79 protein-coding genes and 1 tRNA gene (2 of these 80 running past the window's edge) are annotated in these 53,049 nt (G+C 34.1%); 52 read left to right on the top strand and 28 right to left on the bottom strand.

Going from position 1 to position 53,049, the window contains the following annotated elements:
* On the top strand, window positions 1–644 hold the 3' portion of the coding sequence (locus tag ACQY2P_RS02820; RefSeq protein WP_428326895.1) for a class I SAM-dependent methyltransferase. Its footprint begins 154 nt before the window's first position; the window shows 644 of its 798 coding nt (coding positions 155–798); its start codon lies beyond the left edge, outside the window; the stop codon is at window positions 642–644.
* A gap of 216 nt (window positions 645–860) precedes the next feature.
* Here the strand turns inward: ACQY2P_RS02820 and ACQY2P_RS02815 are convergent, their stop codons facing one another.
* Window positions 861–1,724 (bottom strand): prohibitin family protein, encoded by an 864-nt coding sequence (locus ACQY2P_RS02815; RefSeq protein ID WP_428326894.1) that lies wholly within the window; start codon window positions 1,722–1,724, stop codon window positions 861–863.
* 106 nt (window positions 1,725–1,830) lie between these two features.
* Between ACQY2P_RS02815 and ACQY2P_RS02810 the strand changes: the two genes are divergently transcribed.
* Window positions 1,831–2,232: a hypothetical protein gene (locus ACQY2P_RS02810; RefSeq protein ID WP_428326893.1), complete on the top strand. Its 402-nt coding sequence runs from the start codon at window positions 1,831–1,833 to the stop codon at window positions 2,230–2,232.
* Here ACQY2P_RS02810 and bioD read toward each other — a convergent pair whose 3' ends face one another.
* Entirely contained in the window at window positions 2,233–2,919 is a 687-nt protein-coding gene (bioD, locus tag ACQY2P_RS02805; RefSeq protein ID WP_428327261.1) for a dethiobiotin synthase, read from the bottom strand.
* Between the two features lie 80 nt (window positions 2,920–2,999).
* On the opposite strand from bioD, the gene ACQY2P_RS02800 reads away from it, so the two are divergent.
* Window positions 3,000–3,185, top strand: coding sequence for a hypothetical protein (locus ACQY2P_RS02800; RefSeq protein WP_428326892.1), 186 nt, complete (start codon window positions 3,000–3,002; stop codon window positions 3,183–3,185).
* Window positions 3,186–3,209: 24 nt separating this feature from the next.
* Here ACQY2P_RS02800 and ACQY2P_RS02795 read toward each other — a convergent pair whose 3' ends face one another.
* Window positions 3,210–3,638: a universal stress protein gene (locus tag ACQY2P_RS02795; RefSeq protein WP_428326891.1), complete on the bottom strand. Its 429-nt coding sequence runs from the start codon at window positions 3,636–3,638 to the stop codon at window positions 3,210–3,212.
* Window positions 3,639–3,793: 155 nt separating this feature from the next.
* Here ACQY2P_RS02795 and bioA point away from each other — a divergent pair, with 155 nt between their 5' ends.
* Entirely contained in the window at window positions 3,794–5,074 is a 1,281-nt protein-coding gene (gene bioA, locus ACQY2P_RS02790) for an adenosylmethionine--8-amino-7-oxononanoate transaminase (protein WP_428327260.1), read from the top strand.
* 73 nt (window positions 5,075–5,147) lie between these two features.
* A complete protein-coding gene (gene bioB, locus ACQY2P_RS02785) occupies window positions 5,148–6,128 on the top strand; it encodes a biotin synthase BioB (protein ID WP_428326890.1) in 981 nt (326 codons plus the stop codon).
* 53 nt (window positions 6,129–6,181) lie between these two features.
* On the opposite strand, the gene ACQY2P_RS02780 is transcribed toward bioB, so the two are convergent.
* A complete protein-coding gene (locus ACQY2P_RS02780; protein ID WP_428326889.1) occupies window positions 6,182–6,874 on the bottom strand; it encodes a matrixin family metalloprotease in 693 nt (230 codons plus the stop codon).
* Window positions 6,875–7,088: 214 nt separating this feature from the next.
* Here ACQY2P_RS02780 and ACQY2P_RS02775 point away from each other — a divergent pair, with 214 nt between their 5' ends.
* From ACQY2P_RS02775 to ACQY2P_RS02745, 7 genes are all read left to right on the top strand, one after another.
* Window positions 7,089–8,213: an aminotransferase class I/II-fold pyridoxal phosphate-dependent enzyme gene (locus ACQY2P_RS02775; protein ID WP_428326888.1), complete on the top strand. Its 1,125-nt coding sequence runs from the start codon at window positions 7,089–7,091 to the stop codon at window positions 8,211–8,213.
* A 201-nt stretch (window positions 8,214–8,414) separates the two neighbouring features.
* Complete coding sequence (locus ACQY2P_RS02770) at window positions 8,415–9,149, top strand: cytochrome c biogenesis CcdA family protein (protein ID WP_428326887.1); 735 nt, start codon at window positions 8,415–8,417, stop codon at window positions 9,147–9,149.
* Between the two features lie 4 nt (window positions 9,150–9,153).
* Window positions 9,154–10,263 carry a redoxin domain-containing protein gene (locus tag ACQY2P_RS02765; RefSeq protein WP_428326886.1) on the top strand — a complete coding sequence of 370 codons (1,110 nt, stop codon included), beginning with the start codon at window positions 9,154–9,156 and terminating at the stop codon, window positions 10,261–10,263.
* Window positions 10,264–10,354: 91 nt separating this feature from the next.
* Window positions 10,355–11,005 carry a Snf7 family protein gene (locus ACQY2P_RS02760; RefSeq protein WP_428326885.1) on the top strand — a complete coding sequence of 217 codons (651 nt, stop codon included), beginning with the start codon at window positions 10,355–10,357 and terminating at the stop codon, window positions 11,003–11,005.
* A 306-nt stretch (window positions 11,006–11,311) separates the two neighbouring features.
* Window positions 11,312–11,611: a hypothetical protein gene (locus ACQY2P_RS02755; RefSeq protein WP_428326884.1), complete on the top strand. Its 300-nt coding sequence runs from the start codon at window positions 11,312–11,314 to the stop codon at window positions 11,609–11,611.
* A gap of 118 nt (window positions 11,612–11,729) precedes the next feature.
* A complete protein-coding gene (locus ACQY2P_RS02750) occupies window positions 11,730–14,060 on the top strand; it encodes a cupredoxin domain-containing protein (RefSeq protein WP_428326883.1) in 2,331 nt (776 codons plus the stop codon).
* Between the two features lie 76 nt (window positions 14,061–14,136).
* Entirely contained in the window at window positions 14,137–14,493 is a 357-nt protein-coding gene (locus ACQY2P_RS02745; RefSeq protein WP_428326882.1) for a hypothetical protein, read from the top strand.
* Here the strand turns inward: ACQY2P_RS02745 and ACQY2P_RS02740 are convergent.
* Together ACQY2P_RS02740 and ACQY2P_RS02735 are read right to left on the bottom strand one after the other, a co-directional pair.
* Window positions 14,486–14,827, bottom strand: coding sequence for a hypothetical protein (locus ACQY2P_RS02740; RefSeq protein WP_428326881.1), 342 nt, complete (start codon window positions 14,825–14,827; stop codon window positions 14,486–14,488). The two genes, ACQY2P_RS02745 and ACQY2P_RS02740, sit on opposite strands and share 8 nt — an antisense overlap.
* 231 nt (window positions 14,828–15,058) lie before the next feature.
* Window positions 15,059–15,475, bottom strand: a complete 417-nt coding sequence (locus ACQY2P_RS02735; protein ID WP_428326880.1) for a DUF371 domain-containing protein — start codon at window positions 15,473–15,475, stop codon at window positions 15,059–15,061.
* A 52-nt stretch (window positions 15,476–15,527) separates the two neighbouring features.
* Here ACQY2P_RS02735 and ACQY2P_RS02730 point away from each other — a divergent pair, with 52 nt between their 5' ends.
* The 24 genes from ACQY2P_RS02730 (at window position 15,528) to ACQY2P_RS02615 (ending at window position 27,013) form a co-directional block, all read left to right on the top strand.
* Window positions 15,528–16,265, top strand: a complete 738-nt coding sequence (locus ACQY2P_RS02730; RefSeq protein ID WP_428326879.1) for an archaeal proteasome endopeptidase complex subunit alpha — start codon at window positions 15,528–15,530, stop codon at window positions 16,263–16,265.
* Window positions 16,266–16,297: 32 nt separating this feature from the next.
* Window positions 16,298–17,110 carry a putative RNA uridine N3 methyltransferase gene (locus ACQY2P_RS02725; RefSeq protein WP_428326878.1) on the top strand — a complete coding sequence of 271 codons (813 nt, stop codon included), beginning with the start codon at window positions 16,298–16,300 and terminating at the stop codon, window positions 17,108–17,110.
* Window positions 17,111–17,315: 205 nt separating this feature from the next.
* Complete coding sequence (locus ACQY2P_RS02720; protein WP_428326877.1) at window positions 17,316–18,311, top strand: 50S ribosomal protein L3; 996 nt, start codon at window positions 17,316–17,318, stop codon at window positions 18,309–18,311.
* Complete coding sequence (rpl4p, locus tag ACQY2P_RS02715) at window positions 18,308–19,123, top strand: 50S ribosomal protein L4 (RefSeq protein ID WP_428326876.1); 816 nt, start codon at window positions 18,308–18,310, stop codon at window positions 19,121–19,123. The genes ACQY2P_RS02720 and rpl4p overlap by 4 nt, the downstream gene beginning before the upstream one ends.
* Entirely contained in the window at window positions 19,120–19,386 is a 267-nt protein-coding gene (locus ACQY2P_RS02710) for a 50S ribosomal protein L23 (protein ID WP_428326875.1), read from the top strand. The genes rpl4p and ACQY2P_RS02710 overlap by 4 nt, the downstream gene beginning before the upstream one ends.
* A 27-nt stretch (window positions 19,387–19,413) precedes the next feature.
* A complete protein-coding gene (locus ACQY2P_RS02705; protein WP_428326874.1) occupies window positions 19,414–19,809 on the top strand; it encodes a 30S ribosomal protein S19 in 396 nt (131 codons plus the stop codon).
* A gap of 5 nt (window positions 19,810–19,814) precedes the next feature.
* Window positions 19,815–20,273: a 50S ribosomal protein L22 gene (locus tag ACQY2P_RS02700; protein WP_428326873.1), complete on the top strand. Its 459-nt coding sequence runs from the start codon at window positions 19,815–19,817 to the stop codon at window positions 20,271–20,273.
* Between the two features lie 2 nt (window positions 20,274–20,275).
* Window positions 20,276–21,031 carry a 30S ribosomal protein S3 gene (locus ACQY2P_RS02695; RefSeq protein ID WP_428326872.1) on the top strand — a complete coding sequence of 252 codons (756 nt, stop codon included), beginning with the start codon at window positions 20,276–20,278 and terminating at the stop codon, window positions 21,029–21,031.
* The gene (rpmC, locus tag ACQY2P_RS02690) at window positions 21,028–21,234 is read left to right on the top strand and encodes a 50S ribosomal protein L29 (RefSeq protein WP_014963158.1); all 207 of its coding nucleotides are present in this window, start codon (window positions 21,028–21,030) and stop codon (window positions 21,232–21,234) included. The genes ACQY2P_RS02695 and rpmC overlap by 4 nt, the downstream gene beginning before the upstream one ends.
* Complete coding sequence (locus ACQY2P_RS02685; RefSeq protein WP_428326871.1) at window positions 21,231–21,497, top strand: ribonuclease P protein component 1; 267 nt, start codon at window positions 21,231–21,233, stop codon at window positions 21,495–21,497. The genes rpmC and ACQY2P_RS02685 overlap by 4 nt, the downstream gene beginning before the upstream one ends.
* Complete coding sequence (locus ACQY2P_RS02680) at window positions 21,494–21,817, top strand: 30S ribosomal protein S17 (protein WP_428326870.1); 324 nt, start codon at window positions 21,494–21,496, stop codon at window positions 21,815–21,817. The genes ACQY2P_RS02685 and ACQY2P_RS02680 overlap by 4 nt, the downstream gene beginning before the upstream one ends.
* Entirely contained in the window at window positions 21,817–22,239 is a 423-nt protein-coding gene (locus ACQY2P_RS02675; protein ID WP_428324252.1) for a 50S ribosomal protein L14, read from the top strand. The genes ACQY2P_RS02680 and ACQY2P_RS02675 overlap by 1 nt, the downstream gene beginning before the upstream one ends.
* A gap of 4 nt (window positions 22,240–22,243) precedes the next feature.
* Entirely contained in the window at window positions 22,244–22,732 is a 489-nt protein-coding gene (gene rplX / locus ACQY2P_RS02670; RefSeq protein ID WP_428326869.1) for a 50S ribosomal protein L24, read from the top strand.
* Window positions 22,732–23,448 carry a 30S ribosomal protein S4e gene (locus tag ACQY2P_RS02665; RefSeq protein WP_428326868.1) on the top strand — a complete coding sequence of 239 codons (717 nt, stop codon included), beginning with the start codon at window positions 22,732–22,734 and terminating at the stop codon, window positions 23,446–23,448. Before rplX ends, ACQY2P_RS02665 begins: the two co-directional genes overlap by 1 nt.
* A gap of 4 nt (window positions 23,449–23,452) precedes the next feature.
* On the top strand, window positions 23,453–23,974 hold the full coding sequence (locus tag ACQY2P_RS02660) for a 50S ribosomal protein L5 (protein WP_428326867.1): 522 nt from the start codon (window positions 23,453–23,455) through the stop codon (window positions 23,972–23,974).
* Complete coding sequence (locus tag ACQY2P_RS02655) at window positions 23,974–24,153, top strand: 30S ribosomal protein S14 (RefSeq protein WP_014963151.1); 180 nt, start codon at window positions 23,974–23,976, stop codon at window positions 24,151–24,153. Before ACQY2P_RS02660 ends, ACQY2P_RS02655 begins: the two co-directional genes overlap by 1 nt.
* A gap of 4 nt (window positions 24,154–24,157) precedes the next feature.
* The gene (locus tag ACQY2P_RS02650) at window positions 24,158–24,550 is read left to right on the top strand and encodes a 30S ribosomal protein S8 (RefSeq protein WP_428326866.1); all 393 of its coding nucleotides are present in this window, start codon (window positions 24,158–24,160) and stop codon (window positions 24,548–24,550) included.
* Complete coding sequence (locus ACQY2P_RS02645; RefSeq protein WP_428326865.1) at window positions 24,540–25,097, top strand: 50S ribosomal protein L6; 558 nt, start codon at window positions 24,540–24,542, stop codon at window positions 25,095–25,097. Before ACQY2P_RS02650 ends, ACQY2P_RS02645 begins: the two co-directional genes overlap by 11 nt.
* Before the next feature lie 17 nt (window positions 25,098–25,114).
* Window positions 25,115–25,402, top strand: coding sequence for a hypothetical protein (locus ACQY2P_RS02640; RefSeq protein WP_141975653.1), 288 nt, complete (start codon window positions 25,115–25,117; stop codon window positions 25,400–25,402).
* Between the two features lie 72 nt (window positions 25,403–25,474).
* Window positions 25,475–25,551, top strand: a tRNA-Asn gene (locus tag ACQY2P_RS02635).
* Window positions 25,552–25,739: 188 nt separating this feature from the next.
* A complete protein-coding gene (locus ACQY2P_RS02630; protein ID WP_428326864.1) occupies window positions 25,740–25,988 on the top strand; it encodes a hypothetical protein in 249 nt (82 codons plus the stop codon).
* Between the two features lie 10 nt (window positions 25,989–25,998).
* Window positions 25,999–26,226, top strand: coding sequence for a hypothetical protein (locus tag ACQY2P_RS02625; RefSeq protein ID WP_428326863.1), 228 nt, complete (start codon window positions 25,999–26,001; stop codon window positions 26,224–26,226).
* 124 nt (window positions 26,227–26,350) lie between these two features.
* A complete protein-coding gene (locus ACQY2P_RS02620) occupies window positions 26,351–26,800 on the top strand; it encodes a DUF2299 family protein (protein WP_428326862.1) in 450 nt (149 codons plus the stop codon).
* A gap of 60 nt (window positions 26,801–26,860) precedes the next feature.
* Window positions 26,861–27,013, top strand: a complete 153-nt coding sequence (locus ACQY2P_RS02615; protein ID WP_428326861.1) for a hypothetical protein — start codon at window positions 26,861–26,863, stop codon at window positions 27,011–27,013.
* A gap of 433 nt (window positions 27,014–27,446) precedes the next feature.
* Here ACQY2P_RS02615 and ACQY2P_RS02610 read toward each other — a convergent pair whose 3' ends face one another.
* Window positions 27,447–28,037, bottom strand: coding sequence for a hypothetical protein (locus tag ACQY2P_RS02610; protein ID WP_428326860.1), 591 nt, complete (start codon window positions 28,035–28,037; stop codon window positions 27,447–27,449).
* Window positions 28,038–28,159: 122 nt separating this feature from the next.
* On the opposite strand from ACQY2P_RS02610, the gene ACQY2P_RS02605 reads away from it, so the two are divergent.
* Window positions 28,160–28,648, top strand: coding sequence for a DUF4352 domain-containing protein (locus tag ACQY2P_RS02605; protein WP_428326859.1), 489 nt, complete (start codon window positions 28,160–28,162; stop codon window positions 28,646–28,648).
* A gap of 101 nt (window positions 28,649–28,749) precedes the next feature.
* Window positions 28,750–29,154 carry a hypothetical protein gene (locus ACQY2P_RS02600; protein ID WP_428326858.1) on the top strand — a complete coding sequence of 135 codons (405 nt, stop codon included), beginning with the start codon at window positions 28,750–28,752 and terminating at the stop codon, window positions 29,152–29,154.
* 82 nt (window positions 29,155–29,236) lie between these two features.
* On the opposite strand, the gene ACQY2P_RS02595 is transcribed toward ACQY2P_RS02600, so the two are convergent.
* From ACQY2P_RS02595 to ACQY2P_RS02565, 7 genes are all read right to left on the bottom strand, one after another.
* On the bottom strand, window positions 29,237–29,641 hold the full coding sequence (locus tag ACQY2P_RS02595; protein WP_428326857.1) for a PPOX class F420-dependent oxidoreductase: 405 nt from the start codon (window positions 29,639–29,641) through the stop codon (window positions 29,237–29,239).
* Entirely contained in the window at window positions 29,634–29,954 is a 321-nt protein-coding gene (locus ACQY2P_RS02590) for a hypothetical protein (RefSeq protein WP_141975668.1), read from the bottom strand. Before ACQY2P_RS02590 ends, ACQY2P_RS02595 begins: the two co-directional genes overlap by 8 nt.
* 37 nt (window positions 29,955–29,991) lie before the next feature.
* Complete coding sequence (locus ACQY2P_RS02585) at window positions 29,992–30,495, bottom strand: helix-turn-helix domain-containing protein (protein WP_428326856.1); 504 nt, start codon at window positions 30,493–30,495, stop codon at window positions 29,992–29,994.
* Window positions 30,496–30,843: 348 nt separating this feature from the next.
* A complete protein-coding gene (purC, locus tag ACQY2P_RS02580; RefSeq protein WP_428326855.1) occupies window positions 30,844–31,668 on the bottom strand; it encodes a phosphoribosylaminoimidazolesuccinocarboxamide synthase in 825 nt (274 codons plus the stop codon).
* A 33-nt stretch (window positions 31,669–31,701) separates the two neighbouring features.
* Window positions 31,702–32,088 carry a hypothetical protein gene (locus ACQY2P_RS02575; protein WP_428326854.1) on the bottom strand — a complete coding sequence of 129 codons (387 nt, stop codon included), beginning with the start codon at window positions 32,086–32,088 and terminating at the stop codon, window positions 31,702–31,704.
* A 34-nt stretch (window positions 32,089–32,122) separates the two neighbouring features.
* Window positions 32,123–32,401, bottom strand: a complete 279-nt coding sequence (locus ACQY2P_RS02570) for a DUF427 domain-containing protein (RefSeq protein WP_428326853.1) — start codon at window positions 32,399–32,401, stop codon at window positions 32,123–32,125.
* 47 nt (window positions 32,402–32,448) lie between these two features.
* Window positions 32,449–33,885, bottom strand: a complete 1,437-nt coding sequence (locus ACQY2P_RS02565) for an amidophosphoribosyltransferase (protein ID WP_428326852.1) — start codon at window positions 33,883–33,885, stop codon at window positions 32,449–32,451.
* Window positions 33,886–34,257: 372 nt separating this feature from the next.
* Between ACQY2P_RS02565 and ACQY2P_RS02560 the strand changes: the two genes are divergently transcribed.
* Window positions 34,258–37,119: a fibronectin type III domain-containing protein gene (locus ACQY2P_RS02560; RefSeq protein WP_428326851.1), complete on the top strand. Its 2,862-nt coding sequence runs from the start codon at window positions 34,258–34,260 to the stop codon at window positions 37,117–37,119.
* A gap of 54 nt (window positions 37,120–37,173) precedes the next feature.
* Here ACQY2P_RS02560 and purL read toward each other — a convergent pair whose 3' ends face one another.
* Window positions 37,174–39,339: a phosphoribosylformylglycinamidine synthase subunit PurL gene (gene purL / locus ACQY2P_RS02555; protein WP_428326850.1), complete on the bottom strand. Its 2,166-nt coding sequence runs from the start codon at window positions 39,337–39,339 to the stop codon at window positions 37,174–37,176.
* A complete protein-coding gene (gene purQ / locus ACQY2P_RS02550; protein ID WP_428326849.1) occupies window positions 39,336–40,016 on the bottom strand; it encodes a phosphoribosylformylglycinamidine synthase subunit PurQ in 681 nt (226 codons plus the stop codon). Before purQ ends, purL begins: the two co-directional genes overlap by 4 nt.
* A gap of 77 nt (window positions 40,017–40,093) precedes the next feature.
* On the opposite strand from purQ, the gene ACQY2P_RS02545 reads away from it, so the two are divergent.
* Complete coding sequence (locus tag ACQY2P_RS02545) at window positions 40,094–40,516, top strand: CBS domain-containing protein (RefSeq protein WP_428326848.1); 423 nt, start codon at window positions 40,094–40,096, stop codon at window positions 40,514–40,516.
* Here the strand turns inward: ACQY2P_RS02545 and purS are convergent.
* The 3 genes from purS to ACQY2P_RS02530 all read right to left on the bottom strand — a co-directional run bounded on the left by purS (window position 40,513) and on the right by ACQY2P_RS02530 (window position 41,501).
* A complete protein-coding gene (gene purS, locus ACQY2P_RS02540) occupies window positions 40,513–40,773 on the bottom strand; it encodes a phosphoribosylformylglycinamidine synthase subunit PurS (RefSeq protein WP_428326847.1) in 261 nt (86 codons plus the stop codon). The genes ACQY2P_RS02545 and purS overlap by 4 nt on opposite strands.
* Window positions 40,774–40,908: 135 nt before the next feature.
* Entirely contained in the window at window positions 40,909–41,295 is a 387-nt protein-coding gene (locus tag ACQY2P_RS02535) for a hypothetical protein (protein ID WP_428326846.1), read from the bottom strand.
* Window positions 41,296–41,342: 47 nt separating this feature from the next.
* Window positions 41,343–41,501, bottom strand: a complete 159-nt coding sequence (locus ACQY2P_RS02530) for a hypothetical protein (protein ID WP_428326845.1) — start codon at window positions 41,499–41,501, stop codon at window positions 41,343–41,345.
* A gap of 110 nt (window positions 41,502–41,611) precedes the next feature.
* Between ACQY2P_RS02530 and ACQY2P_RS02525 the strand changes: the two genes are divergently transcribed.
* From ACQY2P_RS02525 to ACQY2P_RS02515, 3 genes are read left to right on the top strand one after another with little or no spacing between them, the layout of a single operon-like run.
* Window positions 41,612–42,076: a hypothetical protein gene (locus ACQY2P_RS02525; RefSeq protein ID WP_428326844.1), complete on the top strand. Its 465-nt coding sequence runs from the start codon at window positions 41,612–41,614 to the stop codon at window positions 42,074–42,076.
* 27 nt (window positions 42,077–42,103) lie between these two features.
* A complete protein-coding gene (tatC, locus tag ACQY2P_RS02520; protein WP_428326843.1) occupies window positions 42,104–42,895 on the top strand; it encodes a twin-arginine translocase subunit TatC in 792 nt (263 codons plus the stop codon).
* A gap of 28 nt (window positions 42,896–42,923) precedes the next feature.
* Window positions 42,924–43,130 carry a Sec-independent protein translocase subunit TatA/TatB gene (locus tag ACQY2P_RS02515; protein WP_048069161.1) on the top strand — a complete coding sequence of 69 codons (207 nt, stop codon included), beginning with the start codon at window positions 42,924–42,926 and terminating at the stop codon, window positions 43,128–43,130.
* Here the strand turns inward: ACQY2P_RS02515 and ACQY2P_RS02510 are convergent.
* Window positions 43,122–43,556, bottom strand: a complete 435-nt coding sequence (locus tag ACQY2P_RS02510; protein ID WP_428326842.1) for an SRPBCC family protein — start codon at window positions 43,554–43,556, stop codon at window positions 43,122–43,124. The genes ACQY2P_RS02515 and ACQY2P_RS02510 overlap by 9 nt on opposite strands.
* Window positions 43,557–43,563: 7 nt before the next feature.
* Window positions 43,564–44,121, bottom strand: coding sequence for a UbiX family flavin prenyltransferase (locus ACQY2P_RS02505; protein WP_428326841.1), 558 nt, complete (start codon window positions 44,119–44,121; stop codon window positions 43,564–43,566).
* Between the two features lie 299 nt (window positions 44,122–44,420).
* Here ACQY2P_RS02505 and ACQY2P_RS02500 point away from each other — a divergent pair, with 299 nt between their 5' ends.
* Both ACQY2P_RS02500 and ACQY2P_RS02495 read left to right on the top strand, forming a co-directional pair.
* A complete protein-coding gene (locus ACQY2P_RS02500) occupies window positions 44,421–45,512 on the top strand; it encodes a formate--phosphoribosylaminoimidazolecarboxamide ligase family protein (RefSeq protein WP_428326840.1) in 1,092 nt (363 codons plus the stop codon).
* Between the two features lie 441 nt (window positions 45,513–45,953).
* Window positions 45,954–46,214 carry a hypothetical protein gene (locus tag ACQY2P_RS02495; RefSeq protein WP_428326839.1) on the top strand — a complete coding sequence of 87 codons (261 nt, stop codon included), beginning with the start codon at window positions 45,954–45,956 and terminating at the stop codon, window positions 46,212–46,214.
* Here the strand turns inward: ACQY2P_RS02495 and ACQY2P_RS02490 are convergent.
* Together ACQY2P_RS02490 and ACQY2P_RS02485 are read right to left on the bottom strand one after the other, a co-directional pair.
* Complete coding sequence (locus ACQY2P_RS02490; protein ID WP_428326838.1) at window positions 46,211–46,459, bottom strand: hypothetical protein; 249 nt, start codon at window positions 46,457–46,459, stop codon at window positions 46,211–46,213. The two genes, ACQY2P_RS02495 and ACQY2P_RS02490, sit on opposite strands and share 4 nt — an antisense overlap.
* A 147-nt stretch (window positions 46,460–46,606) precedes the next feature.
* Window positions 46,607–46,999: a hypothetical protein gene (locus tag ACQY2P_RS02485; RefSeq protein ID WP_428326837.1), complete on the bottom strand. Its 393-nt coding sequence runs from the start codon at window positions 46,997–46,999 to the stop codon at window positions 46,607–46,609.
* Between the two features lie 36 nt (window positions 47,000–47,035).
* On the opposite strand from ACQY2P_RS02485, the gene ACQY2P_RS02480 reads away from it, so the two are divergent.
* Window positions 47,036–47,227, top strand: coding sequence for a hypothetical protein (locus ACQY2P_RS02480; protein WP_428326836.1), 192 nt, complete (start codon window positions 47,036–47,038; stop codon window positions 47,225–47,227).
* Here ACQY2P_RS02480 and ACQY2P_RS02475 read toward each other — a convergent pair whose 3' ends face one another.
* Together ACQY2P_RS02475 and ACQY2P_RS02470 are read right to left on the bottom strand one after the other, a co-directional pair.
* A complete protein-coding gene (locus ACQY2P_RS02475) occupies window positions 47,228–47,446 on the bottom strand; it encodes a hypothetical protein (protein WP_428326835.1) in 219 nt (72 codons plus the stop codon). It lies immediately after the preceding gene.
* Between the two features lie 40 nt (window positions 47,447–47,486).
* Window positions 47,487–47,921 carry a bifunctional nuclease family protein gene (locus ACQY2P_RS02470; protein ID WP_428326834.1) on the bottom strand — a complete coding sequence of 145 codons (435 nt, stop codon included), beginning with the start codon at window positions 47,919–47,921 and terminating at the stop codon, window positions 47,487–47,489.
* 148 nt (window positions 47,922–48,069) lie between these two features.
* Here ACQY2P_RS02470 and ACQY2P_RS02465 point away from each other — a divergent pair, with 148 nt between their 5' ends.
* Entirely contained in the window at window positions 48,070–49,887 is a 1,818-nt protein-coding gene (locus tag ACQY2P_RS02465) for a potassium transporter TrkG (protein ID WP_428326833.1), read from the top strand.
* Window positions 49,888–49,922: 35 nt separating this feature from the next.
* Window positions 49,923–50,735, top strand: a complete 813-nt coding sequence (locus ACQY2P_RS02460; protein ID WP_428326832.1) for a hypothetical protein — start codon at window positions 49,923–49,925, stop codon at window positions 50,733–50,735.
* 1 nt (window position 50,736) lies between these two features.
* Here the strand turns inward: ACQY2P_RS02460 and ACQY2P_RS02455 are convergent, their stop codons facing one another.
* Entirely contained in the window at window positions 50,737–51,000 is a 264-nt protein-coding gene (locus ACQY2P_RS02455) for a hypothetical protein (RefSeq protein ID WP_428326831.1), read from the bottom strand.
* Between the two features lie 75 nt (window positions 51,001–51,075).
* Between ACQY2P_RS02455 and ACQY2P_RS02450 the strand changes: the two genes are divergently transcribed.
* Both ACQY2P_RS02450 and ACQY2P_RS02445 read left to right on the top strand, forming a co-directional pair.
* Complete coding sequence (locus ACQY2P_RS02450) at window positions 51,076–51,309, top strand: hypothetical protein (RefSeq protein WP_428326830.1); 234 nt, start codon at window positions 51,076–51,078, stop codon at window positions 51,307–51,309.
* A gap of 8 nt (window positions 51,310–51,317) precedes the next feature.
* Window positions 51,318–51,884: a hypothetical protein gene (locus tag ACQY2P_RS02445; RefSeq protein WP_428326829.1), complete on the top strand. Its 567-nt coding sequence runs from the start codon at window positions 51,318–51,320 to the stop codon at window positions 51,882–51,884.
* Here the strand turns inward: ACQY2P_RS02445 and ACQY2P_RS02440 are convergent.
* Together ACQY2P_RS02440 and ACQY2P_RS02435 are read right to left on the bottom strand one after the other, a co-directional pair.
* Window positions 51,877–52,152 (bottom strand): DUF5615 family PIN-like protein, encoded by a 276-nt coding sequence (locus ACQY2P_RS02440; RefSeq protein ID WP_428326828.1) that lies wholly within the window; start codon window positions 52,150–52,152, stop codon window positions 51,877–51,879. The two genes, ACQY2P_RS02445 and ACQY2P_RS02440, sit on opposite strands and share 8 nt — an antisense overlap.
* 195 nt (window positions 52,153–52,347) lie before the next feature.
* Window positions 52,348–52,527, bottom strand: coding sequence for a DUF1059 domain-containing protein (locus ACQY2P_RS02435; protein ID WP_428326827.1), 180 nt, complete (start codon window positions 52,525–52,527; stop codon window positions 52,348–52,350).
* Between the two features lie 144 nt (window positions 52,528–52,671).
* Here ACQY2P_RS02435 and ACQY2P_RS02430 point away from each other — a divergent pair, with 144 nt between their 5' ends.
* Complete coding sequence (locus tag ACQY2P_RS02430) at window positions 52,672–52,884, top strand: hypothetical protein (RefSeq protein WP_428326826.1); 213 nt, start codon at window positions 52,672–52,674, stop codon at window positions 52,882–52,884.
* A 2-nt stretch (window positions 52,885–52,886) separates the two neighbouring features.
* Window positions 52,887–53,049, top strand: the 5' portion of a protein-coding gene (locus tag ACQY2P_RS02425; RefSeq protein WP_428326825.1) for a hypothetical protein. The gene runs 44 nt beyond the window's last position; only the first 163 of its 207 coding nucleotides appear in the window; the start codon lies at window positions 52,887–52,889; the stop codon falls past the right edge of the window.

The following is a 53,049-nucleotide window of genomic DNA, read 5'->3' as shown; positions in this document are numbered from 1 at the left end:
CGGATGTTGGCTGTGGAGATGGAAGATATTCGTTAGAACTTTTAAGATGTTTGAAAGATAGATGTTACATTTGTTGTATAGATGCTAATGAAGACATGCTTATGCATTTGAAAGATTATTTAACAGAAAACAATACGACAAATTTTTGTATTAGACCTGGAAATGCTAGCAAATTACCTTTAGAAAATGACACAATGGATTGCATTGTAACATTTAATGCAATACATCATTTTGAGATTCAAAAATTTTTAGCAGAAGTTCAAGAATGTCTCAAAGATGATGGACGCCTATTTGTATACACCAGACTGAGAAGTCAAAATCACAAAAGTGTCTGGGGAAAGTATTTTCCAATATTTGCAGATACAGAAGACCGTTTGTATGAATTAAATGAATTAGAACAACAGATTCAAAATGCAGGTATGAATTTATGCTCTACCAAAATATTTACACATTTGAGAACGTCTACTCTAGACAGATTAATCCATCAAGCCCGAAATCACCATTATTCTACATTTTCTCTTTACGATCAGGAGACGTTTGATGAATCTTTAAAGATATTTCAACAAAACATTAAGAAAAATTTCAAGAATTTAAAAAAAATTACATGGCATGATGAGAATATTCTATTAGAAATTAAGAAATAATAATGATTAAGAAAAAATGCGACAGATGTGGTTCTGTATTAGGTGTTGAAAGTAAGAAAACAAAGGAAAAATTTTGCGGCAAATGCAAAAAAAAATTTCAATTATATCGGCAATAGTTTTGATATTTTGGCAATCAACACATACACAGAGATAAAAAAGATGATTATATCTACATAGTTCTAAGATTTAGTTCTAAATCATAGTAGATTGAACGGATTATGGTCTTACTGGAATCTGAATAAACGGAGTTCCGCCTTCACCAACTACCAAAGGTAATTTTCCATCCCATGCCTGAGTCTTTAACCAATCTAAATAATTTGGATTCTCAGCAAGTGCTTTGTTGATAATTGCAATTGCTTCAGCTTCACCTTTTGCCTCTGCAATGTTTGCATTAGCAAGACCAATTGCATTTGCTTCACGTTGTCGTGCTTCAACTTCAATTCTTCTCAAATCGTTTTCTGCTTTGAGGGCCTTTTGTTCTGCTTCTACTTTGGATTCAATTGCTTGAGCAAATAATGGTGAAAACTCAAAGTCAGTAATTGAAATTACTTCAGTTACTACATCAAATTGGTTTAATCTATCTCTAATTGATGATTCAATATCAGCTTTTACTAGAGGTCTTTTTGTAATTAGTTCTTCAGCATTATAATTTGCAGTTACTTGTTTTACTGTTTCTTCAATTGCTGGTTGAATAACTCTATTTTCATAGTCTAATCCCAGATTCTTGTACAATCTATGTACTCCTTCTTTGTCAGGATGATAGTTTACAGTAACAGTAGTCTCTACTGTTTGCAAGTCTTTAGATGCACTTCTGGCATCATTTGCATATTTTAGCGTACGAACTTCAATGTTTACAACTTCATCTTGGAAAGGAACTACAAAATGCAGGCCTTCTTCAAGTGGAGGTTGGGTTAAATCAACTGCATTCCAATGTAGTAATACTCCTCTGTGACCAGAATCTACAATTTTTACTGAAGCAGTTGCTACAACTCCAACTATAATTAAAATCACAATTGCCACTGCAACTCCTTTTGCGGCACTCATATTCACATTCATGCTAGGAGATTGGTATTTTGACATCTATTCCAGTATGCATTTACTACTATTATACCATCTGTAAAATCCAATTCAGGTACAGATCATATCTAAAATGAACAAATTTATCCCAAGAAACTCAAGTAATTACATGGCAGACCCAAATTTTTCTTGGATTTATCTAATAATTTTCTTGGCCATTCCATTATCAAGAATCATACCAAGAATACTTGCAAAAAGAAGACAAGCAAATGGCAATTATTCAACTTTTGAAAAACCACCTCAAGAAAATGTAGATGTGATTAGACTAGAACAAGAACCACCATCAAGAGCTCAAACTAAAGACATGCAAGTTTTAGGAATAATGCATCAAGGAGCTAATACTTTTGAGAAAATTCAAAGATCAGTAAAAATGGAAAATAAAGAACTTGATTCAATATTGCAAGATTTGGAAAAAAGAAACCTCATCAAAGTAGTACAAAAACAAGGAATGTTTGGACCAAAAGTTGAACTTTATTCTACGGATAAAGGATTCAAAGAATATTATTCATAATCATTTAAGCAAGGTATTCAAATCAATATTTTTCTTGAAGATTCTATTTAGTGATGCATCGCTCATGTCTTTGATAAATGGAATAGAACCCAAGACCTTAACTCCAGTTAGGTTTTCTAAATCCCTTTTGAGATTTTTTACGGGATAGCCATCATCATCAAAATCATTAATGATTATTCCTTTGACTGGGATTTTGTATTTCTCACACATCTTAATTGTCATTATTGTATGATTTACAGTTCCAATCTTACTCCTAGTTACAATTACGGTAGGAATTTTCATCTCCTTAATCAGATTTGTAATGTAATAGTCTTTGAGAATGGGAGTCATTATTCCACCCATTCCTTCTACAAGAATCATTTCATGAAGTTTTGATAATTTTTTAAAACTAGACAAAATAGTAGAAACTTTTGGTTTTGTTTTTAGATTCTTCCAAGCAGTATAAGGAGATGCAGGAATTGGGAAGAATTGAGGATTTACTAAATTTTCAGGATCAGATGTTTGTGCAGCTCTTGTTAAAATTTCAACATCTTCAGATTTGTAGCCTTTTTTCTGAGCAGCGCCAGCTGCAAATGGCTTCATTACACCAACATCTACATGTATTTTACGTAATGCAACTGCCAATCCTGCTGTGATGTATGTTTTACCAACATCAGTATCAGTTCCAGCAACAAAGATAGATTTCATCAAACATTTTTTAGAATAATCCATTGATTAACTCATCGGTTGGGCTATATTGTTAAAAACATCCACAGGAAATTGTAATCATGACAGATGATTTTCAAGATTCTGACAAATATGAAACAATAACAATAGAGTCCAAAGTCAGGGAAGGGGTTTTTCACAAAGTGGTCAAAGATTTGGAAAGTGGAAAAGCAGTCTCTTGTTCTTGCAAATGTTGGAGTAAAGGTGGAAAGGCTTGTGCTGCAATGAGAAGTATTGGTGTTGAATAATTCAAATCCATAATGTTTTGAGGGTTATTTTACTATAGTAACAGGTGCTTTTGCTTTATGAAGTACAAAATTAGAGGTACTACCAAAAAATAGTTCTTTTGGAAATCCCATTCCTCTAGAGCCTATAACGATTTGATCAATCCTATTTGCAGGATTATTGGCAAATGTAGTTAAATCAATACCCGAAGTATGACCGCCTATGACAATTCCTTCAAATTTAATTTTATTTTTTTCAACTTTTTTCTGGGCGATATTCATTAATTTTCTTGCGTCCTGTTTCCATTTTTTTGTTGGAAGTACAGGTGTACGTACAGCAGAAAAGGCACTAAAACTAGTATCACTATGAACACCAATTATTATGGAATCAGATTCTTTTGCAAAAGATATTGCTTTGTCTAACCCCCTTAGGGAGTTTTTAGAACCATCCAAACAGACCATTATTCTTTTAGCCATATACCTTACACGTTACATCACTTGTTTAATTCTAATAAAGAGAAAATACGATTTTCAAATTTGAATACACAAGACTGGATAGTATAGGTTAATTATTAAGATCTAAAATCAAAGTAAATCAGTTGAAAAGTTCTGTTTGGCATCCAAATACCCAGATGAAAGAATGGGATTCCTTTGACAAGATTACCAAAGCCAAAGGAATGTGGCTTATAGACTCTAAAGGGCATAAAATGATTGATGCTGTAGCCTCAATGTGGTGCAATGTTTGGGGCCATTCTAATCCTCAATTAGTAAAAGCAATCACAAATCAAAGCAAAAAACTACAACATTCATCCATGTTCAACATCACAAATGAGCCTGCAGAACAATTAGCAGAAAATCTCGTAAAAATATCACCAGGGATGAACAAAGTATTCTATTCAGATAATGGTTCATCGGCAATGGAGATTGCAATTAAGATTGCATTACAATACTGGAAAAACATCGGAGAAGAAAAAACAGAGATTGCAACTGTAGAAAACGGATATCACGGAGACACATTTGGGGCCATGTCAGTAGGATATGTTCCAGAATTTTTTGGCAAATTCAAAAAACAACTATTCAAAACAATACAATTTCCAGTTCCAAACAAATACAGATTGCCAAAAGGTTACACTTTATCAGATTACCAAAATCAATGTCTAGAAAAAATAGAAAAAAAGTTTTCAAAAAATAATAACATTGCAGCATTTGTAATGGAAAGTGGTGCACAGATGGCAGGAGGAGTCATCATTTATCCAAAAGGATTCCAAAAAAAGATCAGTCAGTTATGTAAAAAACACAATGTATTGTTTGTACTAGATGAAATTGCAACAGGGTTTGGTAGATTAGGATCAATGATTCAATATGAAGAACAAAAATCTATTCCAGACATTGTAGCATATGGCAAAATGTTAACAGGAGGATATCTTACAATGGCCGCCACTCTATCAAACAAAAAAGTCTATGATTCATTTTCAGGTGAATTTAATGATTGGAAACATCTTTTCCATGGACACACATACACAGGAAACCCACTTGCAGCATCAGTTGCAAATGAGAACATCAAAATGTACAAGAAAAACAACTTGATTAAAAAAATCCAAAAAACATCCAAAGTGTTTGAAGAATATTATGATGAGATTTCTGAAATTGATATTGTAGGGGATATCAGACACAAAGGAATGCTCATGGGAATAGAACTAGTTACAGATAGAAAGAAAAAGACCCCAATCCACCCAAAAAGATCAATTAACAAGATTTTCTATGAAACAGGAAAGAAAAATGGAATCTATCTTAGAACTCTAGGTAACATAGTCATGCTTGTGCCTCCTTTAGCAATATCTGAAAGAGAATTGAATTCACTACTAAAACGCACAATTAAGACAATTCAAGATACAAGGTCACAAGTAATCTGACTGTTAACCCCCTATAGGCTCATGGGTTAACCTTTCCATTATTGTTATAAATGGAAAATATCTGTATCAAATTATGAATACTCTAGAATTCATTAAAGAGTGTCAAGAAAAAGTATTTTCAGGAAATCACATAACTGCGGAAGATGCTGAAAAATTACTAAATACTCCAGAAGAGAATCTCGGAGATTTGGCAAAATGTGCAAATGAGATAACCCGAGATTTTAATGGGGAGAAGGTAGATGTTGAGCAATTAAACAATATTAAAAAAAATGCATGTAGTGAAGATTGTACATTTTGTGGACAATCTGCATTCTTTGATACAGGTATTGAGACATATCAATTGCCATCACCTGAAGAAGTGGTATCAAAAGCTCAAAAGGCAAAAGATGAAGGCGCAGAATCATATTGTCTTGTTGCAGCATGGAGAGAGCCATCAAAAACAGATTTTGAAAAAGTTTGTAAAATTATTACTGAAATAAATCAAAAAGTTGGAATTAGTGTTGAGTGTAGTCTAGGATTTCTTACACAAGAACAAGCAAATAAACTCAAAGATCTCAGAGTTAAAAGATATAACCACAATTTAGAGACTGCAAAATCAAAATTTCCAGAAATATGTACCACTCACACATATGAAGACAGATTGAAAACTTTGGGTATTGCAAGAGATGCGGGATTAGAATTATGCACAGGGGGGATTATAGGGTTAGGAGAAACAAGAGAGCAGAGACTAGAACTAACATTAGAACTGGCAAGACTTTATCCTGAAGAAGTGACAATCAACATTTTGGTGCCAGTACCAGGAACTCCTTTGGAGTTACAAACAGACTTGCCAAATTCTGAAATTGTCAGAATGTTTTCAGTGATCAGATTTTTACTTCCAGAGTCAGTCATTAAAATCTCAGGGGGAAGAGAAACTAACCTGGAGGATTCAGGCGAGGAATTACTTCAAAGTGGAGCAAATGGTATCATTACGTCAGGATATCTCACCATGGGTGGAAATGAAGCTCAAAAAGATCACGAAATGATTGAAAAGATAGGTCTAAAATCACAATAAAAAATTAACAGTTGATATTGTAATTAAATAAATATTCAAAATTATATTTTAGATTACTTGCATTCGGTAAAGTTATCCTCATCATCATCATACAAATCTCTAATAGCATCTATATGACATTCAGAGATGTATGGAATTTCAGTAAGAATCATGTTTGCCATTAAATCATCAGAATCAATAGAATGTCCCAAACCAAGGGCATGTCCAAATTCATGTCTAATGATGGTTGTCAAATCAGTGGCAGACAAGCTTTCTACATCATAAATCATAATGTGTGATTGTAAAATTTCATCATTATGAGTAATGACTCTAGCATATCCAGAATACCCTTGAGATTCTTTATGATTTGAAAATTGAATTACAATATTTTTTTCATTGGTTAATGAGGAAACAATGTTAAATTTTGCAGGGATTGTATTTGATGTATCCATGTTACTAGCAGCAGTCAATGCACCTTCCCATCCAAAGTAATAGATAGATTTTGAATTTTCTAAATCAGTTTCAAGTAGACTTCCTAATTCAACAGAATCATGGGATTTTATAGCATAAACAACTGCATCGAGTTGATCATCAGTTAACAGATGACTATCTAAAAAGACCACATCTAATTCTTCATCAGGTAAAACATCCCAAAATGCAGAAGTGATTATTCCTTTATTGTCTAGAGAAAGAAATTTTGATGTTAATGGTGCAACTGCATCAGTGTTTTGAATAAAACCAGATAATGAGATCATTAGAAATCCCACTAAAACACACGAAAAGATCTTTGAATTTAGGGTAATTTTCATATTTTTGACCTATTTCCCAGAGTTGGGAATAAGGTATAAAGTTACCTATTTCCCAGAGTTGGGAATAAGGGTAGTCAGGCACAAAATGAGCCTTTTTGGAGAAGATTCTAGAATAAAATGGGGCAAATCAAGCCCCATAGGCATATAAGATTTCGGTAAGAAAGACTAGGCCTTGAGAAGCAAATTAGATTTTGTCGATACAGAATTACTCAAAATTAAACAAGACAATCTGTATAGAAAATTAAAGTTTGGAAAAATTCAAAATGAATTCATCACAATTAACGGTAAAAAATTATTAAATTTATGTTCAAATGACTATCTAGGATTACCAATAACAAAACTACAAACAAATCAACTTCAATCAAGTTCAAGACTAGTTTCAGGAAATGACGAGTCATACAAAAAATTAGAAAAAGATCTTGCAAAACACAAATCTCAGCAAAACAGTTTGATTTATCCTACAGGCTACATGGCAAATATGGGTGCAATTTCTGCAATTGTAAAAAAAGGGGATTTGATTCTAAGTGATGAGTTAAACCATGCAAGTATTATTGAGTCATGTAAATTGACTGACGCCAAAGTTTCAATCTACAAACATAACGACATGCAGGATTTGCAAAAAAAGTCAAAACAAAAAGTAAAAAACAAGTTTATCATAACGGAAGGAATCTTCAGTATGGATGGAGATTTGTCATCACTTAAACAAATTACAGAGATTGCCGATAAAGCCAATGCAATAACAATTGTAGATGACGCACATGGAGACTTTGTAATTGGAAAAGATGGGAAAGGAACACCAAATCATTTCAATGTTGGAAAAAAAATTGATTTGTATATTAGCAGTTTAAGTAAAGGACTTGGATCGTTTGGAGGATATGTTGCAGCACAAAATAATGTAGTTGATTTGTGTATAAACAAATCAAAATCATTCATTTACACATCTGCATTACCATCATTTTTGGTAAAACATTCCCTAAAGCGATTTGAATCAAACAGAGAAAAACAAAGAAAGAAGTTAGAAAAAAACACAAAATCATTATCAAAAGGTCTAAGAGAAATAGGTTTTGAGATAAATTCAGAATCTCAAATAATTCCAATAATTATAGGAGATGAGAAATCAGCGATGGACTTTGGGAAATTTTTGCTTGAAAATGGAATATTTGCACAACCAATCAGATATCCAACCGTGCCAAAGAACCAAGCAAGATTAAGAATATCAGTCACAGCATGGCTAAAAGACAAAGATATTGAGAGAGCCCTTGAGATATTTGAAAAAGCATACGTAAAATTCTGCTAATTATCTCGAAGCGTCAAAACCGCCAAACATTGGTGAGCCAATAAAGACGGCAGCCACAACAACGATACCCAAAACAATACCAACTATTACGAATCGTTTGTTCATACCAAAATTAGGCGTAACCCAGTTAAAAACGGATTGTATTGATATTTGGTAAAAATCTGGAAGAACGCTTTAAAGTAAAATTTGTAAATTTAATTCATGGCCGAAATAACTCTGGCAATTGCAGCTCTTGCTGGACTTGGATCGTTTGTAGCTCCTTGTATTTTACCCATGATTCCCGCATTTCTTGCATATATTTCTGGAACTACGCTTTCAGAATTAAATCAAAATGGAAATCAAACTACAAAAGTAATCAGTAGGGCAAATATTATTTTCAACACAGTCTTCTTTGTGTTAGGATTTACAACTGTATTTGCAATTTACAGTGTAATAATTAATAGTATTTTTTCAAATGTAGGTAACGAACTTACATCTACGTTCAATATGATAGGAGGTACAATAATTATTTCATTTGGAATATTCTTGATGCTCTCAATAAAAATTAGAAGACTAAACATCGAGAGAAAAATTGTTCCAAAAGGAATGAAAGTCAGTTATCCGTTTTCATTTATTTTTGGATTAGCATTTGCAGCTGCATGGACTCCATGTGTTGGTCCAGTGTTAGGAACAATTTTGACTTTGGCCGCAGCAACACCAGCTCATGCACTAAACATAATGTTGATGTATTCTTTAGGATTAGGAATTCCATTTATTCTAATGGGGGTATTTCTTTCAAGAGGAACAAAACTCATTAAAAAAATGAACAAACATCTGAAATATTATAACATAATTTTAGGAGGATTCATTATTATGTTGGGAATTTTAGTTTTTACAAATCAATTAGCATATATTGCAAACTTTCCTCTTCTTAACGAACTGGTGTTACTAGGGTGATTAAATGAAATCAGAAATTAAAACCGCATTAATTTTAGGAATTGTTATTGCCATAGGAATAGGAATTACAAGTATTGTTTTTACTACAATTGAAGAGAATATTCAAACAGTCAATAATTTTGATGATGGAAATTCTGTTAGTAAAATAGACAAATCAGGCTTCAAAAAGGCACCGGACTTGGTAGGAATTGCCCACTATCTGAATACCACACCTGAAGGATTAGTAAAAGAAATTGAAGGTAAAGTAGTGCTGTATGACATTTGGACATATAGTTGCATTAATTGTATCAGGACTTTGCCATACATCACAGCTTGGGATGACAAATATGCTGATCAAGGATTGTTAATTGTTGGAATACATTCTCCAGAATTTGAATTTGAAAAAGTTCCTGAAAATGTACAAATGTCAATTGAAAAACATGGAATCAATTATCCAGTTGTAATGGACAATGACATGGAAACATGGAAAGCATTTGAAAATAGATACTGGCCAAGAAAATACATTGCAGATCACGAAGGTTACATAAGATATGATCATATTGGTGAAGGAGGTTACCAAGAGACTGAGAAAATTATTCAACAGTTAATCAAAGAGAGATCAGATGCATTAGGAATTCAAACGGCATCTGCATCTTCATTAGTAGATATAGAAGAATTTGAACACTCGTTATTTAGAACTCCAGAGTTGTATTTTGGATATTACTTTGCACAAAATAGAAACCAATTAGGAAGTGAAGAAGGATTCCAACCAGAAAAAATAGTTGTGTATGAAGAATCAGACAAGATAGAACTACACAAATTCTATCCGATTGGAACATGGCAAAACCATGAAGACAGTATGGAGTTGATTTCAGAAACAGGTGAGATAAAATTACTATACAATGCAAAGGAGGTAAACATTGTTACTGCAAACAATGCAGAACTAGAAATTTATCTTGATGAAGAACCATTACCAATTCAATACTCTGGTAGTGATATTACATCAGGAAATATTCTAAATGTTTCAGAGCCAGGATTGTACAATATAATCAGCAGTGAAGAAAGCGCATCACATGTCTTAGAGATCAAAGTCAAAGGCAAAGGATTCCAGATATTCACATTTACCTTTGGATAGTGTAACCATAACTATCTGTCACTTCAGTGACACTAGCTAGGGTGACAAATCTCTTTAAAACAAAATTTTGGACCAATATCGAGAATCAAACATGCTAAGCAACTCTTGGAACAAAACACAGGGAGAAAGTATATCCCAAAAAGTTATGGGAAAAGTAAAGCCTGATGAGCCACTAAAGAACAAAATTGACTTTGCACAAAAAAAATTACAGTTTCAAATTACAAAATTAGAAGGAATTAACGAAAAATTACGAGTAAAACATGATCAAATTTTTGAAAAAATAGTTTCAGCTCATAAAAGTAACAAAGGCGCCTATGCTCAAGCATATGCAAATGAATTGGCACAAGTTAGAAAGATGAAAAACATGGTAAGTGGTGCCAAACTTTCAATGGAACAAGTCAAACTTAGACTAGATACAGTATCCGAGTTAGGAGATGTAGTAGTAACACTTAGCCCATGTATGTCAATAATCAAGGGATTAGCCCCATCACTTAATGGAATCATGCCAGAGGCAAATGCATCAATGCAAGACTTGTCATCAGTACTAGGAGATGTAATGGCAGGTTCTTCAGTAGAATTAGGAGACACCATGAGTGTAGGTCCAGAGACCAACGCAGACACATTGGCAATCTTAGAAGAAGCACAAGGAGTCATTGCAGGTCAAACCAAAGCATCAATCCCAGATGTTCCAGATTCTCTCAAACAACAAATTGTTGAGAAGAAAACAGACGTCTTTATCTAAAATTTCCTAAAAAATTTTTAAAAAATGAACCATTGGAAAATTGAATGTGGACGCTATGCCAATAGTAATACATCCATAGACGTCAAGTCAGGGCTAATGTAATATCCAATTTTTCCAATGGCTGATCTTGAATGACTTGTAAAGGAACGTCAGACATTGATTTCAAGATCATATGTATTTAGAAAATTAAATTATTAAAAATGAATGAAGGTTTTATTTTGGTATTTCATTTTGGTATTTTACAATGGTATAACATAAGCACAGATTCTTCAACATATTTAATTAAAAAAATCATTATTGCACAGTATGAGTGATGAAAAAAAACCTTGGGTACTTGTAAGTAATATTTCAAAAGATACCAATCCACAAGATTTAGAAAGAATTGCCCCTCAAATCACTGCGTTAGTTGATGAATGGCAGTCTCAAGGAAGAATCATGTGGTCGGGTGCATTTGATAACCAAGTATCATCAATGGCAGTGTTTGAAGCAACAGAACAAGAAGCAAAAGAGTTTTTCAAAAAATATGAAAACATTTGTTCAGGTGTTTTAGGATATTATCTCTATCAATGGGATGCAATGCCACTTTTATCAATTCTATCAAAATAAAAGATAGATTTTTTTAAAAACATCATAACATATTTGAAGACATTATTATTCCATAGATTTGGAATAGTTTCGAAGAATGTACCCATCCTTTAAATGAAAAATTTCAATCAAAGTTTCAATGAGAAAAACTAGCCTAGTCATATTCATGGCAGCAATCATGATTGTAGGTACAATCGGAACAGGTTTTATTCCAAATGCTGAAGCCCTAAAAGGCAAAGGTGTAGGAACATCACAATATGGTTCTAGTACCGATATCTGTGGGTTGGTGTTATGTTCTGAATATCCAGGCGGAAAAGAAGCATACAAGTCCAGTTGGACTTCAATGTTCAAGTCATCAACTCCTAAGACTGTAGAAATTGAAACAACTAGTACAGTAATGGTTGAAACAAAACAGGTTTTTGTTTCAGCTCATAATGCTGACAAAGAATTTCCTATCAAGTTAGATGTTTTTATTCACAAATTTGAATTGGATAAAATTTCAGCTGATGAAGCATTAGAAGGAATTAAAGAAACTTATCAGCAATATGCATCTGCTCAGATATCAAATAATATCATTGATGGAGTAGGTGAAAAAATAGATCTCTACAATAAAGGAACTTTGAATGTTGAAGAAACCATAGAATCAATTCACTTGACAGCTGAACCACAAAATGTCAATCCTGAGTATCAGGGTGCATTAGATGAAGTGATTCACATGTTCGAGAAAGACGCAATATCAGCTGAAGAAGCAATTGATGGGATCAAAGAAACACATGCAGGTTTTGTTGATTTGTACATCACATCTGATCTTATTGAGGCAGTAGATGAAACAATCACCTTAATCGATTCAGGTAAACTATCTGGAGCAGATGCAGTTGAAGCAGTTCACTTGACAGCTGAACCACAAAATGTCAATCCTGAGTATCAGGGTGCATTAGATGAAGTGATTCACATGTTCGAGAAAGACGCAATATCAGCTGAAGAAGCAATTGATGGAATCAAAGAAACACATGCAGGTTTTGTTGATTTGTACATCACATCTGATCTTATTGAGGCAGTAGATGAAACAATCACCTTAATCGATTCAGGTAAACTATCTGGAGCAGATGCAGTTGAAGCAGTTCACTTGACAGCTGAACCACAAAATGTCAATCCTGAGTATCAGGGTGCATTAGATGAAGTGATTCACATGTTCGAGAAAGACGCAATATCAGCTGAAGAAGCAATTGATGGAATCAAAGAAACACATGCAGGTTTTGTTGATTTGTACATCACATCTGATCTTATTGAGGCAGTAGATGAAACAATCACCTTAATCGATTCAGGTAAACTATCTGGAGCAGATGCAGTTGAAGCAGTTCACTTGACAGCTGAACCACAAAATGTCAATCCTGAGTATCAGGGTGCATTAGATGAAGTGATTCACATGTTCGAGAAAGACGCAATATCAGCTGAAGAAGCAATTGATGGAATCAAAGAAACACATGCAGGTTTTGTTGATTTGTACATCACATCTGATCTTATTGAGGCAGTAGATGAAACAATCACCTTAATCGATTCAGGTAAACTATCTGGAGCAGATGCAGTTGAAGCAGTTCACTTGACAGCTGAACCACAAAATGTCAATCCTGAGTATCAGGGTGCATTAGATGAAGTGATTCACATGTTCGAGAAAGACGCAATATCAGCTGAAGAAGCAATTGATGGAATCAAAGAAACACATGCAGGTTTTGTTGATTTGTACATCACATCTGATCTTATTGAGGCAGTAGATGAAACAATCACCTTAATCGATTCAGGTAAACTATCTGGAGCAGATGCAGTTGAAGCAGTTCACTTGACAGCTGAACCACAAAATGTCAATCCTGAATACATGGGAGCTTTAGATGAAGTTCTACACAAATATGAATCGGAGGGCACATCAGCAGATGATGCAGTAACAGAAATCATCGAAATTCATGAAGGATTTACAGGGTTATACATTACCTCTGAAGTCATTGAAGATGTAAGTATACAACTTAACATCTATGATACAGGTATTGTTTCTGTAGAACACATAGTTCATGAAATTCATGAAGTGATTGAAGATGCAGAACTTGCTGCAGCAGCTGCAATGTCTGACAGTGGCATTCCAGCAATGAAAGAATTGCCACCAAATCATGTTGACATACCAACAGGTTCTGGTGTACCAGGATGTGAGGTAGAAGATTGGTGTTACATGCCAGCTAATCTACATGTTCATGTTGGCGATACAGTAACATGGGTTAATTCTGATAACTTACCACACACAGTAACTTCAGTTAGTCCAACAGGAGCAGAAACGCCTACACCTGAAGATGAAGATGGATTGTTTGATAGTGGTTTCATGTCTGGCGGCGATGAATGGTCTTATACATTCAACGTTGAAGGAGAATACTACTACTATTGCCAATTGCATCCATGGATGAAAGGCGAAATAACCGTTCAGTAGGAATTATTTCCACTCTTTTTATTTTTACAAACAATTCTTTCGTAAAGCTAAATAGCAATCAAAATTTTACAGACTCATGCCAGCCAAAGGCCCTGTAAGTATGATGTGGCAAACAATTTTTTGTTTTATTCCAATAGCAGATATTGTGGCATCATATCGTGTCAAAAGATTACGATGGTATCTTGCCATTTTTTTGGGATATGGTGCAATTTCATCAGTAATTCAAATGATCATATATCCATTTGAAGAGTCATCAGTGTACAACCAAAAAATATTTTCTGAAACACAGGGTATTGATTGGAGTTATGCCATTTTGGGACAAAATGCAGAGTTAGGAATTGCATCGATAATAGTACATCATGCTATTGCATATGTAATTGCAGTTTATCTGATTAGAAGATGGTCAAAGAAATGGAATCTTCAATTCACTTAGACTTCTTTTTACTTTTTTGAATTAAAATTTTCTTTATTCTAGAAATTGTAGGGTAGCTATATCCACGTCTTCTGTAATTTGCAATCATCATTTTCCAATTTTTTAATCTCCATTGAGCTTGTTCAGTAGTCACAGAATGAACTTCTTTTTGGATAATACTTTTTCTTCCAACTTTTAGAGTTCCTGCATCTTTTGCAGACCATCTATTTTTAGCAAATTTTAGACCAGTAAGAATTTCATCAACAGGCATCTCTTTGAAGTAATCTTTGAGTTTTTTGAGTTCTGCGTCTGTTGGTTTTTTAGAAACAGGTAGCTCAATAGTTGGTTTTACCATGAATCATCTAATGATTCATGTCTTAAGAAAATCATGATAAATCAGAATTAACTAAAGATGGAAATTATTAAGTCAACAGGGTAACGGAACAAGAGTGTTTTTACACAATGTCAAATACATTCCGGAACCAAGTATTATCGCAGCAAATGCTGCCAGAGGTACTAAAATAAATAAATTAGTTTTCATACCCATAAACAAAATACAATTAATGACTATAAAATTGTCACAGTTCTAATCAATTGTAATAGTAAAGGTACCTTTAGTTTTTGGATCTTGTAATAATGTAACCATCTCTCTAGGTAACAAATCAGATGCTTTATCACATTTTACAGCTAAAGTTCTAGGACATACAAAATCACTTTTTCTAATTACGATATCTTCAGTATGAGTAAGGATTAGATCAGGATGTCCTTTTCCTTCTACAGTAAAATTGTAATCTCCAACATTAATAGAGAATGTAATGTTTGAATCAGAATTTTTTAATTTGTCTTTTAGATCTTGGGGTAAATCAGCACAGGCACGATTTGCATTAACACCAACAATACAATCACCCTGAGGTGTCAAATGAGACTCTTTTGTAATCTCTATAGTTTTTTGATGATTTGATCTAATATTTTCATGTCCTGAAAATTCAATTTCGAATCTCACGGCAAATTAGATAGGCTAGACTTAAATTAAACTTTCAGAGCATTGGAATCAAATGCTTCCTGCACAACAAGGTTACGACAGAGCAATCACAGTCTTCTCACCAGACGGCAGATTATACCAAGTCGAATATGCAATTGAGACAGTAAGAAGGGGAACAATTGCAGTAGGTGTAAAATGCAAAGATGGTGTCGTAATAGCAGTAGAAGAAAGACCAAGAAAATTACAAATTTCTAACACTGCCCAAAAGATTTTCCAAATTGATGATCATGTTGGAGTTGCTGCAGCAGGATACATACCAGATGCAAGAAGTCAAGTGGACAATGCAAGATTCTTTTCTCAAAGTAACAAAATGATTTATGATGAACCAGTGGAAGTTGAAACAATTGCCAAACATTTAGCTGATCAATCTCAACAATATACCCAATATGCAGGTGTAAGGCCATTTGGTGTTGCATTAATTCTTGGAGGGGTTGTTGGTGGAAAACCACAATTGTATTTGACTGACCCTAGTGGAACATACATCTCATATGATGCAATTGCAATTGGTTCAGGTTCTGATCAAGTAACAGACTTTTTAGAAAAAACATACAAGAAAGATCTTTCATTAGATGAAGCATCTGCATTAGCTTCTGCAGGAATTTATCTATCAAGTGAAGACAAAGAAGGTACCAGTCATATCAGAATGGCACATATGAAAACAGATACTGGTTTGTATGAAATAGTTTCAGATGAGCAGGTTGTAAATTATGCAAACACTGCAAAACAAAATTACCCACACGACAAAAATTAATTGTTTTATTCTGTTTGTGAGACTCGATTATATTGAAATTATCCGTTGCAATTCCTGAATCATCACTCTCTGATGAATCATTAAAGATAGACAAGACAAGAAAAATTTCAGTTTTAGCTAGAGCTTGTGCAATTTTTAAGATTGAAACCATTTATGTTTACCAAGAAGGAAACAACAAGCAAGACGGTAATCTTATGGTGATGATTCTAAAATATTTAGAAACACCACAGTTTTTGAGAAGAAGATTATTTGCAAAAGTAAATGATTTGAAATTTGCAGGAGTTTTACAACCATTAAGAATTCCAAGTCATGTTACACCTGCAAATCCAAAAAAAATAAGCAAAGGAGATGTGCGAGAAGGAATAGTAGTAAGTGTGAAAGGCAAAAGATTTGTAGATGTTGGAATTAATCAGCTAATTCCATTTTTTGGAAAAACACCAATAGGGAAAAGGACTACAGTGCAATTCAAAGAAGGTCATCCAAATTTTTCAATTAAAGAAATTAACAGAAACGAAGCACCAGACTATTGGGGATACATGGTCAAAGAGAGATCAAATCTATTTTCATTATTATCGGAATGGAAAGGAAACATAATTCTCACATCAAGAAAAGGGAAAACTGCAACAAAAGAGCAAATTTCAAAATATACAAAATCAGATCAACCAACACTTGTCGTATTTGGTTCCCCTGAGAAAGGAATACATGAGATCCTAGGTGGAAAGATGAAAAATGTACAAAATGCAAAGTCTTTGAACTTTTTCCCAAACCAAGCTACACAAACAGTACGTCTAGAAGAAGCATTACTTGGAACATTATCGATACTAAATTCACAAACCACATCATAATCATGGCAGAACGAAAAAATTTTTTGTTATTGGCAATTGGGGTAGGAGCTGCAGGAATTGTTATCGGAACTATAACAATTTGGAACATGTTAAATGAAATTCTAAATCCTTAATTTTTAGGCACAGTTGGTTAACTAGTATTTTTTTAGTGGTTAACGACATCTCACATGGTTTAATAGAGGGCAATCGATGATGCGTTTTAGTCATGGGTGCTAGAAAAAGACATTCACCACGTAGAGGAAGCCTTGCGTATTCACCTAGAGTACGTGCTAAAAGCATGGAGGCAAGGATCAGAGCATGGCCTAAGTTGGATTCAGAGGAACCAAAGATTTTAGCTCACTGTGGTTTCAAAGCAGGATGTGTTCAGATTGTAAGTATTGATGATCGTGAAAAAGTACCTAATGCAGGAAAACAACTAGTAAGTCTTGGAACAGTTCTAGTTACACCGCCAGTATTGATTTTGGGAATTAGAGGTTATTCAAAAGATCATGACGGACTACATGCAGAATTTGATGTTTATGCAGAAGACATTCCAAAAAATATCGCTAAAGAAATTTCATTAAAAAATAAACAAGAAAATGCAATTGAGAATGCAGAAAAGAGTTTGAAAAAAATTAAAGAAATATTTGCAATTGTTGCAGTATCACCAAGTGCTGCAGGATTAGAACAAAAGAAACCATATGTCTTTGAAGCTTCAGTAAGTGGAGGAGATATTCCAAAACAATTTGCACATGTTAAAGAATTACTTGGAAAAGAAATTAAGATTGATCAAATTTTCGAAACAGGTGCAAGTGTTGACGTTGCAGCAATTACAAAAGGTAAAGGCTGGCAAGGAGTTTTGAAAAGATGGAATGTAAAGAAAAAACAACACAAATCAAGAAAGACAGTTAGAGAAGTTGGTTCATTGGGTCCAATATCTCCACAAAGTGTCATGTACACAGTTCCTAGAGCAGGACAATTTGGATTTCATCAAAGAGTAGAATATGATAAAAGAATTATGATTATGGGTAATACTGAAGACGATAAATTAAAAATTAATCCAGATGGAGGTTACAAACATTTTGGTTTAGTCAAAGGTGATTTCATTATTCTAAAAGGTTCAGTTCCTGGAACATATAGAAGATTGATCAAACTAAGAAGTCAAATCAGAAATGTTCCAGCCAAAGTCAACAAACCAAACATTTTGGAGGTAGTAGTATGACCAAGACAGATGTATACACAACAACTGGAACAAAAGATGGAGAAGTAGAATTACCACCAGTATTCTCCACACCATTTAGAAGAGAATTAATTCACAAAGCTTTCACTAATCTTACATCACACAAATTCCAACCACAAGGAAGACATCCAACTGCAGGTCAAGATGTAGTTGCAGACTCTAATGATCCACCAACAGGTCAAGGTGTATCCAGAGTTGCCAGAGCACAAGGCGGAGGTGGTGGAAGACAAGGTCAAGGTGCAGAAGTTGCATCAACTAGAGGAGGAAGACAAGCACATCCACCTATTGTCGAGAAAGTAATTTACAAAAAATTAAACAAAAAAGAAAAGAAACTAGCATTATGTTCTGCAATTGCTGCAACTGCATCAAAAGATAGAGTGGAATCAAGAGGACATAAAGTAGAAGGAATTGAATCATTCCCAATTGTAGTTTCAGATGATATTGAATCAATATCTAAAACAAGTGAAGTTACCAAAATACTAGATTCATTAAAACTAACACAAGATGTAGAAAGATTACAAACAAGAAAAGCACGTTCTGGTCAATCAAGACTTAGAGGTAGAAGCAAAAAAGTTGGAAAGAGCGTATTGTTTGTAACTAAAGATTCATCAAATATTTCAAAAGCAATTGGTGCACTGCCAGGAGTAGAGGCAACAAGTGTTAAAGATTTGAGCGTTTTAGATTTAGCTCCGGGCTCAGACCCAATTAGATTAACCGTTTATTCCAAATCGGCAATAGAAGAAATTGGAAAGATAAAATCAACACATCTAGAGGTAATGGCGAAAGTACAATGAATATAGATCAAGCAAGCAAAATCATACTCAAACCATACATTACTGAAAAGACATTTGCAATGGTAGAAAATGAAAGTAAAATTTGTTTCATAGTAGACAGATCAGCAAGCAAACCAGAAATTGCTGATGCAGTTAACACACTATACAAAGAAAAAGTCACTAACGTCAACACAGCTAGAACAATCTACGGTAAGAAAGCATTTGTTCAGTTTGAAAATACAGAAAAAGCAAGAGACCTCGCAACAAAGATAGGAATGCTATAATAGGGAGCTAGAAGGTGAAGAACAAAAATGGTTAAAGAATTTTCATACAGAGGACTTCCAAAAGAGGAACTTGAAAACATGTCATTAGAAAAATTGTTCCAGTTATTCAATGCAAGACAAAGAAGATCTCTTACCAGAGGAATTAATGATGGTAAAAGAAAGTTAATTGAAGAGATCAAAGCTGCAAAAGCAGGCAAATTAAAAAATCCAATCAAGACTCATGTTAGAGATTTGATTATCCTACCATACATGGTAGATGTTACAGTAAATGTTTTCTCAGGAAAAGAGTTCAAACCAGTTCTAATTAGAACAGAAATGATTGGTCATTACTTGGGAGAATATGTCATAACAAACAAGAAGGTTTCACACGGTGCACCAGGTGTCGGCGCATCAAGATCCAGCCTCTATGTACCATTGAAGTGATTATTATGGGTAGATTCGGTTACGCTTTCCAAAATTATGATGCAACAAGACATGTACGTTCTTCAGTAAGAGAGATAGACATGTCACACAAACATGCAAGAGAGGTTGCAGTTGCAATCAAAGGATTGTCAATTGAAAAAGCAAGAGATTACTTACAAGCAGTAATACACAAAGAAAGAGCAGTTGCATTTAGAAGATACAAGAATCAAGTAGGACACAAAGGAGATCCGGGAATGATGGCAGGACGTTATCCACAAAAAACAGCAAAAGAATTCATCAAAGTTTTAGATAATTTAGAATCAAATGCAGAATACAAAGGAATGGATTTAGATAGATTAAAGATTGTAAACGCAACTGTTCACAAAGGAGTGATTGTAAAGAGATTCATCCCAAGAGCAATGGGAAGAGCAACTCCAAAGAATAATGTATTGACTCATGTAGAATTGGTGGCTCAGGAGATTTAGAAATGTCATCAGTCAAAAACGTAATCAAAGACAACTACAACATGATGCTACTCAAAGATTATCTTAGAGATGCAATCAAAGAAGCAGGATTTTCACATGCAGAAATTTCAAAAACACCCACAGGTACAAGAGTTGCATTACATGTTACAAGACCAGGAATAGTTATCGGAAGGAAGGGTTCAGGTATTAGAGACCTTACAGATAAACTTGCAACAGACTTTGGATTAAAAAATCCACAAATTTCAGTAGTAGAGATTGAGAAACCAGAGTTATCACCAAGTGTGATGTGTAACAGAATGGCATCCCATCTTGAAAGAGGCACTGCATTTAGAAGAGCAACCATGTGGACTCTAAAACAAATCATGGAGAATGGCGCCATGGGTGTACAAATTACAATTTCAGGTAAATTAAGAGGTGACCGTTCTGCCTTTGAGAAACACACAGCAGGAATTTTACCAAGAGCAGGCCATCATGCAGAAGTAATTGTTGCTGAAGATATTGCACATGTAGGAACTGCAATGGGATTAATTGGAATTAGAATTAGAATTGCAAGAAAAGAAAAATTTGTTCCAGAATTTGAAATGAAGGCTGAGAAACCAAAGAAAGCAAAACAAGTCAAAGATGCAGAAACAGGCAAGATGAGAGATGAAACAGCTGCTGAAAAGAAAGCAAGAACAGAATCAGAACAAATTGCACTAGAAGAAGAGAAGATGAAAGAGCTTGAAACATTAGAAGAAGAGGAGGCCAAACTCAAATGACCAGAATCAGCATGAAGACAATTAAACAATTAAACGAAAAAGATCTGAAAAGCAAGATCCAAGAATCAAGAAGTGAGCTTGCAAAACTTAGAGTAGATGCAGCTAAAGGTACATTAAGAAAAGAAAGTGGAAAACTAAAACCAATCAGACACGACATTGCAAGAATGTTAACAAGATTAAACGAGATGAGGAATGAGAAATGATAACAGTAGACAACATAACATCACATGAATTTATTGGATTAAACACAGAGATAGTTCAATCAACAAACCCACAAGTAATAGGATTAAATGGAAGAATTGAAAATGAAACAAAATCAATGTTTACAATTAACACAGAAAATGGTAAAAGATCAATTGCAAAATCTACAAGTAATTGGAAATTCTCAATTGAGAATAATGATATAATTGTAGAGGGTTCTAAAATTGCAAAAAGACCATTTGATAGAATTGGAGGAAAAGCATGACTAAAAACATCGGATTAAAAGTAAATGAACCAAAAAGAGAGTGTACAGATAAGCACTGTCCTTTCCACGGAGAATTACCAATCAGAGGAAAACTCTTTGATGGTAAAGTGACTGGAAGTAAAGCAAGACAAACCATAACATTACAAAAAGATGCACCAATTTACTTTAACAAATTCAAAAGATATGCAAGAGGAAAAAGCAGCATTCATGCTCACGTTCCAGGATGCATTGATGTTGAATCAGGAGATAGTGTATTGACCGCAGAATGCAGACCAATATCAAAATCGGTTTGTTATGTCGTAGTGGAGGTTAGATCATAATGGCAAAGCAAGCAGGTAAAGGAGTAGAAGAATTCAGACCATATGTAACTAAAGTAATCCCAGTAGGTGCAAACATTGTTTGTGCAGATAATTCTGGTGCAAAAATTTTAGAAGTAATTAATGTTCCAAGACATAAAACAAGAGCATCAAGACTTCCATCAGCATCAGTTGGAGATTTTTGTAATGTGGTTGTAAAGAAAGGACCAGCTGAATTAAGAAAACAAGTGTATGGTGCAGTTATAATTAGACAAAAGTATGCAGTTAGAAGATTAAACGGTGTAAGAGTTTGTTTTGAAGACAACGCAGCAGTGTTGATTACTCCAGAAGGAGAAACAAAAGGAACAGACATCAAAGGACCAGTTGCAGCAGAAGCTTCAGAGAAATGGCCAAGAGTAGCTAACTTGGCATCAATGGTGGTATAAGAAGATGAAACCAACTAAAATGCGCAACAAGATGATTTATCGTGCATCTTACCAAACAAAAAGTAAACAACTTGGAAGCACCCTATCAAAAGATCTTCATAAAAAATATGGTAAAAGAAGTGTCAGAGTAGTTGAAGGTGACAGTGTAACTATTGTTAGAGGAGAATTCAAAGGAGTGGATGGCAAAGTTGCAGAAGTATCTACAGAAAAAAGCAGTGTTGCAATTGAAGGGGTTAAAAAAGAGAAAACAAAAGGTGATAAATTTGATGTTTTCATTCATACCTCAAACTTACTAGTTACATCACTAAACACAGATGACAAATGGAGAATGGCAAAACTAGAAGGCAAAGACCCAAGAAAACAGCCTAAAACAGCACCAAAAGTAGAAGAAAAACCAGCTAAAGAAACACCAAAGAAAGAAGAAACTCCAAAAGAAGAGCCTAAAGAAACAAAAGTGGAGAAAAAAGCCGAAAAAAAGGAAGATGAGAATTAATGGTAAGTATTTCAGGTAGTAAAAAACTCAAACGTCAAATGGCACCTCAGTTCTGGGGAATTGCCAGAAAAGACAAGAGATTTGTAATTACAACAAGACCAGGACCACACAAAAAACATCATGCAGTTCCAACAGCAGTATTTCTCAGAGATATGTTAAAGATAGTTACAAGTCTTAGAGAAGCAAAAACTTCAATCTATTCTGGAAAAGTAAAGATTGATGGGGTTGTTAGAAAATCATTACATCATGCAATTGGATTAATGGATATAGTAGAATTAGAAAATGTTTCAGATGTGTATCGTCTTGTTCCAACAGATGGAAAATTATTAAAACCAATTAAAATTAGTGATGCAGAAAAAACAAAAAAACTTGTAAGAGTTACAAGTAAAACAACAATTAGCAAAGGAAAAATGCAAATTGGATTCCATGATGGACGTTCAACAATTTCAGATACCAAAGTAAATGTTGGTGATGTATGTTTAATTCAAGTTCCAGATCAAAAAATTCTGGAAGTAATCAAATTAGAAACAGGTAATCATGGATTAGTAACACGTGGAATTAATGCAGGACAAATTGGAAAAATTGAAAGTGTTGAAGAAGGTACATTCATTCTTCCAAAAAGAGTAATTCTGTCCTTAGGAGATAGAAAAATCGAAATTCCAGCAGACATCATCATGCCAATCGGAAAAGAGGAACCAGTAATTCAAGTAAAGTGATAATATGTCTCAAACAACAGAATCTCCAATGAAAAAAATCTCTTTAGAGAAAGTAGTTCTCAACATGGGAGTTGGAAAATCAGGAGATGTAATTGATATTGCAAGAAGAGCATTAGAACAAATTTCAGGTAAAAAACCATCAGCACGTAATGCAAAAGAAACTCAAAGAGATTGGGGAATACGAAAAGGTGAACCAATAGGTGTGGCAGTAACAATTCGTGGTGAGGATGCAAAAGCATTATTGAAAAGGTTGTTTGAAGCAAAAGGAAATACTCTAAATGGTAGATCATTTGATAATTTTGGAAATTATTCATTTGGAATTAATGAACACATAGACATTCCAGGTGTAAAGTATGAACCATCGATTGGAATTTTAGGTCTTGGAATTTCCGTTACACTAACTAGACCAGGATATGGAATTAGAAGACGAAGTAAACACAAAGCAAGTGTTGGTAAATCTCACATTATTACAAGTCAAGAAGCAAAGGATTATCTAACAAAAGAGTTTGGAGTGACGGTAGCATAATGGCAAAAGATAGATCATACGAATTCACAGGTAGAAAAAAGCACGATTTTGGCAGAGGATCACGATGGTGTAAAAGATGTGGAGATTATACAGCTGTTATTCAAAAATATGACTTGATGCTATGCAGACGATGCTTTAGAGAAGTAGCAACATCTTTAGGATTCAGGAAAAATCGGTGATATCATGCCAGCAACTAACATTTTAGCAAATCTATTTGTCACATTATACAATAATGAAACAAGAAGAAAGGGTGAATGTACAATTCTTCCAACTTCAAAATTAGGAATCGAAGTTCTCAAAACACTTCAAAAAGATGGATACATTGGAGAGTTTGAACATATCGATGATAAAAGAGGAGGAAAATTCAAAATCAAACTACTAGCAAAGATTACAAAATGTGGAGCAATTTCACCAAGATTCAAAGTGAAAACGGATGAGTTTAACAATTGGGAACAACAATATTTGCCTGCATATGATAGAGGAATGCTGCTAGTTACAACTAATCAAGGAGTGATGTCACATCATGATGCAACACAAAAAGGAATTGGAGGATTTTTGATAGGATATGTCTACTAGTCAACTCGAAAAAATGCAAGACCAAGTAGATATCCCAGAAGGGGTAAAAGTTACACAAAACAAACACATGTTAATGTTTGAGGGTCCACTAGGTAAAACTCACAAAAGTTTTAGAAACATTCCAGTACATATTGAGTTAACAGATGGCAAAGTAAATCTCAAAACAATTGGGGAAAGAAAAAGAGATTATGCAATTTTACATACAGCAAGATCAATAATCAGAAATATTTGTGAAGGTCTCATTGTTGGATATACAATAAAGATGAAAGTAGTTTTTGCACACTTTCCAATTACAGTTAAAGTAGAAGGAAAGAAAGTTCTCATTGAAAACTATCAAGGTGAAAGAGCACCAAGAACTACACACATCATGGGAAATACAAAAGTAATTCCAAAAGGAGAAGATGTAATTCTTACTGGGGAAGTTTGGACAGACATTACACAAACTGCAGCTAACATAGAATTAAAAACAAAAGTAAAGAACAAAGATCACAGGGTTTTCTTAGACGGCATCTATGCCTATGAAAAGAAAAAAGGCATAGACAAATAAAATTTCTAGTTTTTCTAATGACCCTAGACCCAGAATTTGCTAAACAAACAACCGATTTAATCCAACAGACTTTAGAATTATACAAAAAATCAGGGGCTTCTCCAAGAGTTGGAGAAATTTGGAATTGTGAAAAAATTGGGGATTTCTTGTGTGGTTTTTTTGTTGGGGAAATGGTGGGTTCAGCACTAAGTGCATTTCAAGTTGTACATCAAAGGGAACCTACTGCTGATGAACACTTGGAGATAATTGAATTGGTAGAAAGTCATTCAAAAGAAATCAAAGAATTTTTTGCCAAATTTAACTAAACTACTAACAACTTTGGTCTAAATTGTAGAGTCGCAAGGATTAAATCACTTTTGGCAAGGTACAAACATGTTGCCGCCCTAGCTCAGCGTGGTAGAGCATCCGACTGTTAATCGGACGGTCGTCAGTTCAAGTCTGATGGGCGGCGCCACTTATTTCTAAACTCGAGTTTTGAAACATTTTATTTTGATACTTGTAAGATAATCAACATAATAGAAAAATTATATTTCTAAATTCGAATTTAGAAATATTGATCGGTTGACAGTAATTAGTTTACACTATTAGACAACATAGATCTAATAGATGATCGCATATTAAGAATAATGCAGGAGGTTTACATTGGTCAGAACTAGAAGGGCCAACAGATATTGTGTTGATTGTGGCGCTAGACTAGTGTATTACCCTAGATTATCAAACCCAAAAGCACCAAACGAACATAGAGTTCTCGTTTATGCATGCCCAGATTGTACAGACGACTTTGAGAAACCAAAAATGTTCTCAATTAAACGAAATCAGGTAGAAGATCCATTAGAAACTGTAGAGATAGAAATTACACAGTTACAGAAAAAAGCAGCTGTTACAAAATAATTTTAAGAAAATGACATACCCAGAAAGACCAAGAAGCAATCTATGGTTTTTGTTACCAATATTTTTTGGAATAATAGGTGGCGTTGTTGCATATTTGTTTTTACGTAAGGATGATCCAAAAAAAGCAAAAAATTGTTTATGGGTAGGAATTGCATTGATGGTTGCAGGGTTAGTTTTCAATGCAATTATTGCATCACTCATACCTGAGTTTGGCCCTGGTTTCAGAGTAAACGTTTAGAAAAATTTGGTGTTTTACAGGTAAAGATTTGTAATATTTCTAAATTCGAGTTTAGAAATATTATAAATTTAGTACTGTAATCATTTGATTTAGAATCATATAGAAGCACTTTCAATGATTTGTGATGAGTGCATCAAGAATGAGAGATAATGTAGAAAGATGGTTAATTCATGAAGGGTTAAAGTTTGAAGATGTTAAAAATCCAGAAAATACATTTCAAATTCTTGTAAAACATGCAGGTCCAGCAGGGGTTCCTGTAGAAATTTTTGAGCCAAAGTCACAACAAGGAATTTTGGTAATTGGATCTAAGGTGAATATGAAAAATAATCAGATTGCAAGATATTTGGGATTTAGTGAAGAAGAGAAGACAAAATTTGAAAAAAAAGTGGCAGATTATTGCTACACACTCCAAGCAATTAACAAAAATACTACAGAAGATGGTAAACGAAAGATCGGAGTTTATGTGGTATTAGACAAAGAAGAAAACATCAATCAACAAGGGTTGTTTGATGCCATGGATAGAGTCTCAGAAATGCACGAAAAAACTTCAAGATTTCTGTTGAAGACATTCTAAAAAATAGACGATTTATCAGTTATACGCGGGCCTTATATCAAAAATTACCTTATTCTAATCATGAAAAGAAAAACAACAAAATCAAAACCAAGAGAACTTACAATTTCTACAACAGAATTGTCAAGATTTGGCATGGGGGTTATGAATAGAGCCCTCAAAGTAGTAAATACTGCAAAAAAAGGCAAGATTACAATCAGAGTAGAGCAACAATAAACTCAAGTTTTGTAATTTCAGTAAGGGGCACTAGCCCCTTTTTATCCATTTTCAAGATGTATTTTTCTAGGATGCAACATGTTGATGCAATAATTGTCAGTATTTTTATCCAAAAACCCCCCTATTTTGACAGAAAAGATACCCATTCATCAGAAATAATCATTCAGGTTTTAGAGATATTGAAGGGATTACTCAAAATGTTCAAAATGGTGTATTTCTTAGAATTATGCCTAGGCGTTAAACCCCCCTCTAATGTTACCTCAATTAGGCACAATACCATTTTTTCAAAATTAGGCATTTTGATGGGGGGTTGAACACTTGTGCCTAGATATGAAATGCAACCATCAAACCACCAAGATGTCCCAGCTAAACATATAGGATCTTTTATTGCCAGGCGTAAAAGCTAAACCCCTTGTTTTTGATCAAAAAATGATTATTTTATTGGGTGTAATCCATTAACATCAATGCAGATGTTTGTAATTTCACCGTCAGTAAAAACAGGAGCAATATCAAATGAAATTATTGCAACTATTGTTTCACCACTTTGAAAAACATTCTCTGCACCAGTAAAAGGATTAACACTCTCTAGAGTTCTTGCTCCATCAAATACAATATTTTCACCGTGAATTCTTACATCACCTGGAGAATCGTATGAAATATCTGCAACTTCCAAACCAGCACACTCGTTATCCAAACCATCATCTGTAAGAGTAAGATAGTGATTATGCCATCTTGCATCATCAGAATTATGTTGGTCTGCACTCTCTAAGAATCCACCATGAGTGGTAGTTACTAAAATAGTATCAAAGAAGGCCTCTTCAGTGATCACACCATAACCATAAGAAGCATCATTGCTATCTTGTGGGATATCAGTAGTTGCAGAAATTCTGACTTTAAATTCATCAGTAAAAGATAACGCAATTGCTGAAAATTCATGAACAGAGGCAGCCACTGCAGGAGACATCATCAAACTAGACATAACAAAAACGGCCAGTATTGCCCCCAAAATTACAGTCTGATTCATACCCTTATTCCCACTTTTGGGAATTTAACCTTTACTAATTTCATACTTTAAGAGAATCTAGGCTGAAAACAGAGGGTTTGAGAAACTATGCAACTATATATCAAAAAAAACCACGGTTTTTTGTGGCAGGGTTAGGCGTAGTAATAGTAATTGGGGCAATCTTGATCTCAATGGGGGCTGCAATGTACATGTACATACAATATCAGACTAATTTTATCGAAACTTCTGCAGGAGAGACAGTCACAGTAGGTCCTGTAGAATATGTAATTACATTTGAAGGAACGCATCAAGGAGATAAGGAAACACAGCCAGAAAACACGTTTGTAATGATAGGAATTTCTGCAAAGTATACAGGAGATGAAGAAAGAACACTACTATCAGGAGGGCAATTTTACATTGTTGATGAAAAAGAGCAAAAACATGAAGCAGTTTATGGAGAATTTTCTTCAAAAGATCTTCTTTTAGAGTGGTTAGAACCTAACAAACCAGTAGAAAAAACAACACAGTTTGACATTCCATTTGATGAAGAAAATATGTACAAAATAATCATCAGACCACAAAAAGAACAATCAACAGTTGATACCGCACTAGTTTGTATAACAAATTGTTGATCGGAAAAATAAAAATCTAAAACAATTGTCAAGTTTTTCCATAGTTTACGTAATATTGTGTGACTTTTACCATATAACACACATTATTTTTGAAAAAAATCATGGCAATATCTAAAGCCAAAAGAGCCGAAGCAGCTAAGAAAGCAGCACGAACTCGTAAGAGAAATGCAGCTAAGAAAGCAGCTGAAGCCGCAAAAGCAGCAGCAGCTCGTAAGAGAAAAGCAGCACGTAAAAGAAATGCAGCTAAGAAAGCAGCACCAAAGAGACGTACTGCAACCAAACGTAAGGCAGCTCCAAAAAGGAGAACAGCAGCTAAACGTAAGGCAGCTCCAAAGAGAAAAACTGCAGCTAAAAGAAAAGCAGCTCCAAAGAGAAAGGCAGCTACTAAACGTAGAGCCGCTCCAAAGAGAAAAACTGCAGCTAAAAGAAAAGCAGCTCCAAAGAGAAAGGCAGCTACTAAACGTAGAGCCGCTCCAAAGAGAAAGGCAGCTAAACGTCGACGTTAAGCTGTCTATGCTAACTTTTTTATGAATTATGTTTCTAGATGTATTATATTTCTAAATTCGAATTTAGAAATATCCTAAATTGTTACTCGGACATTTTCAATTCAGGCAAGACAAAAACTTTGTTTGGTTTTATTTTTAGAATAATTCTTTTTTCATCATCACGTTTGAATGGATAATGTTCACGCCCCATGTATTGTTGAGTTAATTTGTCTGCATGTTTATAATCATAATCAGGAATTAATTCAACAACAACTCCACGAATTGTTGTCATATCAAGTGGGTTGTTTTTTGAGACAACAGAAACTGCAACTCTAGGATCACGTAAAATGTTTTTGTGTTTTATTCTGCCTTCTGCAGTATTTACCAAAACATAACCATCTTCATAATTTGCCCAGACAGGTGAAACTTGAGGGGACCCATCTTTCATTATAGTTGCAATGTATACAAGATTTTTTTCAGAAAATAATTTTACAGCTTTATCATCCATTTACTTCATCTCTCCATATTGTTGGGAGTTGTTCAATTTTTGTAATTATCTCAAGTGCTTTTTGGTTATCTTTTTCTTGCATTGCCACCGAAAACTCATAGCCTAATCGGATCGCTTCAGGAGAAAGATCCTTTATGGATTCAAGATCTTTACCTTCAATCTTTATTCTCTCACCAATTGCACACATTTTCCAGTTATCAGACATGTCCTGGTGTTCTTGGCCAAGTTCTTGTTGAACATGGTTACGCCAATTTGTAAGAGTCATCTTTTCAATTAGATCTTCTGTTTTTTGGCTGTAAAATACACGCACCATACAAGAATCTCCTGCAAGAAATACTTAGGTGTAACGATTATTTTTTACCAGAATTCTCAAGTACATTTGTCATGGCTCGATTCATTATCTCCATTACCAAATATTGAGAATATTCTTCAGATTTCTTTCCTTTTGTTTTTCCAGTTTTTGGAGTTAGGCCTTTGAGGATTTTTTCAATTTTTGTCGATGTGTTGTCTATGAGTTTTGAATATTTTGATTCAAAATCTTCAGGCGTTTCAAAATCAAGTAGTTTCGTAGAGGTGCTGTAAAATTTTGTTATTGCTCCACGAGATTCTTCAATTTTAACAATTTGAATTAATCCGGATTCTTTTAGAATTTCTAAATGATGACGAATTGTCGTCAATGCTTTTTTGAATCCAGATTTCTTTAATGTAGTTGTAATCTGGTCAGCAGAGAGAGCTTGATGATATAATATCTCAACAATTTTTGCACGTGCAGGGTCTTCAATTGCTCGTGCATGTTCAATACTTGTCGTAACAATACGATTTACTTTGATTGGCTTTTCTAATAACGTAGACATACTAAGATTACCTCTATTTCTGATCTAAAAGATCCTTGTATCATATTTTTTTGTCTAATCGCATCAATTTTTTTTCATTTCTAAAAAAATCATAACGTTACTAAGTTGATTATAACCATTACAATAATTATCGTAATACAATTAATCAAAACAATACCACTACAGTAAATATTGTATTGGATAAAGAATTATTGTAGCGGTATAAGATTTTTTGTAAAATCTCGAAAAATCCATGATCAGGGGACAAGGGTCTGAAAATGCGTTACATAGACATGATTTTGCAAAATTACAAAAACAGAATTCGAGTTGAAAGTTAACTATTAGTCAACATTGAATGTAAAAATATAGTTAGAGGGATTTGCCAGAGATTTTTTCATAAGCAATAACATAACGTTCTGTCATTTTAGAAATAATATCAGTTGGAATTTCAGGAGCTATTGGTTCTTTCCCGTTATCTCGAGCATCATCAAATTGTTTTTGATATCCGTTTGCAGTTAACCAGTCACGCAAAAGTTGTTTATCATATGCTTCTTGGATTTTACCAATCTCAAAGGAGTCTTTTGACCATAAGCGATACTCATCAGGACCAATAGAGTCGCCCAGAGTTATTTGATCATTCAAAATTCCAAATTCCAATTTTAAATCAGCCAAGATAAAACCAACATCATCTGCAATTTTGGCCATTTTTTTGTAAATTTCAATAGAAGTTCTTTCTAACCAATGGTATTGTTCTTCAGAAACTAACTTCATTTCAATTGCTTTGGTTTTGTCAATAGGGATATCGTGTTCAGATTTTGTAGTAGGATCAAATACGGGTTCAGGGAGTTTTGCAGCTAATGTGGTATCGGTTCCTTCAGAAACTTTGACTTCACCTTTTTTCCATCTACTTACAAGACTGCCATAAAAATAGCCACGAACAACACATTCTATGGGCAACATTTTCATTTTCTTTACAAGTATCTCAGTTTCTGATTCGCGTTTTATGAAATGATTTGGAACATCTAGTTCATTGAACCAAAATTCTGCAAACTTGCAAAGAACTTCACCCTTTCTAGGAATATCTTGTTTGAATTTTACATCATATGCTGAAACACGATCAGAGAATTTGAATAGTAATGTATCATCATCAACGTCATAAAGATCCTTTACCTTTCCACTGGTAAGAAATTTCAAGCAAAATTACGTGGTTTTTACAGAATTTAACTGCTAGGAACCCATCATGCCGACCATTTTGGGCATTTCACGGTAAGCCTTGTTGACGAATATCTCATTATCCGCACTGATCATTACAAATTCCATCGAGTTTTCAGGTGGAGGAGACACAATGATCTTTTGGCCAACATCTAGTTTTTGAATATCCAAAATATCGCCATCTCCAAAATTAATGTGAAGATTAGTTATGGGTTTAGCACCAATATTTTGTATGGTAACTCTTCCCATGGTAAACATTCCTTGTTCATCTAAAAGAGGATCAACAAAAATCTCATAATCTTGTGTAGTTATAGAAAACTTGAAAAAATCTGCACCAAAAACAACGCCAATAATTGCAATCACCCCAACTCCAAGACAAAGAAGTGCAGTGTATTGTTTCACAAAATCCCTATAGTTTTTCTAATAATTAAATTGGTTACTTTACTTCAACGCCATTCCAAAAAGCAACCATGCCTTTGATTTTCATGGCAGCATCATTTGGTTCTGCATAATACCATGCACAGTCTTTGTTTGTTTTTCCATTAACTGTTACAGAGTAATAGTTTGCCATTCCTTTCCATCCACAAAAACTAGTCATGTCAGTTTTCTCAAAATATTCTTTTTTAATTGAGTTAAAAGGAAAATAGTGATTACCTTCAACCACTACAGTGTCATCGCTTTCTGCAATTACTTCACCATTCCAGATTGCTTGCATATCTACAGAAATTTTTTAACAATATTTAATCAATTCTCTAAATTGATTTAGTTTGTGGATTTTACTTGCTCACGTTTAGTAAAATCAGGTTTTATTCCCAAGGAATCATAATTTCCTGAAGAACAAGTAAAACACATCAAGTCCTTTGGCAAACCAACTGCATCAGATAGGTTTTCAGCCGTATTATATCCCAAAAAGTCAACACCAATACTTTGTCTAACCATCTCAGTAATTTCATCCTCAGTCATTGTTTTTCCATCAGTGAATGTTGCAAGTTCTTCTTGTGAAGGAAAATCAATTCCAGCATAACAAGGATAGTTGATTTGAGGATATGTGATTAGCATACTGATTTTTTTAGCACCAGCACGTCGAAGTGCTTTGATAATTGCCTTTGAACTTGTGCCTCTAACTAGACTATCATCAATTACCACCACATGCTTATCTTTGATGATTTCACTAATGGGGATTATCCAGCGGTTTATTTCAACTCGGTCACTTTGATGAGGTTCAATGAAACTTCGCAATGGGCCTTTCTTACTATACCTGTCTTTGAGTAGACCTTCATCAAAAGATACCCCAAGTTCTTGTGCATATCCTAATGCAGCAGGCCTTGCAGAATCAGGTACTGGAATAACTAAATCAGCATCACGTATTGGGAATTTCTTTGCCATGAATTGGCCTATTTTTTTTCTTGAAACGTAAATGTTGCGCCCCTCCATTTTACTTGAAGGGTGTGCAAAGTAAGTAAATTCAAAAGAACAATGTGCACGAGAAGAATCAGTTGAGAATTTTTCAGTTTCTATACCTGTTTTACTTAATTTGATTAATTCTCCTGGCACCACATCTCTTTGAAGTGTAGCACTAACTGCAGTAACTGCAGCAGATTCTGAAGTAACAATGTATGTATCATCAGATTCTTTATGTCCTAAAACCATAGGTCGAAATCCTTTAGGATCTCGTGCAGCATAAACAGAGTTATCATCAGAGATAAAAGTAAAACAATACGAGCCAACCATTTCATTTTTTAAGATTGAGAGTGCTTTTCCCATTTCTCCATTTTCAGAAATTAATGATACCAGTCTTTCTGCAGCGACCAATGTGTCACTTGCATTTTGTGGAGTGAATGAGCATCCACCAACTAAATTAGATAATTCTTGTGCATTGGCAATAGTACCATTATGTGCAACACAAAGATCTTTTACTTTCAATGGTTGGGCATTGTCTAGCGTACTAGTACCCATTGTAGAATATCGTACATGTCCAATGACACATGGAGATTCATATTCTTTGGCAATTTTTTTGAATTCAGATGATGAATGAGATACTAGTCCTACTCTTTTGAATGGGGGTTTATTTGGAACTGCAAATCCCCAGGCTTCTTGTCCTCTATGTTGTAAAGCACGTAATGCATCAATTACCATTGGAATAACATTAGCACCACTAAGACTGTAAATTCCAACTACACCGCAATTTTCTTTAACCAAATCTAGATTCACTCCATAAAGAAACAGTACTTTTAGAGTAAAAATTGGTCAAATTTGAATTATTTTGAAAAGAATCATGGCAATTCCAGCGCATTCAACTACTGAAACTATTTTGAGGAATAAAAATGCAGATCAGGCATAGCGATCAGAAAATTTCAATCAAAAATCCATTATTGGATTTATCAATCCAATGAAAGGGTGTTCCTTCTTTAGAACAATTAGATTTGTACATTCTAAGAAATCTGTCAAAATAAAATCCGTTTTTTAGCATTACTGTAAATGGCCTCAATTTGAAGTAGTTTGAGAAAAAAAGAATTCCCAATTTCAAAAATTAAATTCATCCTTTTAATATCTTAAATTTTAGTAATGAATGTGAGCATAAAAAGACTTTTTTTGTTTTTTTCACTAGTTGTATTGGTTTCATTTTTCTTTAGTGAAGAAGTGTTTGCCCAAACAGAACCGGGTAGAGTGAGAGGATTATCAGCAACTGCTATCAGCCCAAATCAAATTGATTTGTCTTGGGATGAACCATCAGATGGAGGATCCCCGATAACTGGGTATCAGATTGAACGCAAAAAAGCATCAGATGCTTGGGAAATTTACATTGCAGATACTGGCAATACAAATACAACATATTCTGATCAAGGTTTAGAACCGGACACAAGATATCGTTACAAAGTTAGTGCAATTAATGCAATTGACATAGGTCGTGCATCTACTGCTAGTGCTGCTACAACTCTTGCAATAACAGAACCAGATAGAGTAACAGGATTATCAGCAACTGCTATCAGCCCAAATCAAATTGATTTGTCTTGGGATGAACCATATGATGGAGAGTCACCGATAACTGGGTATCAGATTGAAAGGAGAAAAACAGGAGATTCATGGATAGTTCATGTTGCAGATACTGGTAATCAAAATACTTCATATTCGGATTTAGGACTAATTTCTGGAACTGAGTATTCTTACAGAGTTAGTGCAATTAATGCAATTGACATAGGTCGTGCATCTACTGTTGTTACTACTACTACCCTAGGTCCAACTCTAACTGAACCAGACCGCGTTACAGGATTATCAGCAACTGCTATCAGCCCAAATCAAATTGATTTGTCTTGGGATGAACCATCAGATGGAGGATCCCCGATAACTGGGTATCAGATTGAACGCAAAAAAGCATCAGATGCTTGGGAAATTTACATTGCAGATACTGGCAATACAAATACAACATATTCTGATCAAGGTTTAGAACCGGACACAAGATATCGTTACAAAGTTAGTGCAATTAATGCAATTGGAATGGGAACTGCATCAACCGTCAAAACTGCTACAACTCTTGCAATAACAGAACCAGATAGAGTAACAGGATTATCTGCAACTGTAATTAGTCAAACTCAGATTGATTTGTCTTGGAATGAGCCCTATGATGGAGAGTCGCAGATAACTGGGTATCAGATTGAACGCAAAAAAGCATCAGATGCTTGGGAAATTTACATTGCAGATACTGGCAATACAAATACAACATATTCTGATCAAGGTTTAGAACCGGACACAAGATATCGTTACAAAGTTAGTGCAATTAATGCAATTGGAATGGGAACTGCATCCGCTACAGTGTCTGCTACCACGTTAGCACCTGGAGTTCCTTCAGCCCCATTAAATCTACAAGGCTCTCCAACTTGCTGTACAGTTAATCTTACATGGACTACTCCATATCATGGAGGGTCTCCCATTATTGATTATATCATAGAGTATAGTGATGATGGAAACAATTGGAATGAGTTTAATGATGGACTGAGCATTATAACTAGTGTCACTGTTACTGGTCTGGCAACGGATACAGAATATCATTTTAGAGTATTTGCAGTTAATTCTGTAGGAACAGGGCCTTCATCTAATGTGATAACTTCAACACCAACCAATCCACTTGTATCTACAGGCTCAGATGACGGAAGAGCACCACCACAAATTCATGGCATAGGAATTTACAAATTTTCAGTACATCAAGGAGACGATGGAGAAAAATCAAAATACAAAGAACAGTTGAATGTCCCATTTGATCTGTATTTCCCATACAGCAAACATACAGACAAAACAGATTTTGAAAATTATAAAGAAATTGGAGAATACAAAAAACATGGCACCTATTATGATTTGGTGAAAAAAATCAACACACCAAAATTCGTAGCAAAATTAGATCAACCAGTACAGTTTCAAATCAGATTATGGGATCTGTATGCCAGTACAAAAATTGAGCATTTATCATTATACATGTCAAATACTGAAACACCAATAACAGTAGGAAATAGTGATACAGAAATAATTTATGAAAAAGGAAAACCAATCGAAGTTAAAGATCCAAATGACATTTTCAAAGAGATTAAATTTTCAACATCTTTTGATGATGAATGGCTATGGGTTAATTTTGATATAGTATTTCAAAAGCCTCTAAAGACTTCTGGAATTTTATTAGAAGCATGGCATGAAACGAGAGATAAATCATCTTCTAAAATTGACAACATATTAGAAATTTTAGATCATAAAGACCAGGAAAAAGTATTAGAAGACATCAATCTTACAGCTGAAGTCGAAGTCACACATGGTGCTTCAAACCCCACATGCAAGATAGATAATTCCTGTTTTACACCATATGATGCAAAAATTCTAGAAGATGGGATTGTAACTTGGGTAAATACTGATGCATTGACACATACTGTAACTAGTGGAACAGTAGATCAAAAAGACAATAGATTTGGTTATTTGTTGTTTCCAGGAGACACAGTACAACACAAGTTTTCCAATCAAGGAATTTACAATTATTATTGTGCTTTACACCCATGGGCTACTGGAAATATCTATGTTTACGGACAAGACATGCAAAAACCAGATATTGATTTTGATGAATCATTATCCCCTCTAGTTGCACACACAACAACATCTTCAGGCTCATTAGTCATTGAAAATGAGGGGACATTCACTTCAACAACACAAAATCTCAAAATCAAAGTTTCAGGACACATACAGGAGTTAACAACATCAAATAACATAGAAATCATAATTGTACACCCAGATAAAACATCTGAAAAAATGAAAACTGTGATAAACAATGATGGGTTTTATTCACTGCCTATTGTCCTAAACAAACACTGGGAAGAAGGAACATATCAAATAATTACAAAATATCACGGAAAAGATATAGCTAAAATTTCATTTAATGTTACAGATGAGTTGGAATAAAAATAATATTTTTTGAGGATATCAAAACTGCAAATGTTATGTGTTTTAATAATTTCAATTACGAAGTACTAAATCACTTAATGAGTTTAGCCAGATTTTTTGGGCCTTGTTTACATCAAGATTAATGACGGATTTTTTTGAATCATTAAATTTGATTTTTGTGCCTTCAAACTTTGCAATTTGTTTGAATGAAACTTTATGTTTTTGCAAAATAGATTCTAGTTTTTTGAGGTTTTTCTTGTTGACTGTCAAAAGATAGCGAGAGTGACTTTCAGAAAATAAAATTTTATCAATTAGTAATTTTTTACCAGGAATTTTGTCTAGTGAAACAGTACATCCAATCTGATTTGTCATGCAAAGTTCAGATACTGCAACTGCTATTCCGCCTTTTGAGCAATCGTGGGCAGATTTTAAGAGTTGGTTTTTAATTATATCTAAAACTGCATTCATGTTTTTCTTAGATTCTATAAAATCGACACTAGGACATCTGCCTCCAATGAATTTGTGAATGTATTCATAGTATTCAGAACCTCCCATCTCATCTTTGGTAGCACCCACAATTACAAGACAATCTCCATCATCAATCTTTTGAGGCACAAGAGGGTGTTTGTCAATTAATCCTAAGACCCCAATTAATGGAGTAGGTTTGATTGGACCTACAGGGGTTTCATTATACAGGCTCACCTTGCCACCAATACATGGGATTTTGAAATCTTTAGCAAAATCAGTTAGTCCCTTTAATGATTCTAAAAATGTCCAAAATATTTCAGGGTCTTTTGGATTTCCAAACTGAAGATGATCAAGCATTCCAATTGGTTTTGCTCCAGTACAAACAACATTTCTACATGCCTCCTCAAAACATCCAATTGCACCTTCACGAGGATTGATGTAACATTGTTTTGGATTACCGTCTATTTTGATTGAAAGAAATTTTCCGTTATCTAGTCTCAAGACAGATGCATCTCTTCCAGGTTTTACTACAGTTCTAATTCCAACTTCATGATCATATTGTCCATATACCCAAATCTTACTTGCGATATTTGGAGATGCAAGTAATTTCATCATAGTTTTAGAATAATCAGAGATTGGTTTGAGTTTTTTTTCTTTTTCAATTGTTTTTAGGTATGCTGGTTTTTTTGATGGCAAATCAAGCAAAGTTGCATTTGCAACAACATCTGTAGGAAGATTTGCAAATGTCTTTTTTCCTTTTTTGACGTGCATTTGATTATCAGACTTTACAGTACCAATAACAGAGCATCCAATTCTAAATTTTTTACAAATTTCTTGCAGTTTTTCAAATTTAGTTTTACTAGTTACAATCAACATTCGTTCTTGGGATTCAGAAACCATGATCTCATCAGGATGCATGTCAGATTCACGAGTATGCACTTTGCTTACATCCATTTCAATTCCAATTTCTAGGGCATCAGCAGTTTCAGAAATTGCACAGGATAATCCTCCACCTCCTAAATCTTTCATAGCATGAATGAGTTTGGCATTTCTTGCCTCCAAGATTGCCTCTATGATTAATTTTTCAATGAATGGATCTGGGATTTGTACTGCAGAACGATCTTCAGATTCTAGAGAATCGGAAGCAAACTGAGAGCCCCCTATTCCATCTCTTCCTGTAGAACCTCCCATCAATACAACGATGTCGCCTTTTTTGGCGTGGTTTTTTATCAAGTTCTCTTTTTTACCAAAGCCTACAGCAGCAACATCTACTAGTGCATAATTTTCATAGCATTGATCAAATTCCACTTCACCACCAATTGTTGGAATTCCTAAACAATTACCATAATCAGCAATACCAGTAACTGCGTTTTTGAATAGCCATCTTGCTTGCTTGTCTTTTTCAATATTTCCAAATCTCAATCCATCCAATATTGCAATAGGTCTTGTTCCAGCAGACAAGATATCTCTAATTACTCCACCAACACCAGTTGCAGCCCCGCCATATGGTTCCACAGCTGAAGGATGGTTGTGGCTTTCAATGTGAGCTGTGACAACATAACCACCGCCAACATCTAAAACACCAGAATCATATCCCTTCTCAGTAATAACAAGAGGTCCTTTCATTGGAAGCATTTTGAGGTGTTTTTTGGAAGATTTGTAAGAACAATGTTCAGACCATTCTGCTGCAACTATCTGTAACTCTGTTGAAGTTGGATCTCTTCCAATTTTGGATTTTAGTTCAGATAATTCCTGTGGCTCTAAACTCAATTACTTACACCCATTTTAGATAATAGAGATTCAAAAATTAGAGAAGAAGGTTTGTTATCAATTGGATTAATTTCTGATTCAACAGCTCTTTCAGGATGAGGCATCATACCAACAACATTTCCATCTTCATTACAAACACCTGCTATTCTATTTGAAGAACCATTGACCACTTCATCATATCTAAAGACGATTTGGTTTTTCTTCTTTAATTTTTTCAAAGTGTCATCATCAACATAGTATCGCCCCTCACCATTTGCAATAGGGATGGGGATTTTTTGGTGTAGTTTGAATTGGTTTGTGAACGGAGTTTTGTTATTTTCTACAACTAGATTTGTCCATTCACACATAAAATTCAGAGATTCATTTTTGAGTAAAACACCAGGCAAAAGACCAGATTCCACAAGAATCTGAAATCCATTACATACACCCAAAACAGGAACTCCTTTTTTTGCCATTTTTTGAACATCCTTAATGATAGGACTATGAGCGGCAATTACCCCAGCACGGAGTCTATCACCATAAGAGAATCCACCTGGAAGAATAACAGCATCGATATTTTTTGGAAGAGATTTTTCATGCCAATAGTATTGAGCGTCAAGATTAAAGACATCAGTTAGAACATGATACATGTCACGATCACAATTACTACCAGGAAAAACTACAACTCCAACTTTCACAATTAGAATTAGATCTTGCGATATTTAATTTGAGTCTAGTGAGAAAAAATTATTACAGGAAATATCACCATGATCGCATGGCCCATGTACGAGATATCATGCAAAAAAGTGTCATCACTATTGAGCACGATAAGACAGTATACGATGCAGCAATAATTTTAAAAGAAAAAGAGATCAGTTTTTTGGTAATAATCAAAGACGAAAAACCAGTGGGTGTTGTTTCTGAAAGAGCCATTGTTCAAAAAGTTGCAGCAGAAGATCTAAAGACATCATCAGTAAAAATAGAAGAGATCATGTCAAAAAAATTCCGATGGGTAAGCCCAGACACCCCAATTGAAGATGCAGTTCAAAAGATGTTAAACAATAACATCAGACGATTAATTATTTTAGATGATGAAAAACTAGCAGGAGTAATTACTCAAACAAATTTGGCAGAATTTCTGCGAAGTAAACTCTTGATTAATGGGATGTTAGATAACATAGATTCTGAAAAATCTTAGGCATCAAAAACATCAATTGTGACTTTGCTTACCATAGGATTGTAGATACGCAAATCATCACAGATTTCTTGGATTTTAGATTGGGTTGTTTTTTTGTCCTTTTCGTTAATTGTGAATTTTAGCATTTTAGCAGTTTTAATTTTTGAGACGGTTTTGTGAGTTCCCTTTAGTACCAAGTCATTGAGAATAGTATCACCTTCAGGATCACTGATTCCAGGTTTGTTTTCGATGGTTACATGGACATTGTATGTTGCCATATTAATTTGCAGATTGAAATTGAGGTTAATCTATCTTCCGAATAATTTTGTGCTTTTATACTTATTTTGAAATAACCAGTAAGGTTTCCGGTTCTGAGGACTTGTGTTGTGCAGATATACCCAGCCCAGAATCGGTTACTTAAATTTCACATTATCTTTTACAAATTCTGTGTATTTTCTATAAAGTCCTGAAACATAATTGGGATTTTCAATAATGAGTTGTTTATTTTTCAAATCTTCTTTTGATTGAAACATTTCTTTTTCAATAATTCCTTTGTTATCAAGTGTTACACATAGATCTTGCCACGCAAATACCTCAGATGGGTTTCTGTTTGCAGTAGCATAATAAACATACAGTAATCGAAGTTTATTGTATTCATCTTGAGTCATTGCTTTTCCTAAGACATATTTTCTTTTCAGAGATTGAAAGTAAACTAGACCATTAGCAGTAAGAACATAATCAAAAAGTTTTGGATAATCATTAATCGTAATTGGATAAAAAAGGTTTTTTTGTTCTGTCATGTGTAATTGAAATTAACGATAGTAAATGAACAATTACATTGTTGTGTTTACACTTTGTATTTTTTTAATCCTTCACTTAGAACCAAATTCAAAACATGTGAGAAACTGATTGATTTTGTAGAGTTTCTTATCATCTTGACTTGAATGTTTCGGAGTTTTTCAGTATGTTCAGTTTTCAATACAACAGTAATTCGATCTCCCAACATTCAGGATGCTTGGTATTTGTATAAAAAGAGGCATATGAGATCCTGCAATCAGGCATAGCCACAAGCAGGCAATATTGGAATTTATATCAGATTGATTTGAAAGAATTATCATGGTAAGATCAAGATATTGGAAAATCACAGCAGATGAGATGGAAGGTTTTAGCTATAATGAAAAAAATTTGTTAAATTGGGAGATAAAATGTGTCAGAGAACCAGAAGATGAAGCACATTTTATCGGAGTCTTCATGTATAGAAATGGAACAGCATTTGACTATGAGTCAGTTAAAGGAGTTTGTTATTTTCACAATAATATAGATAGAAAAGAACTTCCATCAATTACCAGTTTCCTTCAAGGAAAGTTTGGAGGTAAAGAGATGGAGAAAGGAGAAAGGATTTTCTTAAAGGATTCACAGGAAATCTATTCAAGCAAAGATCTTGCAAATTTAGCAAAAGAGATGGAATCTAAATTCAACACAAAGGCCATAATTTCATTAGAATTTGATGGAGTCTCCATAGAACAACTCAAAGAAGAGGGATTGCCTGAAGCAAAACTATTGCCAATTCCCGGCAAATAGATATAGCTTAAAGCGCAATGAGAACCGATGTCAGAGTTGGATGGTATCAACCAACATTTTGAAGAATTAAGAAAAAGATTACTTAGAATTGTCTTAGTGATTGGAGTTATTACAGCATTTATTCTAACATTTCATGCTGAACCAGTTCAGTTAGGTCAAACCACATTATACTATCCAACACCTGAACCACTAAACAACATTGCTGCACAAATCACCAATCACATGAAAGTAAATCTTGTACCTGATGACGTGCAATTAATTCAAACAGCTCCTGGTCAAGCATTCTTTGCACAAGTGTACATTGCCGCACTTGTAGGAATTGTAGTTGGGATGCCAATAATCATCAAAGAATTAGTGGGATTCATCAAACCAGCTCTTAAAGAAAATGAGATTAATGTTAGCAGGAGTATTACAATTCCTGCATTAGGGTTATTCATTACAGGATGTGCGTTTTCTTACAATCTAGTAATCCCATACATTTTAGAATTCTTGTACAGATATGGTGAGTCTGCAGGATTAGTTACATTTCTTAATGTAATAGAATTTGTTACTTTTGTATTACAATTTTTGTTAGCGTTTGGATTTTCATTTCAGCTTCCACTTGTAATGTATGCAATTTCTGCATCAGGAATGGTTGATGCCGATTTTTGGAGAAAAAATATCAGATATGCAATTGTCATAATTGTGATCTTTGGTGCAGTAATCACCCCTGATGGAAGTGGCGTAACTATGTGGTTTATCGCAGGACCAATGATAGCATTGTATGTTACAGGCATGGTACTCATTGAGCGTAAAGAACGAAAAAAGTTGAACACTTAAATCCGAATTTAGATAAAGAGACTCAGAAATGTTTGGAATGAATTTAGCCAATTTCATTGCAGGTCAAGAATGGATATTCATAATCATTATTGCTGTAGTATTGATCTTTGGTGCCAAGAAAATTCCAGAATTAGCAAAAACCTTTGGTAAGGCCAAAGGGGAATTTGAGAAAGGCAAGATCGAAGGCGAAAAAGAACTTAAAGATTTCAAAGATAAAGAAGCAAAATCAGACTAGATTTTCAGCAATTTTTACAAAATTATCTATAATTTTCTCATAATTCTGCTGGTATCGATTTTTAGAAAACATACTACCAATTTTCATTTTGCCTTTTAATTTTAAATCAACATTAACTAGAATTTTTGTTCCGTTAGACATCTCGATGAATTGTTCTTGTATGTGAGTGCCCTTTGCATCACCCCCAATTACAAAAACATCGTGTAATACGGGTTCATCAGTAACATGTTTTGCCATTATTACCAGTTCGTCATCTCCCAAATTCAGATGCTCTTCAACTACTGCGACATTATCTCTAACAGAGCGAATTCGGACAGATGGAAAAAATTCAGGAGATGTTTTTTGATAGTTTTCATAATCTGAAAAAATTTTGTAAACATTACTTCTACTAGCAGTGCTAGTTTTTTCAAAAGAGAATTGTGGCAATTGTAATTTAGTCAGTACCCCATCTAGGGTATAAATTATGTTCAATATCAAACTGGTCCAAGCATTTTCCTACACCATGATTTACAATGTCATCAATGGATTGGGGTTTGGTGTAAAATTCAGTTACGGGTGGCAAAATCACAATACCTAATCTTGAAAGTTTTAACATATTTTCTAAATGAATTGCAGAAAGAGGAGTTTCCCGTACCATTAAAATTAGTTTTCTAGATTCTTTGATTGTAACTCCTGCTGCACGTGCAACTAGAGTGTCATCATATCCGTTTGCAATTGCAGCCAAGGTCTTCATACTACATGGTGCAACTATCATTCCATCAATTCGATGAGTACCACTAGAAACACTTGCTGCCATGTTTTTTTCATCAGAAACTTCAGTTGCAAGAGATTTTACATAATCAACAGCATATTCAGTTTCCATTGGAATACATTTTGCACCCCATTCAGACATTATCAGGTGAGTCTCTATGTTTAGTTTTTTTAAAGTCTCAAGCATTCGAATTCCATAGATTACTCCAGTGCTTCCAGTGATTCCAATTATTAGTTTCAATGATTGAGATTAGAATTCAGAGTATTTTATGTATTAGATGGGACTAGTCTCTTAGCACTAGATAGAAGGCTCATCATTTTTGAAAGATGCTTCAAACTCCTTTCTTTCTTTTCGTCGTTTTAGCCAAAGACGGATTCCCCCAACTGCCATAGCAGTCAGCAGTATTACCCCAGCCATCTGTAATTCAAAACTATACAGCACGATTATGAAAAAACACTGATTTCAGAAAAATCTTGTGATTTTATCCGATCCTAAAAATTGAAAATTAGCTATATTAGATCCTAGTTTCAAGGCATTATGTGATTAAGAGTTCTGAGATCAAGAAAATTGTTAATGAATACTCAGATGTAAAAATAGGCGTTCTTGGAAGCCACTCGGCACTGGAGATTATGGATGGTGCAAAAGATGAGGACTTTCAGACCAGAGTCTTTTGTCAAAAAGGCAGAGAGGGACCATATCAGAGATTTAATCGAATTGCAGATGAAATTACAGTATTAGACAAATTCAAAGAGATGGCATCAGCAAAAATCCAAAAAGAATTACGAGATTCAAATACAATTATTGTTCCACATCGTTCCCTTACAGTATATCTAGGATACAAGACAATTGAAAATTCCTTCAAAGTACCAATCTTTGGAAACAGAAAATTATTCCAAGCAGAAGAAAGAACTGCAAAGAAAGGACAGTACTATCTCTTAGAAAAAGCCAGAATAAAATATCCAAAATTATTCAAGGATCCGAAAAGAATCAACAAACCTTGCATTGTTAAAGTACAAGAAAAGAACAGACCACTTGAAAGAGCATTTTTCACAGTATCATCTTACAAAGACTACGTTACAAAATCTGAAGAAAAAATAAAGCAAGGAGTAATTGCAAGAAAAGACCTAGAAAAAGCAAGCATTGAAGAACTGGCAATTGGAACATACATGAACTTTAATTTCTTCCACACCCCAATTTCAGACCAAGTTGATTTTATTGGAATTGAGAGAAGACTACAAACAAACCTCATGGATTTCAATGCATTACCTGCAAAACAACAACTAGACATTGATGTAGATTTACAGAATATCGAAGTAGGCCACACACCTGCAAGCATTAGAGAGTCACTCTTAGAAAAGGTGCTAAAGATGGGAGACAAGTTTGTAAAAGCAGTCAAAAAAGAATATGCTCCAGGAATTATTGGACCATTTTCACTTCAAAGTGTAATCACAAAAGATTTAGAATTAATCGTATATGATGTATCATTACGAGTTCCAGGAAATCCAATAGTTGCAACAACTAGTCCATATACAAAATACCAATACGGACAAACATTTGGAGTCGGTAGAAGAATTGCCATGGAAATCAAAAGAGCACAAGAAGAAGATAGATTAGATGAAATAGTCACATAGAAAAATTTTCGAGCAACAATTAGTTTTTGGAAATTAAAAAGGCGCAACCCCCTAAATTGCAGAACTGTGAGAGATTCCCTCTCATGGTCAAACGTCATAACGTTTGATGGCCTTTATCGTTCTGCGGGGCCACGCAGTTTATTCGTTAGATTTTGTAACTAACGACATCAATTATTATAGGAAATTTTACTATTTAACATTTAGTATGAAAAATTACAATAATGATCCAAAAATATTATAAAATTTTAGTTCTATAGATCAGAAAACAAAAACATATTTTCAAAATATTTCACTAGATTTTGTTAATTGGTTAGATTGGAAATATACTGAATACCATTCATTCTAACTTTGAGTGATTAAAACGGTTTGACACTCAAAATGGAATTGCTGATGCCAATTAACAATACAAACTCTTTTTTGATCAAATCAAAAACATGACACATGGGAAGAACCATCTTTATCAAAGAGATAATCACAATTGCAAAAGAACCTAAACTATGTCCCACATGTGAAAAAGAAGATAGACTAGAACAAGACATAATCAGAGAAGAAAGATCAGATGGTAAGACAATTCTGTGTACTCGTTGTGAGGCACTAATTGTGATAACAAATTTGAATCTCAGGCATGTAGAATTATCCTCAAGAAAAGATGATACAATTATGCTCAAAGAGCCCCATTTGATTAGAAAAGTAACATACTAGTCTTGAGGTCTTGAGAGCAATTCCTCAATAATGTGACGTCGAACATTTGCAATCTCCCAATCTCGAAGATTTGCAAGCTTGCACTCTTCTTTAATTACCAATCCCACTAATCCATCACTCCACATGTGACGTTTTGGATCATAAACTTGAATGATTTTTCCACGTTTTTTTATCCGAATTCCACCATGACATCTATCAATTACTTGTAATGCAACTCTTTTGTAGAGTTTCTCAAAATTAACCATGTTTAGAAAACAAGTACTGGTATCAAAAAGGTTCGGATACATGAATAATAATATACTATTAGCAAACAATACAATTTGCTGATGATTAACCGACAACTAAGCTAATCACTGAATGATGATGAGTTTGCCGAATTATGAAGCAGAATTTTATGTACTTCTATTCTCAACGTTAACAGTCATTGCAAGGGGATGAGACAGAGCTTCAGGGTTGTCAATGCTTTCCCAAACAAAAACTTGGATATGAAAAGTTCCAGGTTCAGCTGGAGTCCATGATTGAGCTGGAGAAAATGATTGTCTTGGAGACAATGAACCAGTTAACCATGATAATGAAATCACAACATCTTTATCATTTGTTACTTGTGTCAGATATGCAAAGTTTTGTGGAACATCTTGATTATTTGAGACATCAGCCACAATCATAATTTGTTCATCTACATAATGGGTTTTTTCTCCAGATGGAATTTTAGTGGAGACAGGTTCAGCAAAAGCAAACCCACTACTCAAGGTAATTAACAATACAAAAAATACTGCAATCTTCATAACGAGTATTAGTAGGCACAATATTTAATTTAGCTAATGGTGGAATTGCCTGAAAAATTTCCAGAGTATTCTATAATGTATAGAACTATTTCAAACCAGATAAAATCATTACAAAAACAAAAAGAGAATGTTCAAGACACTACAGAAATAGATTCTAAAATCATAAAGTATCAAGAAGAGTTAAACAGAATAAAGAAAATGTTTCCAGATAATTTCTTTGAAAACTAGTTATTCGTGATGATGATCATGACCACAATCACATTGAGCATTAGCACCAGCTGCCGCCGTTAATTTTTGAACCATCTCGTCTCGGATTTGTAGTAAATCACCAACTTGTTTTTTGTGAGAATCAGATTCCCAGTTTCCTTGATGAAGTTCCCTTACAACATCAATAATTTCAAGATCCACATTTAACAGATTGTCCATTAATTGTTCTTGTTCATTCATGATAATTCACAATCATACTAGGAGAAAAACCGTTCTAATTTCAGGTCTCAGCTTCCATGCTTTCCTTTAGCAGTGTCTTTCTAACCAATATTGGAATGTTATAGTATGCAGCAAGCGCCATGGCATCAGATGCACGATAGTTTCTCAAAACAAGGTCTTTTTTGCCTGTAAAGTACAAATTTGCTCGTAAAACCTCACCGCTTTCATAGATTTTGACTTTGACTAGAACTAATTCATTTTCTTCACAAATGTCTTCAATCATTTTGTAAATAGATGGAGCAGTTTCACCACCTTTCTCATCACCAAAACTAGAGATGTGTTTTGCAACTTCACCAGAAAATGCTCTCATGTGAAATTCTTTTCCGTTGTCAGCTTTGAGAATCACCATACCTTCAACAGCATAAGGGTCGACAAATCCGACATAATCAATTTTTACTGATTCATAATCAGGCTCTTGTGCTTGATTGATATCCATTTACGCATAAACTTCACGCCCAGTGCTTATAAAGATAGCAAAATGTTGAGATCAAAATCATTCATCTTTCTGAGGTAAATTTTTTTTAAACGATCAAAGCTAGAGCGTAACCCCAAATTATTTAAAATCCCTAACTAAGGGTAGCTTAATGTCAACAAATCCAGAACGTGCAGTTTCGTATGTGTTAAACAAATCAGTAACGGAATACATGGACAAAGATGTTCTGATTCTAAGCCAAAACACACTGACAAGAGAAGCAACGAGAATGCTGCAACATTATGAAACAGACGACATTATTGTTACAGATGAAAATAGAATACCAGTTGGAATTGTTACAGATGAAGACATACTAAGTAAAGTTAGCGATGTTACAGTATATGCCGAAGCTACTAAACTAAAAGACATCATGACTACACCACTTGTCACAATTAATGAAAAATCAACATTACAAGATGCATTACATAAAATGAGAGATAACAGTATTAGAAAATTACCAATATTAACAAAAAAGAATCAAGTTATCGGAATGATTTTCCAAACAACTATTGCAAATGTCATAAGAGATGCAACAGCGTCAGAACCCAGATTACTTAGTCCTCCAGTAAAGGCAGTACTTGGGAACCTAGGATTTGTTTTGCAATTCGCAGGAGTTTTGTTACTGGTTCCCGCAATTGTTGCAACCATTTTAGAAGACACTACAACTGCTACAGGAATTTACCTTACAACAGTTCTATTGTTGGTCACAGGTTTCTTTCTGAATTCGTATGGTGAGAAATCCAGTCTGAACCTGCAGCAGGCGTCAATATTGGTATTTTCAAGCTTGTTTTTACTATCGCTCTTTGGAACGGTCCCGTATCTGTATGTGTTCCCAAGCGAAGAAACCAATGTAGAGGTATTTGGAAACGCATTCTTTTCAAGTGCAGCAGGATTTACTACAGGAGGAATATCCCTATTTGATACACCGGAAGAGGAATTAACTCAAAGTTTCACATTCTATCGTAGTTATACCCAACTTGTAGGAGGAATGAGTTTCATTTATCTGGTAATTACTGCGTTTTATCCAGAGTCAAAATTACAATCAATGCGTGGTTTTATTTCAGGAAGAACACTTCACATGAAAGAATTATTCTCAACAATTACTGTAATCTTTGCAGTATACATCATCATTGTTGCAATGTTGTTGTATTTCTTTGGTCAAGAGAATCTACTTGATGATTTTTCATTAGCAATGAGTACACTTGCTACAGGAGGATTTGTCCCATCATCTACAATTATTGAGAATCTAGGATGGCAAGAAGAAGTAATTTTGATGGGAGCTATGATACTAGGAGCATTACCATTTACATTCCACTATGCATTTGTAAGAAAGAAATTCCTTGCACCAAAATTAGGAAAAGAAGTTCTAACATACTTTGCAATTTTAGGAGGAGCCACAGTATTATTCATAGGAATAAGTGGATTAGAACCATTAGAAAGTGCATTTTATTCTGTTTCTGCAAGTACTACTGCAGGACTTCAACTGCAAAGTTTAGCAGGACTAAGTGGATTTGCACATGCAATTTTGATAACACTGATGTTTATTGGAGGATGTGGATTTTCAACAGCAGGAGGGCTGAAAATTTTCAGATTGTTCCACCTCAAAAACTGTAGATCGTTTTTTAGCAGTGTAAAAAGAAAAGAACTCTCAACTCAAACAAAAAAAGAGTTAACATCAACATTAATCATTTTAGCATTGTTTCCAGTAATATCAGCAATCACAGGAGTGCATCTTGCAGAAACGGAAGGTGTGTCTTATCAAGATGCATTTTTTGAGGCTGCAGGAGTGATCACCACAGGAGGATTATCTGCAGGGGTAATTGACTCAGATACGGATCCTGCAACAAAGATTGTTTTGGGATTCTTGATGATATTTGGAAGACTGGAAATAATTGCAATCATATACATTTTTGTGCCCAGATTGAGTTAAGATAGAATTTAATCTCATGGCAAAAACACAACATCATGGACCAGTCAAATTCAGTTAGTAAAGGCAAAAAACTAATTGTTTTAGGATTTGTTGCGATAGCATTACTGTTCATCATTTATGCAAGGTACCAAGATTCAGAATTACTAACACCAAGTGCAATTGAAGCCATTCAGAGAATCGCATATCTATTTTACATTGCATTGCTAGCAGCATTTGGAGCAATTGCGCTTGGAATGTACAGATATCACAAAGGAAAGATAGAGAGTAATGAGAAGAATCTTTCAACAGTAATTGCACTAGTAACTTGGAATTCAAAATCACGAAAGATCTTTGTTGCGACTTTTGTAGGATATGGAATATTCTTTGCACTGGTGTCAGGAACATTAGTGTATCAACCTGAAGTTACTTTTTCAATACATTACGGTGCAGAGATTCCATCAGGATTTGTCGCACCATGTTGCGGAGAACTAGGATATATGCCAAAGATTATCATTTACATTACAGAACATGTAGGATTGCAGATAATTCCAATAAACTTGGTACTTCAAGTAATCGTTTCATATCTAGTTGCATTAAACACATCAATTGCAATTAGCGCATACACATTTTCAAAACAAGGTAGTGGGATGAGTGGAATTGGAGCAGTTGTAGGCGCTTTTATTGCATGCCCAACTTGTGCAGGGACATTTTTCTCATTATTCATCGGAACAGCAAGTGGAATTGCATTATCTCTTGCATTAGCACAATTACAGACATTATTAATTGCAGTATCAATACCCATACTGTTAGCTACACCATACATCATGGCAAAAAAATTAAGCAATCCTGATGGAAGTTGTAAAATCTGATTTACGTAAACCAGTGATTGAATTTTTGTACATGTGGACGTTTCCAATTTCCTATATCGTAACCGTCACGTCGCAAATATTTTAGCGTCAGTTTGTAAATCAATTCATCATGATCAACTTGTTCCAAAATTTCAGTCCAGAGTAATTTTTCATTTTTTTCAATATGTTCTTTGAAATTAGGATTTAATGATTCAGCTAATTCTTTGCATTCTTCGAGTGTTTTTCCGTTCTTATATGCACGAACTCGTCTATCACATTTATCCATGAAAAGACATAGTTTCGTAATTATTTTAATCTAGTAGAGTGTTTCAAACAAATACAAGAAGAAAAAAGGATCAGCATGGGTATTGGCAGTACATCAGAATATGTAGATTTTTTCATCAATCTAAATATGGGAAAAGACGTCAGTTTAATCAGTTTTGTAAATAACGAAAAACTAGTACTCAAACAAAAGTTAGAGAACAAAAACATTCCAAAAGATCCAATCAAAAAAGGAATAGAAATCTTAGAACAACTGGCAAAAGAGATTAGTGAGATGGGTGAAGACAAAGTCATAGAAAAGTATCAAAGATAGGAGAAAAAATGGATAAAAATTCAGAGATTATCAGAATTGAAATTATTAGAATTCTAAATGAAAATGGAAAGATTCGAGGCACAGAATTAGCAAAAAGAGTAATGGAAAAGGTAGGGAATGAAAAAACAGTATATAGAGAAATCAGCGCATTGGTTGAATCAGGAGATATTGAAAAAAGAGTTCACAGTAGAGCCCATATCGAATATGAGCTAGTGAATTTGTATGAATCAGTAAATAATCAACTAAAAAATCTACATGGTGAAATAAAGACAATTTACGATGAAATAGAAAATTTTGATAAAATTAGTAAAATAGAAAATTTTTCATTTCACGAAAGATTAAGATCAGTAATTCACCTAATACAGATTGTTCAATCAACGGATGGAATCATGAAATTGTTATCATTTTATCCAACATTTAGAAAAGACAAAATGTTTCCACAAATCAATAGAAAAATTGATGAGTGTTGGCAAGCAATCATGACAAATATCTCACATCAGCCAGAAGATGTATTTCTTAATGAAATTTTAGCAAATTTGAGGATTTCACATCTAGATGCAAAAAATATCAATTAAATTTTTTTAATTTTTCAATAATCACTTTTAGTATTTCTTCATCATCAAGAAGAATCAGTGGAAAATCATTTTCTTCACTGGCTTTTCGATATTCCTTATCCTTTGTTACAACGATTAAATTATTTTCTTTAGCATACTGGATTACTGAAAAATCAGAACCTAGTTTTTCTCCAGCCATGTTTAACTTTCTGACACTAAGTGCATCATAACCATGTTCCTTAAGACGCTCATCCATACCATCTAGATTTTCATCTACAAGAATTTTCATAATTGAATTAATTTTCATTTCAATATTAGTGTAAAAATATTCAAGGCAAATCATGACCGCATGCAGGGCAAATTTTGAGTTTACAATACTCACATCCACATTTAGGGCAGGACTTTACAGAATCCAATGGAAATGTCATATTTTACATTACAAAATTTATTTTTAAACTTAATTTTGCTTCAAGCCTGAATTTGATTATGAAGGAATTTGGGCCAAAAATCTCTTTTTAACATAACGGCCTAATGTTTCAGGAGAATACTCAATTCCGTGCTCTTTTGCCATGTGATTCCAGTATGCAAAAACTACCTGTTCCATTTCCCCATCTACAGAATAATCGCAGTCAAAACCGCATTCATTGCATCTAATATCAACCATAAAAAATCATCAAAATACAGGAATAAAAGCAGGAATATGACGATTTTGAAAATTTGTTTAAAATTTAGAAAATATTTGTATGAATGTAAGTAAATAGGAATATCAAATCATCAAATACTTATTTTACAAAAAATAGACAATTTTGTGGACGTAAAAGAAGAAGACAAGTCAGAAAAATCAAAACAAAATCATATCAAATATTACAAATCATTAACAAAAACAATAGAATCAATTAGAGAAGAAGAAAAAGATGAAGAAGATCCTATAATTAAAAATCATCTTGAAAAGAGAATAGAGGCCATGGAAAAAGACAAGGTAAGAATTAAAGAAATGTTTCCAGATATTACAGATGACTAAAAATGCCAACACCAACAGAGAAAAACCACAATAAATATTTGGATTTGTTACATGATTACAAAATACATCTTGTAAAATACATCAGAGAATTAGAAAAGATGGATCAAACATCAGAGTTTGCAAAAAAATGGAATGAAACAACAATCAAAGAAAGGAAAGAAGAAC

Source organism: Candidatus Nitrosopumilus sp. (genome assembly GCF_965262695.1).
In the GTDB taxonomy this organism is placed as follows: Archaea; Thermoproteota; Nitrososphaeria; order Nitrososphaerales; family Nitrosopumilaceae; genus Nitrosopumilus.
Note: the sequence above shows the minus strand (reverse complement) of the source record. Positions and strands in the feature narration are given on the sequence as shown.

Excerpts from the sequence above, each read along its gene's own strand:
- ACQY2P_RS02815 (WP_428326894.1), bottom strand. The coding sequence starts at position 1,724 with ATGTCAAAATACCAATCTCCTAGCATGAATGTGAATATGAGTGCCGCA.
- ACQY2P_RS02810 (WP_428326893.1), top strand. The coding sequence starts at position 1,831 with ATGGCAGACCCAAATTTTTCTTGGATTTATCTAATAATTTTCTTGGCC.
- bioD (WP_428327261.1), bottom strand. The coding sequence starts at position 2,919 with ATGAAATCTATCTTTGTTGCTGGAACTGATACTGATGTTGGTAAAACA.
- ACQY2P_RS02800 (WP_428326892.1), top strand. The coding sequence starts at position 3,000 with ATGACAGATGATTTTCAAGATTCTGACAAATATGAAACAATAACAATA.
- ACQY2P_RS02795 (WP_428326891.1), bottom strand. The coding sequence starts at position 3,638 with ATGGCTAAAAGAATAATGGTCTGTTTGGATGGTTCTAAAAACTCCCTA.
- bioA (WP_428327260.1), top strand. The coding sequence starts at position 3,794 with ATGAAAGAATGGGATTCCTTTGACAAGATTACCAAAGCCAAAGGAATG.
- bioB (WP_428326890.1), top strand. The coding sequence starts at position 5,148 with ATGAATACTCTAGAATTCATTAAAGAGTGTCAAGAAAAAGTATTTTCA.
- ACQY2P_RS02770 (WP_428326887.1), top strand. The coding sequence starts at position 8,415 with ATGGCCGAAATAACTCTGGCAATTGCAGCTCTTGCTGGACTTGGATCG.
- ACQY2P_RS02765 (WP_428326886.1), top strand. The coding sequence starts at position 9,154 with ATGAAATCAGAAATTAAAACCGCATTAATTTTAGGAATTGTTATTGCC.
- ACQY2P_RS02760 (WP_428326885.1), top strand. The coding sequence starts at position 10,355 with ATGCTAAGCAACTCTTGGAACAAAACACAGGGAGAAAGTATATCCCAA.
- ACQY2P_RS02755 (WP_428326884.1), top strand. The coding sequence starts at position 11,312 with ATGAGTGATGAAAAAAAACCTTGGGTACTTGTAAGTAATATTTCAAAA.
- ACQY2P_RS02750 (WP_428326883.1), top strand. The coding sequence starts at position 11,730 with ATGAGAAAAACTAGCCTAGTCATATTCATGGCAGCAATCATGATTGTA.
- ACQY2P_RS02745 (WP_428326882.1), top strand. The coding sequence starts at position 14,137 with ATGCCAGCCAAAGGCCCTGTAAGTATGATGTGGCAAACAATTTTTTGT.
- ACQY2P_RS02740 (WP_428326881.1), bottom strand. The coding sequence starts at position 14,827 with ATGGTAAAACCAACTATTGAGCTACCTGTTTCTAAAAAACCAACAGAC.
- ACQY2P_RS02730 (WP_428326879.1), top strand. The coding sequence starts at position 15,528 with ATGCTTCCTGCACAACAAGGTTACGACAGAGCAATCACAGTCTTCTCA.
- ACQY2P_RS02720 (WP_428326877.1), top strand. The coding sequence starts at position 17,316 with ATGGGTGCTAGAAAAAGACATTCACCACGTAGAGGAAGCCTTGCGTAT.
- rpl4p (WP_428326876.1), top strand. The coding sequence starts at position 18,308 with ATGACCAAGACAGATGTATACACAACAACTGGAACAAAAGATGGAGAA.
- ACQY2P_RS02710 (WP_428326875.1), top strand. The coding sequence starts at position 19,120 with ATGAATATAGATCAAGCAAGCAAAATCATACTCAAACCATACATTACT.
- ACQY2P_RS02705 (WP_428326874.1), top strand. The coding sequence starts at position 19,414 with ATGGTTAAAGAATTTTCATACAGAGGACTTCCAAAAGAGGAACTTGAA.
- ACQY2P_RS02700 (WP_428326873.1), top strand. The coding sequence starts at position 19,815 with ATGGGTAGATTCGGTTACGCTTTCCAAAATTATGATGCAACAAGACAT.
- ACQY2P_RS02695 (WP_428326872.1), top strand. The coding sequence starts at position 20,276 with ATGTCATCAGTCAAAAACGTAATCAAAGACAACTACAACATGATGCTA.
- rpmC (WP_014963158.1), top strand. The coding sequence starts at position 21,028 with ATGACCAGAATCAGCATGAAGACAATTAAACAATTAAACGAAAAAGAT.
- ACQY2P_RS02685 (WP_428326871.1), top strand. The coding sequence starts at position 21,231 with ATGATAACAGTAGACAACATAACATCACATGAATTTATTGGATTAAAC.
- ACQY2P_RS02680 (WP_428326870.1), top strand. The coding sequence starts at position 21,494 with ATGACTAAAAACATCGGATTAAAAGTAAATGAACCAAAAAGAGAGTGT.
- ACQY2P_RS02675 (WP_428324252.1), top strand. The coding sequence starts at position 21,817 with ATGGCAAAGCAAGCAGGTAAAGGAGTAGAAGAATTCAGACCATATGTA.
- rplX (WP_428326869.1), top strand. The coding sequence starts at position 22,244 with ATGAAACCAACTAAAATGCGCAACAAGATGATTTATCGTGCATCTTAC.
- ACQY2P_RS02665 (WP_428326868.1), top strand. The coding sequence starts at position 22,732 with ATGGTAAGTATTTCAGGTAGTAAAAAACTCAAACGTCAAATGGCACCT.
- ACQY2P_RS02660 (WP_428326867.1), top strand. The coding sequence starts at position 23,453 with ATGTCTCAAACAACAGAATCTCCAATGAAAAAAATCTCTTTAGAGAAA.
- ACQY2P_RS02655 (WP_014963151.1), top strand. The coding sequence starts at position 23,974 with ATGGCAAAAGATAGATCATACGAATTCACAGGTAGAAAAAAGCACGAT.
- ACQY2P_RS02650 (WP_428326866.1), top strand. The coding sequence starts at position 24,158 with ATGCCAGCAACTAACATTTTAGCAAATCTATTTGTCACATTATACAAT.
- ACQY2P_RS02645 (WP_428326865.1), top strand. The coding sequence starts at position 24,540 with ATGTCTACTAGTCAACTCGAAAAAATGCAAGACCAAGTAGATATCCCA.
- ACQY2P_RS02640 (WP_141975653.1), top strand. The coding sequence starts at position 25,115 with ATGACCCTAGACCCAGAATTTGCTAAACAAACAACCGATTTAATCCAA.
- ACQY2P_RS02625 (WP_428326863.1), top strand. The coding sequence starts at position 25,999 with ATGACATACCCAGAAAGACCAAGAAGCAATCTATGGTTTTTGTTACCA.
- ACQY2P_RS02620 (WP_428326862.1), top strand. The coding sequence starts at position 26,351 with ATGAGTGCATCAAGAATGAGAGATAATGTAGAAAGATGGTTAATTCAT.
- ACQY2P_RS02615 (WP_428326861.1), top strand. The coding sequence starts at position 26,861 with ATGAAAAGAAAAACAACAAAATCAAAACCAAGAGAACTTACAATTTCT.
- ACQY2P_RS02610 (WP_428326860.1), bottom strand. The coding sequence starts at position 28,037 with ATGAATCAGACTGTAATTTTGGGGGCAATACTGGCCGTTTTTGTTATG.
- ACQY2P_RS02600 (WP_428326858.1), top strand. The coding sequence starts at position 28,750 with ATGGCAATATCTAAAGCCAAAAGAGCCGAAGCAGCTAAGAAAGCAGCA.
- ACQY2P_RS02595 (WP_428326857.1), bottom strand. The coding sequence starts at position 29,641 with ATGGATGATAAAGCTGTAAAATTATTTTCTGAAAAAAATCTTGTATAC.
- ACQY2P_RS02590 (WP_141975668.1), bottom strand. The coding sequence starts at position 29,954 with ATGGTGCGTGTATTTTACAGCCAAAAAACAGAAGATCTAATTGAAAAG.
- ACQY2P_RS02585 (WP_428326856.1), bottom strand. The coding sequence starts at position 30,495 with ATGTCTACGTTATTAGAAAAGCCAATCAAAGTAAATCGTATTGTTACG.
- ACQY2P_RS02570 (WP_428326853.1), bottom strand. The coding sequence starts at position 32,401 with ATGCAAGCAATCTGGAATGGTGAAGTAATTGCAGAAAGCGATGACACT.
- ACQY2P_RS02545 (WP_428326848.1), top strand. The coding sequence starts at position 40,094 with ATGGCCCATGTACGAGATATCATGCAAAAAAGTGTCATCACTATTGAG.
- purS (WP_428326847.1), bottom strand. The coding sequence starts at position 40,773 with ATGGCAACATACAATGTCCATGTAACCATCGAAAACAAACCTGGAATC.
- ACQY2P_RS02535 (WP_428326846.1), bottom strand. The coding sequence starts at position 41,295 with ATGACAGAACAAAAAAACCTTTTTTATCCAATTACGATTAATGATTAT.
- ACQY2P_RS02530 (WP_428326845.1), bottom strand. The coding sequence starts at position 41,501 with ATGTTGGGAGATCGAATTACTGTTGTATTGAAAACTGAACATACTGAA.
- ACQY2P_RS02525 (WP_428326844.1), top strand. The coding sequence starts at position 41,612 with ATGGTAAGATCAAGATATTGGAAAATCACAGCAGATGAGATGGAAGGT.
- tatC (WP_428326843.1), top strand. The coding sequence starts at position 42,104 with ATGTCAGAGTTGGATGGTATCAACCAACATTTTGAAGAATTAAGAAAA.
- ACQY2P_RS02515 (WP_048069161.1), top strand. The coding sequence starts at position 42,924 with ATGTTTGGAATGAATTTAGCCAATTTCATTGCAGGTCAAGAATGGATA.
- ACQY2P_RS02495 (WP_428326839.1), top strand. The coding sequence starts at position 45,954 with ATGGGAAGAACCATCTTTATCAAAGAGATAATCACAATTGCAAAAGAA.
- ACQY2P_RS02490 (WP_428326838.1), bottom strand. The coding sequence starts at position 46,459 with ATGGTTAATTTTGAGAAACTCTACAAAAGAGTTGCATTACAAGTAATT.
- ACQY2P_RS02485 (WP_428326837.1), bottom strand. The coding sequence starts at position 46,999 with ATGAAGATTGCAGTATTTTTTGTATTGTTAATTACCTTGAGTAGTGGG.
- ACQY2P_RS02480 (WP_428326836.1), top strand. The coding sequence starts at position 47,036 with ATGGTGGAATTGCCTGAAAAATTTCCAGAGTATTCTATAATGTATAGA.
- ACQY2P_RS02475 (WP_428326835.1), bottom strand. The coding sequence starts at position 47,446 with ATGAATGAACAAGAACAATTAATGGACAATCTGTTAAATGTGGATCTT.
- ACQY2P_RS02470 (WP_428326834.1), bottom strand. The coding sequence starts at position 47,921 with ATGGATATCAATCAAGCACAAGAGCCTGATTATGAATCAGTAAAAATT.
- ACQY2P_RS02465 (WP_428326833.1), top strand. The coding sequence starts at position 48,070 with ATGTCAACAAATCCAGAACGTGCAGTTTCGTATGTGTTAAACAAATCA.
- ACQY2P_RS02460 (WP_428326832.1), top strand. The coding sequence starts at position 49,923 with ATGGACCAGTCAAATTCAGTTAGTAAAGGCAAAAAACTAATTGTTTTA.
- ACQY2P_RS02455 (WP_428326831.1), bottom strand. The coding sequence starts at position 51,000 with ATGGATAAATGTGATAGACGAGTTCGTGCATATAAGAACGGAAAAACA.
- ACQY2P_RS02450 (WP_428326830.1), top strand. The coding sequence starts at position 51,076 with ATGGGTATTGGCAGTACATCAGAATATGTAGATTTTTTCATCAATCTA.
- ACQY2P_RS02445 (WP_428326829.1), top strand. The coding sequence starts at position 51,318 with ATGGATAAAAATTCAGAGATTATCAGAATTGAAATTATTAGAATTCTA.
- ACQY2P_RS02440 (WP_428326828.1), bottom strand. The coding sequence starts at position 52,152 with ATGAAAATTCTTGTAGATGAAAATCTAGATGGTATGGATGAGCGTCTT.
- ACQY2P_RS02435 (WP_428326827.1), bottom strand. The coding sequence starts at position 52,527 with ATGGTTGATATTAGATGCAATGAATGCGGTTTTGACTGCGATTATTCT.